Source organism: Methyloversatilis sp. (assembly GCF_030698125.1).
Classification (GTDB): domain Bacteria; phylum Pseudomonadota; class Gammaproteobacteria; order Burkholderiales; family Rhodocyclaceae; genus Methyloversatilis.
The window spans coordinates 57672-113039 of record NZ_JAUYNV010000010.1 but is presented as its reverse complement, the minus strand read 5'-3'; the positions used below and the strand labels follow the sequence as shown (position 1 = coordinate 113039).

55 protein-coding genes, 1 tRNA gene and 1 pseudogene (2 of these 57 running past the window's edge) are annotated in these 55368 nt (G+C 64.3%); 32 read left to right on the top strand and 25 right to left on the bottom strand.

The window, feature by feature from the left end; all coding sequences use genetic code 11:
* From Q8Q80_RS05275 to Q8Q80_RS05265, 3 genes are all read left to right on the top strand, one after another.
* Positions 1-1107, top strand: the 3' portion of a protein-coding gene (locus Q8Q80_RS05275) for a chemotaxis protein CheA (protein ID WP_305631923.1). The gene continues 756 nt to the left of window position 1, outside the view; 1107 of the gene's 1863 nt are visible here — the last part of the coding sequence; the start codon falls outside the window, past its left edge; it ends in the stop codon at positions 1105-1107.
* A gap of 189 nt (positions 1108-1296) precedes the next feature.
* The gene (locus Q8Q80_RS05270; RefSeq protein WP_305631916.1) at positions 1297-1647 is read left to right on the top strand and encodes a hypothetical protein; all 351 of its coding nucleotides are present in this window, start codon (positions 1297-1299) and stop codon (positions 1645-1647) included.
* Between the two features lie 82 nt (positions 1648-1729).
* On the top strand, positions 1730-2053 hold the full coding sequence (locus Q8Q80_RS05265) for a DUF3135 domain-containing protein (protein ID WP_305631915.1): 324 nt from the start codon (positions 1730-1732) through the stop codon (positions 2051-2053).
* A 150-nt stretch (positions 2054-2203) separates the two neighbouring features.
* Here Q8Q80_RS05265 and dacB read toward each other — a convergent pair whose 3' ends face one another.
* The 4 genes from dacB to ftsY are packed head-to-tail and all read right to left on the bottom strand — an operon-like array spanning position 2204 to position 6277.
* On the bottom strand, positions 2204-3634 hold the full coding sequence (gene dacB, locus Q8Q80_RS05260) for a D-alanyl-D-alanine carboxypeptidase/D-alanyl-D-alanine-endopeptidase (protein WP_305631914.1): 1431 nt from the start codon (positions 3632-3634) through the stop codon (positions 2204-2206).
* A 10-nt stretch (positions 3635-3644) separates the two neighbouring features.
* Positions 3645-4544, bottom strand: a complete 900-nt coding sequence (gene ftsX, locus Q8Q80_RS05255) for a permease-like cell division protein FtsX (protein ID WP_305631913.1) — start codon at positions 4542-4544, stop codon at positions 3645-3647.
* Positions 4545-4554: 10 nt separating this feature from the next.
* Entirely contained in the window at positions 4555-5205 is a 651-nt protein-coding gene (locus Q8Q80_RS05250; RefSeq protein WP_305631912.1) for a cell division ATP-binding protein FtsE, read from the bottom strand.
* Positions 5206-5227: 22 nt separating this feature from the next.
* Positions 5228-6277 carry a signal recognition particle-docking protein FtsY gene (gene ftsY, locus Q8Q80_RS05245; RefSeq protein WP_305631922.1) on the bottom strand — a complete coding sequence of 350 codons (1050 nt, stop codon included), beginning with the start codon at positions 6275-6277 and terminating at the stop codon, positions 5228-5230.
* A 106-nt stretch (positions 6278-6383) separates the two neighbouring features.
* Here ftsY and Q8Q80_RS05240 point away from each other — a divergent pair, with 106 nt between their 5' ends.
* From Q8Q80_RS05240 to Q8Q80_RS05220, 5 genes are all read left to right on the top strand, one after another.
* The gene (locus tag Q8Q80_RS05240; protein WP_305631911.1) at positions 6384-7769 is read left to right on the top strand and encodes a pitrilysin family protein; all 1386 of its coding nucleotides are present in this window, start codon (positions 6384-6386) and stop codon (positions 7767-7769) included.
* A gap of 32 nt (positions 7770-7801) precedes the next feature.
* On the top strand, positions 7802-9115 hold the full coding sequence (locus tag Q8Q80_RS05235; RefSeq protein ID WP_371132700.1) for a M16 family metallopeptidase: 1314 nt from the start codon (positions 7802-7804) through the stop codon (positions 9113-9115).
* A 104-nt stretch (positions 9116-9219) separates the two neighbouring features.
* Positions 9220-9753, top strand: a complete 534-nt coding sequence (gene rsmD / locus Q8Q80_RS05230; RefSeq protein ID WP_305631910.1) for a 16S rRNA (guanine(966)-N(2))-methyltransferase RsmD — start codon at positions 9220-9222, stop codon at positions 9751-9753.
* Positions 9750-10250: a pantetheine-phosphate adenylyltransferase gene (gene coaD / locus Q8Q80_RS05225; RefSeq protein WP_305631909.1), complete on the top strand. Its 501-nt coding sequence runs from the start codon at positions 9750-9752 to the stop codon at positions 10248-10250. Before rsmD ends, coaD begins: the two co-directional genes overlap by 4 nt.
* 1 nt (position 10251) lies before the next feature.
* Positions 10252-10506: a YfhL family 4Fe-4S dicluster ferredoxin gene (locus Q8Q80_RS05220; RefSeq protein WP_305631908.1), complete on the top strand. Its 255-nt coding sequence runs from the start codon at positions 10252-10254 to the stop codon at positions 10504-10506.
* 37 nt (positions 10507-10543) lie between these two features.
* Here Q8Q80_RS05220 and Q8Q80_RS05215 read toward each other — a convergent pair whose 3' ends face one another.
* Complete coding sequence (locus tag Q8Q80_RS05215) at positions 10544-12496, bottom strand: dynamin family protein (RefSeq protein ID WP_305631907.1); 1953 nt, start codon at positions 12494-12496, stop codon at positions 10544-10546.
* A gap of 47 nt (positions 12497-12543) precedes the next feature.
* Positions 12544-13356, bottom strand: a complete 813-nt coding sequence (gene mutM / locus Q8Q80_RS05210; RefSeq protein ID WP_305631906.1) for a bifunctional DNA-formamidopyrimidine glycosylase/DNA-(apurinic or apyrimidinic site) lyase — start codon at positions 13354-13356, stop codon at positions 12544-12546.
* Positions 13357-13495: 139 nt separating this feature from the next.
* Here mutM and Q8Q80_RS05205 point away from each other — a divergent pair, with 139 nt between their 5' ends.
* The 9 genes from Q8Q80_RS05205 (at position 13496) to Q8Q80_RS05165 (ending at position 21518) form a co-directional block, all read left to right on the top strand.
* Positions 13496-15232 (top strand): tetratricopeptide repeat protein, encoded by a 1737-nt coding sequence (locus tag Q8Q80_RS05205; protein ID WP_305631905.1) that lies wholly within the window; start codon positions 13496-13498, stop codon positions 15230-15232.
* A gap of 38 nt (positions 15233-15270) precedes the next feature.
* Positions 15271-15822, top strand: a complete 552-nt coding sequence (gene lolB, locus Q8Q80_RS05200) for a lipoprotein insertase outer membrane protein LolB (RefSeq protein WP_305631904.1) — start codon at positions 15271-15273, stop codon at positions 15820-15822.
* 10 nt (positions 15823-15832) lie between these two features.
* Positions 15833-16753 (top strand): 4-(cytidine 5'-diphospho)-2-C-methyl-D-erythritol kinase, encoded by a 921-nt coding sequence (ispE, locus tag Q8Q80_RS05195; RefSeq protein ID WP_305631903.1) that lies wholly within the window; start codon positions 15833-15835, stop codon positions 16751-16753.
* A gap of 66 nt (positions 16754-16819) precedes the next feature.
* Positions 16820-16896, top strand: a tRNA-Gln gene (locus Q8Q80_RS05190).
* A gap of 133 nt (positions 16897-17029) precedes the next feature.
* Complete coding sequence (locus Q8Q80_RS05185) at positions 17030-17980, top strand: ribose-phosphate pyrophosphokinase (protein ID WP_305631902.1); 951 nt, start codon at positions 17030-17032, stop codon at positions 17978-17980.
* Between the two features lie 68 nt (positions 17981-18048).
* Positions 18049-18660 (top strand): 50S ribosomal protein L25/general stress protein Ctc, encoded by a 612-nt coding sequence (locus tag Q8Q80_RS05180; protein WP_305631901.1) that lies wholly within the window; start codon positions 18049-18051, stop codon positions 18658-18660.
* 9 nt (positions 18661-18669) lie between these two features.
* Positions 18670-19290: an aminoacyl-tRNA hydrolase gene (pth, locus tag Q8Q80_RS05175; RefSeq protein ID WP_305631900.1), complete on the top strand. Its 621-nt coding sequence runs from the start codon at positions 18670-18672 to the stop codon at positions 19288-19290.
* Positions 19287-20378 (top strand): redox-regulated ATPase YchF, encoded by a 1092-nt coding sequence (ychF, locus tag Q8Q80_RS05170; RefSeq protein ID WP_069039595.1) that lies wholly within the window; start codon positions 19287-19289, stop codon positions 20376-20378. The genes pth and ychF overlap by 4 nt, the downstream gene beginning before the upstream one ends.
* Positions 20379-20582: 204 nt before the next feature.
* Positions 20583-21518, top strand: a complete 936-nt coding sequence (locus Q8Q80_RS05165; RefSeq protein WP_305631899.1) for a hypothetical protein — start codon at positions 20583-20585, stop codon at positions 21516-21518.
* An 84-nt stretch (positions 21519-21602) separates the two neighbouring features.
* Here Q8Q80_RS05165 and trxA read toward each other — a convergent pair whose 3' ends face one another.
* Positions 21603-21980, bottom strand: coding sequence for a thioredoxin (gene trxA / locus Q8Q80_RS05160; RefSeq protein ID WP_305631898.1), 378 nt, complete (start codon positions 21978-21980; stop codon positions 21603-21605).
* 46 nt (positions 21981-22026) lie between these two features.
* Here trxA and gluQRS point away from each other — a divergent pair, with 46 nt between their 5' ends.
* Positions 22027-22959: a tRNA glutamyl-Q(34) synthetase GluQRS gene (gene gluQRS, locus Q8Q80_RS05155; protein WP_305631897.1), complete on the top strand. Its 933-nt coding sequence runs from the start codon at positions 22027-22029 to the stop codon at positions 22957-22959.
* Positions 22960-23076: 117 nt separating this feature from the next.
* Here gluQRS and Q8Q80_RS05150 read toward each other — a convergent pair whose 3' ends face one another.
* Both Q8Q80_RS05150 and queG read right to left on the bottom strand, forming a co-directional pair.
* The gene (locus Q8Q80_RS05150) at positions 23077-23310 is read right to left on the bottom strand and encodes a SlyX family protein (protein ID WP_305631896.1); all 234 of its coding nucleotides are present in this window, start codon (positions 23308-23310) and stop codon (positions 23077-23079) included.
* A complete protein-coding gene (gene queG / locus Q8Q80_RS05145; RefSeq protein ID WP_305631895.1) occupies positions 23303-24409 on the bottom strand; it encodes a tRNA epoxyqueuosine(34) reductase QueG in 1107 nt (368 codons plus the stop codon). Before queG ends, Q8Q80_RS05150 begins: the two co-directional genes overlap by 8 nt.
* Before the next feature lie 105 nt (positions 24410-24514).
* Between queG and tsaE the strand changes: the two genes are divergently transcribed.
* Both tsaE and Q8Q80_RS05135 read left to right on the top strand, forming a co-directional pair.
* Positions 24515-25009: a tRNA (adenosine(37)-N6)-threonylcarbamoyltransferase complex ATPase subunit type 1 TsaE gene (tsaE, locus tag Q8Q80_RS05140; protein ID WP_305631894.1), complete on the top strand. Its 495-nt coding sequence runs from the start codon at positions 24515-24517 to the stop codon at positions 25007-25009.
* Positions 24973-26334, top strand: a complete 1362-nt coding sequence (locus Q8Q80_RS05135) for an N-acetylmuramoyl-L-alanine amidase (RefSeq protein WP_305631893.1) — start codon at positions 24973-24975, stop codon at positions 26332-26334. Before tsaE ends, Q8Q80_RS05135 begins: the two co-directional genes overlap by 37 nt.
* A gap of 203 nt (positions 26335-26537) precedes the next feature.
* Here the strand turns inward: Q8Q80_RS05135 and Q8Q80_RS05130 are convergent, their stop codons facing one another.
* The 6 genes and pseudogenes from Q8Q80_RS05130 to Q8Q80_RS05105 all read right to left on the bottom strand — a co-directional run bounded on the left by Q8Q80_RS05130 (position 26538) and on the right by Q8Q80_RS05105 (position 36062).
* Positions 26538-29864 (bottom strand): EAL domain-containing protein, encoded by a 3327-nt coding sequence (locus tag Q8Q80_RS05130; protein ID WP_305631892.1) that lies wholly within the window; start codon positions 29862-29864, stop codon positions 26538-26540.
* Between the two features lie 173 nt (positions 29865-30037).
* Complete coding sequence (locus Q8Q80_RS05125) at positions 30038-31660, bottom strand: methyl-accepting chemotaxis protein (RefSeq protein ID WP_305631891.1); 1623 nt, start codon at positions 31658-31660, stop codon at positions 30038-30040.
* Between the two features lie 361 nt (positions 31661-32021).
* Positions 32022-33274, bottom strand: a pseudogene (locus Q8Q80_RS05120) (transposase).
* A 50-nt stretch (positions 33275-33324) separates the two neighbouring features.
* Entirely contained in the window at positions 33325-34974 is a 1650-nt protein-coding gene (locus tag Q8Q80_RS05115; protein ID WP_305631890.1) for a PAS domain S-box protein, read from the bottom strand.
* Positions 34975-35016: 42 nt separating this feature from the next.
* A complete protein-coding gene (locus Q8Q80_RS05110) occupies positions 35017-35175 on the bottom strand; it encodes a hypothetical protein (protein WP_305631889.1) in 159 nt (52 codons plus the stop codon).
* A 296-nt stretch (positions 35176-35471) separates the two neighbouring features.
* Positions 35472-36062, bottom strand: a complete 591-nt coding sequence (locus Q8Q80_RS05105) for an ANTAR domain-containing response regulator (RefSeq protein ID WP_305631888.1) — start codon at positions 36060-36062, stop codon at positions 35472-35474.
* A gap of 400 nt (positions 36063-36462) precedes the next feature.
* Between Q8Q80_RS05105 and Q8Q80_RS05100 the strand changes: the two genes are divergently transcribed.
* From Q8Q80_RS05100 to ubiA, 5 genes are all read left to right on the top strand, one after another.
* Positions 36463-38943 (top strand): heavy metal translocating P-type ATPase, encoded by a 2481-nt coding sequence (locus Q8Q80_RS05100; RefSeq protein WP_305631887.1) that lies wholly within the window; start codon positions 36463-36465, stop codon positions 38941-38943.
* 13 nt (positions 38944-38956) lie between these two features.
* The gene (gene ccoS, locus Q8Q80_RS05095; RefSeq protein WP_305631886.1) at positions 38957-39139 is read left to right on the top strand and encodes a cbb3-type cytochrome oxidase assembly protein CcoS; all 183 of its coding nucleotides are present in this window, start codon (positions 38957-38959) and stop codon (positions 39137-39139) included.
* A gap of 97 nt (positions 39140-39236) precedes the next feature.
* Positions 39237-39584 (top strand): hypothetical protein, encoded by a 348-nt coding sequence (locus Q8Q80_RS05090; protein WP_305631885.1) that lies wholly within the window; start codon positions 39237-39239, stop codon positions 39582-39584.
* Positions 39585-39643: 59 nt separating this feature from the next.
* Positions 39644-40189, top strand: coding sequence for a chorismate lyase (locus Q8Q80_RS05085; protein WP_305631884.1), 546 nt, complete (start codon positions 39644-39646; stop codon positions 40187-40189).
* On the top strand, positions 40186-41049 hold the full coding sequence (gene ubiA / locus Q8Q80_RS05080; protein ID WP_305631883.1) for a 4-hydroxybenzoate octaprenyltransferase: 864 nt from the start codon (positions 40186-40188) through the stop codon (positions 41047-41049). Before Q8Q80_RS05085 ends, ubiA begins: the two co-directional genes overlap by 4 nt.
* Before the next feature lie 121 nt (positions 41050-41170).
* On the opposite strand, the gene Q8Q80_RS05075 is transcribed toward ubiA, so the two are convergent.
* From Q8Q80_RS05075 to Q8Q80_RS05060, 4 genes are all read right to left on the bottom strand, one after another.
* On the bottom strand, positions 41171-41926 hold the full coding sequence (locus Q8Q80_RS05075) for a DNRLRE domain-containing protein (RefSeq protein WP_305631882.1): 756 nt from the start codon (positions 41924-41926) through the stop codon (positions 41171-41173).
* A gap of 57 nt (positions 41927-41983) precedes the next feature.
* The gene (locus Q8Q80_RS05070) at positions 41984-42556 is read right to left on the bottom strand and encodes a PEPxxWA-CTERM sorting domain-containing protein (RefSeq protein ID WP_305631881.1); all 573 of its coding nucleotides are present in this window, start codon (positions 42554-42556) and stop codon (positions 41984-41986) included.
* A 66-nt stretch (positions 42557-42622) separates the two neighbouring features.
* Entirely contained in the window at positions 42623-44149 is a 1527-nt protein-coding gene (locus tag Q8Q80_RS05065) for a PhoX family phosphatase (protein ID WP_305631880.1), read from the bottom strand.
* Between the two features lie 197 nt (positions 44150-44346).
* The gene (locus tag Q8Q80_RS05060; protein WP_305631879.1) at positions 44347-45750 is read right to left on the bottom strand and encodes a PLP-dependent aminotransferase family protein; all 1404 of its coding nucleotides are present in this window, start codon (positions 45748-45750) and stop codon (positions 44347-44349) included.
* Between the two features lie 202 nt (positions 45751-45952).
* On the opposite strand from Q8Q80_RS05060, the gene Q8Q80_RS05055 reads away from it, so the two are divergent.
* Positions 45953-46348: a hypothetical protein gene (locus Q8Q80_RS05055; RefSeq protein WP_305631878.1), complete on the top strand. Its 396-nt coding sequence runs from the start codon at positions 45953-45955 to the stop codon at positions 46346-46348.
* Entirely contained in the window at positions 46323-46520 is a 198-nt protein-coding gene (locus tag Q8Q80_RS05050; protein ID WP_305631877.1) for a DUF1127 domain-containing protein, read from the top strand. Before Q8Q80_RS05055 ends, Q8Q80_RS05050 begins: the two co-directional genes overlap by 26 nt.
* A 93-nt stretch (positions 46521-46613) precedes the next feature.
* On the opposite strand, the gene Q8Q80_RS05045 is transcribed toward Q8Q80_RS05050, so the two are convergent.
* Both Q8Q80_RS05045 and Q8Q80_RS05040 read right to left on the bottom strand, forming a co-directional pair.
* Complete coding sequence (locus Q8Q80_RS05045; RefSeq protein WP_305631876.1) at positions 46614-46856, bottom strand: hypothetical protein; 243 nt, start codon at positions 46854-46856, stop codon at positions 46614-46616.
* 55 nt (positions 46857-46911) lie between these two features.
* Positions 46912-47166 (bottom strand): hypothetical protein, encoded by a 255-nt coding sequence (locus Q8Q80_RS05040; protein ID WP_305631875.1) that lies wholly within the window; start codon positions 47164-47166, stop codon positions 46912-46914.
* Between the two features lie 493 nt (positions 47167-47659).
* Between Q8Q80_RS05040 and Q8Q80_RS05035 the strand changes: the two genes are divergently transcribed.
* The 3 genes from Q8Q80_RS05035 to Q8Q80_RS05025 are packed head-to-tail and all read left to right on the top strand — an operon-like array spanning position 47660 to position 49858.
* Positions 47660-48712 carry a class I SAM-dependent methyltransferase gene (locus tag Q8Q80_RS05035; RefSeq protein ID WP_305631874.1) on the top strand — a complete coding sequence of 351 codons (1053 nt, stop codon included), beginning with the start codon at positions 47660-47662 and terminating at the stop codon, positions 48710-48712.
* Positions 48713-48768: 56 nt separating this feature from the next.
* On the top strand, positions 48769-49599 hold the full coding sequence (locus tag Q8Q80_RS05030; protein WP_305631873.1) for an iron-containing redox enzyme family protein: 831 nt from the start codon (positions 48769-48771) through the stop codon (positions 49597-49599).
* Between the two features lie 49 nt (positions 49600-49648).
* Positions 49649-49858, top strand: coding sequence for a hypothetical protein (locus Q8Q80_RS05025; RefSeq protein WP_305631872.1), 210 nt, complete (start codon positions 49649-49651; stop codon positions 49856-49858).
* Between the two features lie 38 nt (positions 49859-49896).
* Here the strand turns inward: Q8Q80_RS05025 and Q8Q80_RS05020 are convergent, their stop codons facing one another.
* On the bottom strand, positions 49897-50796 hold the full coding sequence (locus tag Q8Q80_RS05020; RefSeq protein ID WP_305631871.1) for a histone deacetylase: 900 nt from the start codon (positions 50794-50796) through the stop codon (positions 49897-49899).
* Positions 50797-50994: 198 nt separating this feature from the next.
* Here Q8Q80_RS05020 and ubiD point away from each other — a divergent pair, with 198 nt between their 5' ends.
* Both ubiD and Q8Q80_RS05010 read left to right on the top strand, forming a co-directional pair.
* Positions 50995-52488 (top strand): 4-hydroxy-3-polyprenylbenzoate decarboxylase, encoded by a 1494-nt coding sequence (ubiD, locus tag Q8Q80_RS05015; RefSeq protein ID WP_305631870.1) that lies wholly within the window; start codon positions 50995-50997, stop codon positions 52486-52488.
* 37 nt (positions 52489-52525) lie between these two features.
* Positions 52526-53281: a molybdopterin-binding protein gene (locus tag Q8Q80_RS05010; RefSeq protein WP_305631869.1), complete on the top strand. Its 756-nt coding sequence runs from the start codon at positions 52526-52528 to the stop codon at positions 53279-53281.
* Between the two features lie 125 nt (positions 53282-53406).
* Here the strand turns inward: Q8Q80_RS05010 and Q8Q80_RS05005 are convergent, their stop codons facing one another.
* The 3 genes from Q8Q80_RS05005 to Q8Q80_RS04995 form a co-directional block, all read right to left on the bottom strand.
* Positions 53407-53970 (bottom strand): phasin family protein, encoded by a 564-nt coding sequence (locus Q8Q80_RS05005; protein ID WP_305631868.1) that lies wholly within the window; start codon positions 53968-53970, stop codon positions 53407-53409.
* Positions 53971-54261: 291 nt separating this feature from the next.
* Complete coding sequence (locus tag Q8Q80_RS05000) at positions 54262-55140, bottom strand: fructosamine kinase family protein (protein WP_305631867.1); 879 nt, start codon at positions 55138-55140, stop codon at positions 54262-54264.
* On the bottom strand, positions 55137-55368 hold the 3' portion of the coding sequence (locus Q8Q80_RS04995; RefSeq protein WP_305631866.1) for a serine/threonine-protein kinase. 1091 nt of this gene lie beyond the right edge of the window; the window shows 232 of its 1323 coding nt (coding positions 1092-1323); its start codon lies off the right edge, out of view; the stop codon is at positions 55137-55139. The genes Q8Q80_RS05000 and Q8Q80_RS04995 overlap by 4 nt, the downstream gene beginning before the upstream one ends.

The window sequence follows — 55368 nt, the reverse complement described above, 5'->3', positions numbered from 1 at the left end:
GGCAAGAACGACAATGAAACGCTGCATGCGCTCGATGCAGCGGTAAGCCAGCTTGATCTGCTGGTGTCCGATCTGCAGAACGCGGTGATGAAAACCCGCATGCAGCCGATCGGTCGCCTGTTCCAGAAGTACCCGCGCATCGCCCGCGATCTCGCCCGCAATCTGGGCAAGGACGTCGAACTGGCGCTGGTCGGTGAAGAGACCGAAATCGACAAGACGATGATCGAGGATCTGTCCGACCCGATCATCCACCTGATTCGCAATGCCGTGGATCACGGCGTGGAAACGCCGGAAGACCGCATCGCCCAGGGCAAGCCGGGCAAGTCGGTGGTGCGCCTCGAAGCGCGTCAGGAAGGTGACCACATCGTCATCATCGTGGCGGACGACGGGCGCGGCATGAACGCCGAACGGCTGCGTGCCAAGGCGCTCGAAAAGGGCCTGATCACCGACGAAGAAGCCAACACGCTCGACGAGCGCGCCAGCCTCAACCTGGTGTTCCTGCCCGGCTTCTCGACCGCGTCGATGGTGTCCGACGTGTCCGGCCGCGGCGTCGGCATGGACGTCGTGAAGACGAATATCCAGAAGCTCAACGGCTCGATCGAAATCCGCTCGATCCAGGGCAAGGGCACCACCTTCGTCATTTCGCTGCCGCTCACGCTGGCCATCCTGCCGGTGTTGCTGGTGCGCCTGGCCGAACAGCACTTCGCGGTGCCGCTGTCGATGGTGCGCGAAATCCTGCCGATCCAGCCGCAGGACATCCAGGAAGTCGGTGGCCGAGCGACCATGGTGGTACGGGGCGAGGTGATGCCGGTGCTGCCGCTGGCCCGCCTGCTCGGCTGGCCGCAGAAGAATCTGCCGCAGTACGGCGTACTGATGCAGACCGCCGAATCGTCCTTCATTCTCGCAATCGACAATTTCGCCGGGCGCGAGGATGCGGTGATCAAGAGCCTCGACGACTTCCGTCCGAAGGGCGTCGCCGGTGTGACGACGCTGTCGAACGGCCAGATCGTGCTGATCCTCGACATGAAGGAACTGCTCAGTGCGCTTGGCGACTCGCGTGGCGTGTCGCGGTCGAGCCTGATCAGCCCGGTTTCGCTCGCCGCCTGACCGAAAGAAATCGGTAGATAGCGCCGAAAAGCCCGCCCCATCGCAGGATGGGGCGGGCTTTTTCTTTATCCTTCAATGATTTGGATCGGGTCTGCCGGCAGGTATCTCTGCCCCTAAAGAGTGCGTTTTTGCGGTCGATAAATACATACCAACGGTAATCCGTCCATCGAACGACGAAGGAGCCTCATCATGGCCGAAGCAACTCTCATCCAGCCGGTTTCGTCCCCGTTTCCGGCGGCAGCCTTGCTGCCGGCAGCGAGCGTGCAAGCCCATCACGCAGAAATCATGCGCCTGATGGCGTCGATCGAAATGCTTGGCAACGAAGCCATGGTGACCGCACTCAGTCTGGCCGACGAAGCAGCCGAAGCCGACGCGCGCGGCCTGTTCATGCGTGCGCAGGAAGTGCGCGCCTGGGTGCAGACCACGCTCGACATGGTGCATACCGACGCACTGTGCCCCGACCTTTCGGGCCAGCTCGCCTACCAGGGCGTCGAACAGGCCGCCCGCCTGGTCGCCGCTCGTGAAACCCTCCCGCGATAAGTCCGCGACCCTTGTGTTCCAATCGCCGTCAGTGATCGAGTCAGGGATCGACTCGGAAACCGGATTCGGCGGAGGGCATTGAGTGTCGAAAGAAGCAGAGGACTTCGATTTTGACGTCTGGAAGGATCTTGCGCAGTCCGATCCACAGACCTACTTCGCGGAGAGACGGCGCGTGATCGAAAAATTCATCAATACCTGCCCGCCTGAAAAACAGGCGGTGCTGCGCGACCTGCAGAGCCAGATCGACGCCAGCCGTGCCATGGCCGGCTCGCCCAACCAGTCGGTGCGCGAACTGTCGCGCATGATGGAAGACTACCTTCTTGCGCTGTCGGAACGACTGATGGCGCTGCACCGCGAAACGTCCGCGTTACAGTCTTCCTTGCGTCAGGGCCTGCGCGGCTCCTGAACGTCACCCGAACGCAGACCGGGTTGCCACGGCATACCGGGTCGGCAGTCGGTGCGCAGGCTCAGGCCGGCGCACCGACTGGACGGCCACCGTGGCGATCCGGACTGCGACCACCTTCCGTCCTGCCTGCGGACGGGGCGTCGATGCGTATCACTCGGTAACCGGGAAGGACTGCCGGTTGCCCGCCCACACCCATTCGAGCAAGGCTTCCAGCACCGGCTGCGCGCGACCGGCGTTCGGATGGTTCAGCCAGGCCACCATCAGCACGCGCTGACCGTTGCGGTCCAGCACATAGCCGGCGATCGATCGCGTATCGGACAACGAGCCGGTCTTCAGATGCGCCTGACCGCTGGCCGGAGAATTGCGCAGCCGGCGGCGCAGTGTGCCGTCGACCGACAGCACCGGCATCGACGACATGAATTCCGGCATGACGCTGCTCGCCCACGCGTGGCGCAACAGCGCAGCCATGTCGGCAGCCGACAGGCGTTCGTTGCGTGACAGCCCGGAGCCGTTGTCCAGCACCAGGCTGGGCAGCGCCAGACCGCGCCGCACGCCCCAGGCACGCACGGCGGCGTCGGCGGCTGCGGGGTCTGCCGGCGTCCCGGCGCCGCTGCCCAGCGTCAGGAACAGCTGCCGCGCCATCACGTTGTTGCTGTACTTGTTGATGTCGCGAATGACCTGCGCCAGCGGCGGCGAATCGATGCCGGCCAGTGGCAGCGCGTCCGGCGGCGTTGCGCCGTCGCGAACCCGCCCGGTGATCCGCCCGCCCAGCTCGGCCCACATGGCGCGCAGCGCACGGGCGAAAAACTCGTCGGCCGGCAGCGGTGCGATGTTCCATATGCGTTCGCCGCACGGTCGAGCAAAGCGGCCGGTGATCTGCAGCGTGAGCGTGCTGCTGCCCGCGGCCGGCAGGACTTTCGCAGTCAGGCTGTCCTTCCAGTCGCCGCATTCGCCATCGACCAGTTGCACGCGGTTGTCGATCTGCACGCCATCGAGCGGAGGTTCTGCCCACAGCGCAGGGGCGCCGCCAGCCTGCGGCAGCAGGCGTACGCGCAGCGCGTTGTGCGCCAGCAGCAGCGCGTCGGGCCCGACGTTGTAGGCGGCCAGCGGTTCGTTGTCGAAGGCGCCCGGGTCGTGCCGCATCGACGCGAACGCCGAGCGGTCGGTGATCACGTCGCCGCGGATATCGCGCACCCCGCGCGCGCGCAGGTCGCGCAGCAGCAGCCAGAACTGTTCGATGCTGAGCGCCGGGTCGCCGGTGCCGCGCAGCACGAGGTCGCCATCGAGCACGCCGTCGGCCAGCCGGCCGGTCATCAGCGCGTCGGTGCGCCAACTGTAGGCGGGGCCGAGACTGTCGAGGGCGGCGTAGGTGGTGACCAGCTTCATCACCGACGCCGGGTTCATCGGCACCTTTGCGCGATGGCTGATGCGCGCGGGCCCGCCATCCACCGACTGGACCATGACCGAAATCGACGTTGCGGGAATGTCGGCAGCGCGCAGCGCCTGCAATACCGGCGCCGGCAGCACCGCACAGGCCGGTGCAACGATCAGGCCGAGCAGAACGGCAAGCGCGAGACGCACGACAGTCCGCTCAGGCGATGCGCGATAGATGGCGACGCACCGAGGCGGTGGCACCCAGCCAGCCGAGTACCGCACACAGGGCAAGCAGCGCAGCCCAATGCAGCGGCGACAGCGGCCGCAGCACGAATTCCAGGCTGTACAGACCGGCGATTTCGGCGATTGGTCCGGCCAGCGCTCGCGTGGCCAGCAAGGCGAGGGCGCCGGCGAGCGCACCGCCGAGCAGGCCCTGCAGCGCACCGAACCAGTGGAAGGGGCGGCGTATCCACGCGTCGGTGGCGCCGAGCAGGCGACTGACCTCGATCTCGTCGCGCTGCGTCAGCAGCTGCAGCCGGATCGTATTGAAGGTGACGGCGACCAGTCCGAGGCCGAGCACGACGCCCAGCATCGTCACCGCCTGCTGGCCCAGCGCGATCAGCGCGTCGAGCCGCTTCGCCCACGCGGAGTCGAGCTGTACGTGATCGACTTCGGGCAGTCTGGCGAATTCGGCGCGCAGCGTTTCCAGCCGGGCGGCATCCGCCGAGTCAAGCCGGACAACGAATGCATCGGCGAAAGGGTTGTCGGGCAGTGCGTCGAGGATTTCGGCCAGAGCGTCGTTGTCGCGGAATCGCTTCAGTGCCGCGTCGCGCGACACCAGTTCGACCTTCGCTTCTTTCGCCAGCGCGCGGATGCGCTGGTCGGCGGTCCGGACCGCGTCGGCATTCGCGGTCGGTTGCATGAACACGGAAATTTCCGGTGCGGCGCTGACCGTGCCGGCCAGCCGCTGCAGATTGCCGAGCAGCATGTAGCCGGTGGCCGGCAAGGCCGCTGCGATGCCAACCACCAGCGCGGCCAGCAAGGTATTGAACGGCTGGCGGACCATCTGGCGCGCGGCGCGCAGCCCGGCGCGCACCTGCAGACGCAGCCACCTCATCGAAGGCACCTCACTGCAGCCGCCCCTGGGCGAGTACCAGCGTGCGCGGCGCGTAGCGCGCAAAGAGCGCGTCGTCATGCGTGGTCAGCAGCACGGTGACGCCTGCTTCGTTGAATGAGCGGAACAGCTCTGCGATGTCGCGCGCGTAGGCGTCGTCGAGGTGGGCGGTCGGTTCGTCGGCGAGCAGGATCTGCGGCCGGTTCACGATGGCGCGGGCAATGGTCAGGCGCTGCTGTTCGCCGCCCGACAGCTCGATCGGCATCGATTTTTCGCGTCCGGACAGCCCGACGCGCTCCAGTGCCGCTCGCACCCGGTTGGCGGCTTCGCGCGGCGGGTGGCTACTGATCGAAAGAGGCAGCAGGACGTTATCGAAGGCGCTGCGGTCGAACAGCAGGCGCTGATCCTGCATCACGAGGCCGATCGACCGCCGCCAGTAGGGCAGGGCGGCGCGCTTGAGCGCCGACACATCCTCTCCACCCACCAGCACCTTGCCTTCGGTCGGCCGTTCGAGCACGGCGAGCAGGCGCAGCAGCGTGCTCTTGCCGGCGCCGGAGTGGCCGCTGACCACCACCATTTCACCGCGCGCGATGTCGCAATCCAGCTGGTCGAGCGCGGTGTGGCCGCCCGGATAGCGTTTGGTGACCTGAGCGAAACGGATCATGCGGCGTGGGCTCGGGCTGCGATCAGAGGGACCTCGGCGGTTCGAACAAGGCATCGACGAATTCCGCCGCATTGAATGGCTGCAGATCGTCCAGACCTTCACCGACGCCGATGTAGCGCAGCGCGATCGGTCGCGACGGTGCGTGCTGCTTTGCGATGGCCGCGATGACGCCGCCACGTGCCGTACCGTCGAGCTTGGTCATGATCAGCCCGGTCACGCCGATGGCTGCGTCGAAGGCCTTCACCTGGGCCAGCGCGTTCTGGCCGATATTGCCGTCGAGCACCAGCAGCACCTCGTGCGGCCCGGTCGGATCCGCCTTCGCGATGACCCGCTTCACCTTGGCGATCTCCTCCATCAGATGCAGCTGGGTCGGCAGGCGGCCGGCGGTGTCCGCCAGCACGATGTCAATGCCGCGCGCACGGGCGGCATTGACCGCGTCGAACACCACGGCGGCCGGGTCGCCGGAATCCTGCGCGATCACCGCCACGTTGTTGCGGGCGCCCCAGGTTTCGAGCTGCTCTCGCGCGGCGGCGCGGAAAGTGTCGCCAGCCGCCAGCAGCACGCTCTTGCCCTGCGACTGGAAATGCTTGGCCAGCTTGCCGATCGACGTGGTCTTGCCGGCTCCGTTCACGCCGGCAATCATGATGATGAAGGGCTTGTGCGTGTCCACATCGAGCGGCTTTTCGAGCGGTGCGATCAGCCGGGTCAGTTCCTCGCGCAGCACGTCGCGCAATTTCGCCGGTTCTTCGATACGTTCGCGTTTCACGCGGTCACGCAGCCGGTCGAGCAGGTGGGTGGTGGCATCCATGCCCACGTCCGACGTGATCAATAGCGTTTCGAGCTCTTCCAGCAGCTCGTCGTCGACCCTGGTGCGCAGGAACAGCGCATTGAGCTGGCCGCCGATCTGGGCGCGCGTGCGCGACAGCCCGGCGCGCAGCCGCTGCGCCCACGACAATTTCGGCGCGTCGGCAGCAGGCGCGCTATCCTGCGCCGCGACCACGGCAGGCGCGGCCGGTGCGGCTTCGCTTGCATCGGGCGCGGCGGCTTTGTCTTTCTTGAAGAAACCAAACATGTGGGAGACGGTCACTGGAACACCTTGCGACATGCGCAAGGCTTTGGAACAGAGGCGTGATGGCGGATTTCGCCGCGCTCACATTTACTGCAGGAGAGTGTATCAGATGGATTTGCGCCGTTTTTCCCGTGGTATCGCGCTGTGCAGCGCTCTGGCGGCATGCGCGCTGGCGGCGCCTCCCGCGCTCGCCAACCCGTACGAAACCACCCTTGCGAACGGCCTGCGCGTCATCGTCAAGGAAGACCGGCGGGCGCCGGTGGCGGTGCATATGGTGTGGTACCGCGTGGGCGCAATGGACGAAAACGACGGCACCACAGGCGTGGCGCACGTACTCGAACACATGATGTTCAAGGGCACGAAGAAACTGAAAGCCGGCGAATTCAACGAAATCGTTGCCCGTGCCGGCGGCAGCGACAACGCCTTCACCAGCCAGGATTACACCGCCTATTTCCAGCGCGTTCCCGCGGCTGCACTGCCGCGCATGATCGAACTCGAAGCCGATCGCATGCGCAACGTGGTCATCACCGACGAGGAATTCGGCCGCGAACTGAAGGTGGTCATGGAAGAGCGCAGGCTGCGCACGGATGACAAGCCCCAGTCGCAACTGTACGAACAGCTGATGGCCAGCGCCTTCACCGCGCATCCGTATCGCCGGCCCATCATCGGCTGGATGAACGACCTGGAGAACATGCGCGCCGATGACGCACGCGACTGGTACCGCCGCTGGTATGCCCCGAACAACGCCTACGTCGTGGTGGTGGGCGATGTCGACCACAAGAAGGTGTTCGAACAGGTCAGAAAGCAGTACGGCAAGATGAAAAGTCAGCCCTTGCCGGTGCGCAAGGCGACCGCCGAACCGGTGCAGACCGGTCAGCGGCGGGTCGTCGTCAAGGCACCGGCCGAGGTGCCGCAGCTGCTGATGGCGTGGAAGGCGCCGCGCCTGACCGACGTCGAGAACGATCGCGAGCCATACGCGCTCGACGTGCTGGCCGGCATTCTCGACGGCCACGCTGCCTCGCGTCTGTCGCGCAACCTGGTGCGCGGCAGCCAGATCGCGACCGAAATCGGCGCCTATTACGACTCGACATCGCGTGGCGAAGCCACTTTCGTGCTGGGCGGCGCCCCTGCCAAAGGCAAGACCGTACAAGAGCTCGAAGCGGCGCTGCGGGCGGAAATCAAGCGTGTCGCGGACGAAGGCGTGTCGGATGTCGAACTTGAACGCATCAAGACCCAGACCATTGCGTCGCAGGTGTACAAGCGCGACTCGACCTATGTGCAGGCGATGGAAATCGGTCGACTCGAAGCGGCCGGCTATCACTGGCGCGATGGCGACCGCATGCTCGACAAGCTGCGCACCGTCACCGCAGCCGAGGTGCAGGCCGTGGCACAGAAATACTTCGGCGACGACACGCTGACCGTCGCCGTGCTCGACCCGCAGCCGCTCGACCCGAACGCCAAGCCGCGTGCCAAGCCCGCCGGCCTGCGCCACTGAGCGTGCCCACCGATTTCAAGCAGGGGAACCGGATGAACCCATCTTTGCGCAACGCGCTCACGCGCCTTGCTTTCATGCTCGTCGCGGCCGCAGCCGCTCTGCCGGCAGCGGCAAACATCGATATCCAGCACTGGGTGGCGCCCAACGGCGCCCGGGTGTATTTCGTCGAAAGCCGTGTGCTGCCGATCCTGGACGTGCAGGTCGATTTCGACGCCGGTGCAGCGCGCGATCCGGCAGGCAAGAGCGGTGTGGCGTCGATGACGCAAAGCCTGCTCGACACCGGAGCTGGCGGTCTGGACGAGGACACCCTGGCCGAGCGATTCACCGATCTGGGCGCCCAGTTGGGCGGCGTGGCCGACAACGATCGTGCCGGCCTGTCGCTGCGCACGCTGTCCAGCGCCCGCGAACGCGACGGTTCGCTGGCGCTGCTGCGCACCCTGCTGACGCAGCCCGAGTTTCCCGCTGCCGTGCTGGATCGCGAAAAGGCGCGCGCCATTTCCGGTCTGCGCGAGGCGGACACGAAGCCGGATGCAATCGGCAGCAAGCGCTTCGCCCGTGCGCTGTACGGCGACCATCCGTATGGCCGCACGCCGACCATCGAATCGGTGACCGCGATCAGTCGCGATGACCTGGTGGCGCACTACCGCACGCACTACGTCGCATCGCGCGCCGTCGTGTCGATCGTGGGCGACGTGACGCGCGAGCAGGCAGAAGCGATTGCCGTGCAACTGACCGGCGATCTGCCGCAGGGTGAGCCGCTTGCGCCGATTCCGGCGGTGACGCTGCCGCAGGCGAGCACCGAAAACATCGCCCACCCGGCCAACCAGAGCCACATCTTCGTCGGTCAGCCGGCATTGCAGCGCGGCGACCTGGATTTCTTTCCGCTGCAGGTCGGCAACTACATTCTGGGTGGCGGCGGTTTCGTGTCGCGGCTGACCAAGGAAGTACGTGAAAAGCGCGGCTACGCCTACAGCGTCTACAGCTATTTCAATCCGCAGCGCCAGCTCGGGGCCTTTCAGATCGGTCTGCAGACCGAGCGAAGCCAGGCCGCCGCGGCACTGAAGGTGGTCGATGAAACGCTGGCGGCCTTCATGGCCAAGGGGCCGACCGAAGACGAGTTGCGGGCCGCCAAACGCAATCTGGTCGACGGCTTCTCGCTGCGCCTGGACAGCAATCGCAAGCTGCTCGACAGTCTGGCCGTGATCGGCTTCTATGGGCTGCCGCTCGACTGGCTCAAGAAGTTTCCCGAGCGTGCCGAAGCGGTGACCGCGGCCCAGGTGAAAGACGCTTTCCAGCGCCGCTTGTCGGCTGACAATATCGTGCGGGTGATTGTCGCGGGTGATTGACGGACATCTATCGTGGATGCGAATGCGCATCTGCGCCCGCTGGTGCCCGCTCTTCCGGGGTGATACGACCAGCAGGAAACGCCCCCGCGGTTAGAATTGCGGCCATGTCACGCATTCGCATCATCGGCGGCCGGTGGCGCAGCCGCCTGCTGCCCGTGGCGGGCGTGCCCGGCCTCAGGCCCACGCCGGACGCGGTCCGCGAGCGACTGTTCAACTGGCTCGGACAGGACCTGAGCGGTCAGCACTGTCTGGACCTGTTCGCAGGTACCGGCGTACTCGGTTTCGAAGCGGCGTCGCGCGGTGCCGAATCGGTCACGCTGGTCGAGCGCGACGCGCGCGCATTCGGCCGTCTGCGCGACGCGGTCGATCAACTGCCGGCGCCCGAGGTCAGACTGGTACGGGGCGATGCGCTAACATTCGTGCTCGACCCGCCCCGGCAGTTCGACCTGCTCTTCCTTGATCCGCCCTACGGGCACGGCCTGCTCGACAGGCTGGCACCGCATCTCGATGCGCTGGCTGCGGAAGGCGCGGTGATCTACTGCGAGGCGGAACACCCAGTGCCGCTGCTTGGCGACTTCCGCATGACGCGAGAAGGGCAGGCCGGGCAAGTCCATTACCAGTTGCTGGAACGAACATGAACGGCACCATTGCGGTTTACCCCGGAACATTCGACCCGATCACCCGTGGCCATGAGGATCTGGTGCGGCGTGCGGCGGAAATGTTTGATCGGGTCATCGTCGGCGTCGCCGAAAGCCGCTCCAAGCGGCCGTTCTTCGACACCGATGAGCGCGTCGACATGGCACGCGAAATTCTTGCGCCTTACGCGAACGTCGAAGTGCGCGGGTTTTCCTGCCTGCTGATGGACTTCCTCGAGACCTGCAATGCGCGCATCATCGTGCGCGGACTGCGTGCGGTGTCGGACTTCGAATACGAATTCCAGATGGCCGGAATGAACCGCTCGCTGCGGGCCGACGTCGAAACGGTGTTCCTGACGCCGGCCGACCAGTACATGTTCATCTCGGCCACGATGGTGCGCGAGATCGCCTCACTGGGCGGCGATGTCAGCAAGTTTGTGCAGCCTTCAGTGCTGGTGCGCATCAGCGCCAAGCTGGCTGCAATGAGTGGAGGCAACTGAAGTGGCTTTGATCATTACCGACGAATGCATCAACTGCGATGTATGCGAGCCGGAGTGCCCGAACGGGGCAATTTCGCAGGGTGAGGAAATCTATGTGATCGATCCGGGCAAATGCACCGAGTGCGTCGGGCATTTCGACGAACCGCAGTGTCAGCAGGTGTGTCCGGTCGACTGCATTCCGCTTGATCCGGACCGCAAGGAAACGCACGACCAACTGTTGGCGAAGTACCACATGCTCACGGTCGTCAAGGTCTGAACGGCGCACAGGCCGCGGTGCGACGACTGCTCACATTTCAGGCGGCGGCGTCCAGCTCGCGAATGACCGCAGCCTTCAGCGCTGCATCCAGAGCAGCTCGCAGCCGCGCCAGTTCCTCGATCTGGTGGTTGATCGCCACACCGTTCTGGCGCAAATCCTCGATCCGGTCTTCCAGCGTGTCGGTCGCTTCGTGGATGCGCTTCACGCTTTCAAGGCGGCGCTTCAGCTGCTTCTGATGTTCGCGCACCTGATTTTCCAGCGGCGCCATGATGGCGCGCAGCCAGTGCTCGACATCGCGATTCACCACCTCCATGTGCTTGCGCACCTGCACCGCCACCGTTTCGAAAAAGCGCTGAGTAAGCTGTCGCTTTTCCGTCGTGAGCATATTCAGCCAGGTGTTGAACTGCTGGTGGAAGGCCTTTTCAAGCCGGGTGATGTCCTTTTCGTAGCGCTGGACCGAAAACGGCACCGGCACGCCCAGCCGCAGGTCATGTTCGGAGGAAAAGCGCTGGTACATCGCTTCCATCATCCGGAAGATTTCATCAACGCTGACAGCCGACTTCTGCAGGCTGCCCCGCACATCGCCGAAGAAGGCATTCATCGCATCACGCAGCTGCAGTGAAAAGTTGGCATTTTCCATCTGCACGCGGGTCTGCGCCGTGCGGGTGCGCAGCGCGTCCATGCCCAGATGGGCAAAAAGTGTATTGGTCTGCGACGAAAAAACGTTGCGTGTTGCGTAGAAGCGCTCCAGGCCGCGCTCGAATTCTTCCTTTTCGGCACGTACCCGCTTCAGCATGTACTGGATGACACTGCGGTTCTTGCCGCGCAGGTCGGAAAACTCCGCCAGCTGATCATCCAGCGCTTTTTTCTGGCCGATCAGCATGTCGTGCGTGCGGGCGAGCAGGCCGCCCGCGTCATGTTCTACTGCCGCGCCCACAATGTCGCGCTTCGCCGGCAGCAGGTCTTCGACCAGCGCGCGTTCGAGCTGCGGCAGACGGCTTCGGGCCAGCAATGTGCCGTCGCGCTGGATGCGCGCCAGCAGGCCCTTCTGGGCGGATACCGGGAACACCCGGCTTGCCGGCAGGTCGAGCGTCGCCGCGCAGGACTCGATCTGGCGCCCGATTTCCGCTTCGATCTGGGCTTCGGAACGCAGCCCGTCCCACAGGCTGTCCATCTTGTTGAGCACGGCCAGCCGGCCCTGGCGTGACCCGCCGGCCGCGGTGACATGCGTTTTCCACACCGACAGATCGCTTTGCGTGACGCCGGTGTCCATGCCCAGCACGAACAGCACCGCGTGCGCCGAGGGCAGCAGCGACAGTGTCAGCTCGGGTTCGGCACCGATGGCATTCAGGCCGGGTGTGTCGAGGATGACCAGGCCCTGGCGCAGCAGCGGGTGCGGCATATTGATCACTGCATGTCGCCAGGCCGGTACGTCGACCATGCCGTTCGCGTCCGGTTGCAGGCCGTTTTCCCCGCTCAGGTCGATGTGGAATCCCAACTGCTCGGCTTCGCCGATCGTGACCTTGCGTTGTTCGCTGACCCGGCCGAGCACCTGCTGCATCGATGCGGCCGACGTCGTGTCGAGCGGCAGGCGGCGCCATGCGCCGGGCTGGGTTTTCAGATCGGACACGGTGGTCGTGCCGCGACGGGTTTCGATCGGCAACAGCTCTATGCAGGCCGGGCGCACCGGGTCGTACATCAGCTCGGTCGGGCACATGGTGGTGCGGCCGGAACTGGACGGCAGGACGCGGGCACCCTGGTCACCGAAGAAAATGGCATTGATCAGCTCGGACTTGCCGCGTGAAAACTCGGCAACGAAGGCCACGACCAGCCGGTCGTCACGCAGTTTGAGCAGCAACTGTTCGATGCACTGGTCGTTGTGCGCGTCACTCAGATTGCTTTCGAAGAGCCAGCCGCGGATACGGACAATGGTCTGCTCGACGCGCGTGCGCCAGCTGCCATAGACCGATAATTCTTCCTGCATGCTCATTGCGCTCTCCACTCAATCACTTGGCAATCTAGCACACGCGGCGCGCGCTATCTCTGGCATGCGGTGCAGAAGAAAGTCGATCGGTTGCCCAGACGACGGCTGCGGATGGCGGTTCCGCACACGCGGCATGCCTCGCCGTCGCGGCCATAAACGAAGTAACTTTGCTGGAAGTACCCCGGCTGGCCGTCCGTGTGCAGGAAGTCGCGCAGCGTGCTGCCGCCGGCCGCCAGCGCGTCGCGCAGCGTCTGGCGGATTTCGTCGGCCAGCCGGGCGACCTGCGGGCCGGTCAGTCGGTGCGCCGCCTTGCCTGGCCGGATGCGGGCCCGGAACAGGCTTTCCGAAGCGTAGATGTTGCCGACGCCGACCACCACGGCACTGTCCATGATGGCCAGCTTGACCGCGCAGCGTCGATGCGCCAGTGCGCTCGCCAGCGCCCCGGCGCTGAAATCGGCGCCCAGCGGTTCCGGTCCGAGGTGGGCCAGCAGCGGATGGTGCGCATCCGGTCCGTCGTGCCACAGCATGGCGCCAAAACGTCGCGGGTCGCGCAGGCGCAGCGTGGCGTCACCGAATACGATATCGATATGGTCATGCTTTTCGGGCGGCGTGCCGCTTGGCAACACCCGCAGGCTGCCGGACATGCCGAGATGAATGATCAGCGTGCCATGGTCCAGCCGCAGCAGCAGGTATTTGGCGCGCCGGTCGATGTCGCGCAGCGTCTGTCCGGGAAGGGATTGGGCGAGATGCGCCGGCACCGGCCAGCGCAGTGCGCCGTTGCGGATGGTGCAGGCCTCGATCCGGCGGCCGGTCAGCGGGCCGGCGATACCACGACGGGTGATTTCAACTTCCGGAAGTTCAGGCATGAAACGACAAGCAGGTGCGCGACGGCCAATCGGGATTTGGAATACCATCACGCGCCGGGGGCTGCAACGATTTCCGGTCGGCGTACTCCAAGGCCTTAACCGCGCAAGCGTACTCTGAACCCACCAGGCGATTCTGCCCATGACAACCCGCCCCCTGCTGCTCGCACTTGTACTTCCGCTTCTGCTTGGCGCCTGCGCCCAGACCGGCAGCAAGCCGTCAGCCACGGCCGCAGTCGCCGAACAACCGGAACCGGTGGTTGTCGCGCCCCGTGTTCCGCCGCTCCCCGACGTCGAGCTGACACGCCAGATCACCTATCAGTTGCTGCTGGGCGAAGTCGCGGCGCAACGCGGCGAACTGGGCCTTTCGGCATCTGCCTACATGGATCTGGCGCAGTCGACGCGCGATCCGCGCATTGCCAAGCGCGCGGCCGAAATTGCCGCTTTCAGCCGGCAGAGTGAAGTTGCGCTGCAGGCGGCCCAGCTCTGGCTGGAACTTGATCCGGAGTCGGTGCAGGCCCGGCAGATGCTGTCCGGCCTGCTGGTCAATGCCAACCGGCCGCAGGAACTCGAGCCGCAGCTGGTCGCGCTGCTGGCGCAGGAAGGTTCGCAGATCGGCGAAAGCCTGCTCCGGCTCAACCGGGTGCTCGGCCGCCTCAGCGACAAGGCTGAAGCCATGCGCATGGTCGAGCGGCTGACCGAACCCTATATCACCCTTCCCGAAGCGCACTTTGCCCGCGCGCAGGCGGCCATGGTGGCGCGCGAGCCGAAGCGGGCGCTCGAATCGGCGATCCGCGCCAATGAACTCCGGCCGGAATGGGAAGCCGGGCTGTTGTTGCGCGCCCAGGCAACCGCCGAATCAGACCCGCTGGCAGCGCGCAAATTGATGGAACAGCACCTCAAGCGCTACCCGGACGCGCGCGAAGTGCGCATGCAGTTCGCCCGCCTGCTGGTCGCCGAGCGCAACTACGCGGGTGCGCGAAAGCAGTTCGAAATCCTGCTCGGCGGTGCACCGGACAACGCAGATGTGGTGTTTGCCGTCGGCGTGCTGGCGATGCAGACGCAGGACTACAAGGGTGCCCAGGGTTACTTCACCAAACTGCTGGGCATGCGCTACCAGGACCCGAATCTGGTCAAGCTCTACCTCGCGCAGCTGGCCGAAGAACTGAAGGAGAACGAAGACGCGCTCAACTGGTACCAGCAGGTCGGCCAGGGCGACCACTACCTGGGCGCGCAAGGGCGTTATGTGCTTCTGCTCAGCCGCATGGGGCGCATCGAAGATGCTCGCGCCCACCTGCGCCAGCTGGCTGACCGGCCGGGCGGCAGCAAGTCGCGTTCGGCCATGCTCGAATTCCAGCTGTTGCGCGATGCCAACCGCGGCGAAGAAGCCGAGGCGGTGCTCGAGGCGGCGCTGACAGCGGAACCGGACCAGCCCGAGCTGTTGTACGAAACAGCCATGCTGGCCGAGCGCGACAACCGTATCGAGATTGCCGAACAGCGGCTGCGCCGCCTGATCGAAGTCAAGCCGGATCACGCGCATGCCTACAACGCGCTCGGTTACTCGCTCGCCGAGCGCAACATCCGCCTTGACGAAGCGCAGACGCTGATCGCCAAGGGGCTTGAACTGGCGCCCGATGACCCGTTCATTCTCGACAGCATGGGCTGGGTCATGTTCCGGCGCGGTGACTTGAACGGCGCGCTGACCTATCTCGAGCGCGCGTTCGCGATCCGCCCCGACCCGGAAATCGCCGCCCATCTGGGTGAAGTGAAGTGGCTGCTCGGGCAGAAGGAAGACGCGGTGAAACTGTGGCGTGCCGTGGCCGCCCAGCACCCGGACAATGCAGCGCTCGAATCGACGATCAAGCGCTTCGTTCCGTGAGACCTGCGGTTCGTATCGCGCTCGTTGCCGCGTGGGCAGTGGCCCTGACCGCATGCGCCACGCGGCCACCTGTCAGCCTCGATGAACATGCGCTGATCCGCAGCATGGCGCGCGATGAACGCGCCGCTGCGTTTTCCCTGAGCGGGCGCTTCGTCGTGAAGGGGCCGGACCAGTCCGCCTCCGCCAGCCTCGACTGGCAGCACGCGCAGGATCGCGACGAGCTTCAGATCAATGGTCCGCTCGGCAAGGTGCTGGCCCAGCTGACCCGGGACGCCAGCGGCGTTCGTCTGGTCGATGACGGCCAGCGCGTCACCCGCGCAGCCACGCTGGACGAACTGGCGCGCGCCGCGTTCGGGGCCGACATTCCGCTGACGGGTGCCGCCTACTGGGTCACCGGGCGGCCGGGCGGTGCATCGGTCACGTCGCGTGACGGGGCCGGTCGCATCGCCGCGCTGACGGAACGCGGCTGGCGGGTCGAGTTCGTCCGCTACGAAGACGACAGTGCGGACGCGCTGCCGCGTCTGATCGAAGCGAGCGACGGCGAACATTCATTCCGGCTGCTGATCGACGAGTGGAGTCCGGTGAAGTGAGCGCCACCCGATGAGTGTTGCCGAGACCCACGCAGTCGATTGGGGCGTCTGGCTCGATGCACCGGCCAAGATCAACCTGTTCCTGCATGTGATCGGCCGCCGGCCCGATGGTTACCACCTGCTGCAGACCGCCTTCCGCTTTCTCGATTTCGGCGACCGTCTGCGCTTCACACAGCGCGCCGACGGCGCCATCCGGCGCATCAATCCGCTTGAAGATGTCGCCGAGGAAGACGATCTGTGCGTACGCGCGGCGCGACTTCTGCAGTCGGAAACCGGCTGCACGCATGGTGCGGACATCGAGCTCGAAAAGCGCCTGCCGATGGGTGGCGGTCTGGGTGGCGGCAGCTCGGATGCCGCCACCGTGCTGATCGCGCTGAATCGCCTGTGGCAGCTCGATCTTCCGCGGGCGCGCCTGCAGGCGCTCGGCTTGCGGCTGGGCGCAGATGTGCCGGTATTCGTGTTCGGCCGGTCTGCCTTCGCAGAAGGCGTCGGCGAACAGCTGCAGGCGGTTGCGCTGCCGGCGGCGGCCTACGTCGTCGTCGCGCCCGGCGTGTCGGTGCCGACGCCACGCATTTTCGCCGCACCGGAATTGACACGAAATACCGAACCTTGCAAAATAGCGGACTTTGCTGAGGTCGCTGCTCAGCAAAGACTTTTTGGTCGCAATGATCTCCAGCCCGTAGCCGCGATTTACTACGCGGCGGTGGCGCAGGCGATCCGGCTTCTCGGCGATGAAGTCGGCGAGCAGGAGGTGCGGATGTCCGGGTCGGGTGCTTGCGTGTTCGCACAGTGCGCGACGCGCGAACAGGCCGAAACGGTGTTGGCAACGATGTCGGCGCGCTGGCCTGAAGGCTGGCGGGGATTCGTTGCATGCGGCGTTGATGTCCATCCGCTGTACGGCAAAATGATCGGCGACGAGGCAGGGCAGTAAGGGCGGCAGCAAGGACTACGCAGTACAGCTTTGAAGAGTGATGCCGTAAAGGCATTGCAGCAGTTTTGGGGAGTCGCCAAGTTGGTTAAGGCACCGGATTTTGATTCCGGCATGCGAAGGTTCGAATCCTTCCTCCTCAGCCAGATTGCATCGGGCAGACTCGCAGCGCATGCGGGTCTGCCCGAGTTGTTTTAAGGGCGTCGGCGGGTTGCCGATGCGGGCAGTGCCGGCCGGCCCGGTCTAAAGTTGAGCTTTCACCACGTATCGCGAGGCAGCATGGCTTACGACAGCCTGATGATCTTTACCGGCAACGCCAACCCGAAACTGGCGGCGGATGTGGCCAAGCGGCTGAACATGTCGCTCGGACGCGCCCAGGTCGGGCGCTTCTCCGATGGCGAAGTGAATGTCGAAATCCTCGAAAACGTCCGCGGCAAGGACGTGTTCGTGCTGCAGCCGACAGGCGCACCGACCAACGACAACCTGATGGAACTGGTGATTCTGGTCGATGCCCTGAAGCGCGCATCGGCCGGTCGCATCACGGCCGCGATGCCCTATTTCGGCTACGCCCGGCAGGACCGCCGACCACGCAGCGCGCGCGTGCCGATTACCGCCAAGGTGGTCGCCAACATGCTGCAGGCCGTGGGTGTGCAGCGTCTGCTGACGGTTGACCTGCACGCTGACCAGATCCAGGGCTTCTTCGACATTCCGGTGGACAACATCTACGCCACGCCCATCCTGCTGGGCGACATCTGGAAGAAGGAATACCCGAACATGATGGCGGTGTCGCCTGACGTCGGCGGTGTGGTGCGCGCGCGCGCCTTCGCCAAGCGTCTCGAGTGCGATCTCGCCATCATCGACAAGCGCCGTCCGAAGGCGAACGTGTCGGAAGTGATGAACATCATCGGCGACGTGTCCGGCCGCACCTGCGTCATCATGGATGACATGGTCGATACCGCCGGCACGCTGTGCAAGGCGGCGCAGGCACTGAAGGAAAACGGCGCAGCCGGTGTGCTCGCCTACTGTACCCACGCGGTGCTGTCCGGTGATGCGGTGAGCCGCATCGAACAGTCCGATCTCGACCAGCTGGTCGTCACCGACACCATCCCGCTGTCGCCGGCCGCGCAGGCCAGCGGCAAGATCCGTGTGGTGTCGATTGCCGAACTGCTGGCCGAAACCCTGTTGCGCATCAGCAACGAAGAATCCGTTTCGTCCCTCTTCATGGAATGAACATCGTTCTCTGAAGCGGGACACCCCAGCCGCCTGGTCGCGGGCGGCTTCATCTACCTGGAGTCATCATGTCTATCGAACTCAACGCGAATACGCGCGAAGCACAGGGCACCGGAGCGAGCCGCCGCCTGCGTCGCGCATCGCAAGTGCCGGCCATCATCTACGGTGGCACCGAACCGGCGCTGCCGATCACGCTCGACCACAACGAAATCTTCCACGCCCTGCGCAAGGAAGCGTTCCACGCGTCGGTGCTGACCATCAATGTCGGCGGCAAGAAGGAATCGGTGCTGCTGCGTGACACGCAGATGCACGCCTATCGCCAGCAGGTCATGCACGTCGATTTCCAGCGTGTCGACCTGACGCACGAGCTGCACACCAAGGTGCCGCTGCACTTCGTCAACGCCGAGAACGCACCGGGCGTGAAGATGCAGGGCGGAGTCGTATCGCACGTGATGAACGAAATCGACATCAAGTGCCTGCCCAGCGCGCTGCCGGAATTCCTGGAAATCGATCTGTCCGGCCTGTCGGTCGGTCAGTCGGTTCACGTGTCGCAGATTCCGTTGCCGGCTGGCGTCGAAATCATCGTGCACGGCACTGACCCGGTCGTCGTGACGCTGACGCTGCCGCGCGGCGCCAAGTCCGACGAAGCTGCCGCCACCGACGGCGAAGCCGAGAAGTAATCGCAAGCGATGTCCGGGAACGGTGCCAAAGCCGTGCCCCGGCTCGTCGTCGGACTGGGCAACCCCGGTCCGGAGTATTCCGAAACCCGGCACAACGCCGGGTTTTGGTTTTGTGAGCAGCTGGCACGCAAGCTCGGCATCACGTTGAATCGTGAAGCGCGTTTCAACGGCCTGGTCGGGAGTTCGCGCACCGACGGCATCATCGTGTTGCTGCCGCAGACCTTCATGAACCGGTCCGGCCAGTCGGTCGGCGCGCTCGCGCGCTTCTACCGCATCGAACCGGCCGAGATACTGGTCGTACAGGACGAACTCGATGTGCTGCCGGGCGAGCTGCGCCTGAAATTCGGCGGCGGTCTCGGCGGGCACAACGGCTTGAAGGACATCAGCGCCCATCTGGCCACCCACGATTACTGGCGCCTGCGCATCGGCATCGGCCACCCGCGCCAGCTGGCGCCGGGTGCGGAAGTCGCCGACTATGTGCTGCACCGGCCGCGCGCCGACGAACAGCGCGACATCGATGCCGCCATCGGGCGTGCGCTCGACGCCTGGCCGATGATCGCAGCCGGTGACTGGACGCGCGTGTCCACCCTGCTCAATGCAAAGCCGCCCAAACAAGGAACCCCCTCATGAGCCTCAAATGCGGCATCGTCGGTCTGCCCAACGTCGGCAAATCCACTCTGTTCAACGCGCTGACCAAGGCCGGCATCGCAGCGGAGAACTACCCGTTCTGCACGATCGAGCCCAATGTGGGCATCGTCGAGGTGCCGGATCCGCGCCTCGCCGCGCTGTCGGAAATCGTCAAGCCGCAGAAGATCCAGCCGGCCATCGTCGAGTTCGTGGACATTGCAGGTCTGGTCGCCGGCGCGAGCAAGGGTGAAGGCCTGGGCAACCAGTTCCTCGCCAACATCCGTGAAACCGATGCCATCGTGAATGTCGTGCGCTGTTTCGACGATGAAAACGTCGTGCACGTGAATGGTCGCGTCGATCCGATTGCCGACATCGAAACCATCGTGACCGAACTTGGCCTGTCCGACCTCGCCGTGGTCGAGCGCACGCTCAACCGCGACACGAAGAAGGCGCGCGCCGGAGACAAGGACGCGCAGAAGCTGTGCGCCGTGCTGGAAAAGATGCTGCCGCACCTCAATGACGGCAACCCCGCGCGCACGCTGGCGCTGAGCGACGATGAAAAACTGTTGCTCAAACCGCTGTGCCTGATGACGCTCAAGCCGGCGATGTACGTCGGCAACGTCGACGAAGGCGGCTTCCAGAACAACCCCTACCTCGACCGCCTGCGCGAGCACGCTGCGAAAGAGGGCGCGCCGGTCGTGGCGCTGTGCGCCAAGATCGAAGCCGAACTGGCCGATCTGGACGACGCCGACAAGATGGCCTTCCTCAGCGATCTCGGCCTGGACGAGCCGGGCCTGAACCGGCTCATCCGCGCCGGCTACGACCTGCTCGGACTGCAGACCTACTTCACCGCCGGCGTGAAGGAAGTGCGCGCCTGGACCATCCACAAGGGCGACACCGCACCGCAGGCCGCGGGTGTCATCCATACCGACTTCGAACGCGGCTTCATCCGCGCCCAGACCATTGCGTTTGACGACTTCATCGCCTTCAAGGGCGAACACGGTGCGAAGGAAGCCGGCAAGATGCGCGCCGAAGGCAAGGAATACGTGGTGAAGGACGGCGACGTACTCAATTTCCTGTTCAACGTCTGACGGTCCCGCCGCCGCAACGCCCTGCACGACGCGAAAACCCCTGTAATCCTTCGGATACAGGGGTTTTTGTCTGTTGCGGCCTTGCGTGGCGCTGACTCAACCCGCAGTGGCCCGGAAAGACTATCGTGCCTGATCGTCCGGTGCGCCAGCGGATGTTTCCGCGCGCGCGTTCATGTGACCCCAGACCCCAGAGGCCGCGAAGTCATGACTGCACACGATACGCCCGCATTTCTGCCGCTCACCGGCATTCACGAGCCGTCCGCCATCCAGCAACTGGCCGACGGACGCTTCCTGGTGCTTGAAGACGAAAGGCAGCGTCCGTTCAGTCTGGTGAGCATCGCGCCCGACGGAGGTGTCGACAGCACACCGCTGCGACCGGGCTGGCTCGAAGCTTGGCTTGATTCCAGCGACGATTTCTGGAAGCTGGATGATCTCGAAGGCATCGCGCTCGACAACGCGGGAAACATCCATGCCGTCACGTCGCACTCGCGCGACGGCGATGGGGATGAAAAGACGTCGCGCGACAAGCTGGTCCGCTTCCGGATCGAGGCGGGTCGGGTGGTCGCACCCAGGGTCGTCAAGGGATTGAAGCCGGCGCTGCTGGCGGCGCACCCGGTCCTCGAAGCCGCCGCCGGAAAGCGCGAAGTGAAACGCGAAGGCGGCCTGAACATCGAGGCGCTGGAATTCGGCCCGGATGACCAGACCCTGCTGATCGGTTTCCGCAGCCCGCTGCTGGATGGGCGGGCGTTGATCGCAAGCTTGGAAAACACCGCGGAGATGTTCGACGCCTGGGCGCCTCCGCGCATCGCGCCGTCGCTGATCACCCTCGATCTCGACGGCGACGGCCTGCGCAGCCTGTCGCGCATTCCGTCACTGGGCGGTTACCTGCTCAGCAGTGGCCCGGTGGCGGGCGGAACAGCGCATTTCCGCCTCTGGTTCTGGAGCGGCATTTCCGGCGAGTCCGCACACCGCGTCGACGTCGAAGGCTTGCCAGGCTTCGAACGTGCCGAGGGCATCTGCCCTGCCATCATCGACAGCCATCCGAAAATCATCATCGTCAGCGACGATGGCGACCACGCTGCCGGCCAGTGTGCCCGCTTCCTGATGCTTGATCCCGGGCAGCTGAACATCGCCCGATGACGCCCTGTCTGCTGCATCGACAACATGAACGCGAATCTGCCGGCTTGTGCCCGCGAAAGACGGCCTGCGCGGACGGACCGGATTTCAGCCTTTCGCTTCCTTCGCCGCCGTCTCCGCCATTTCGGCGCGGACCGCGTCCATGTCCAGCGCACGCGCCTGTTCGATCAGCTGTTCGAGCTGCATCGCCGGCAGGGCACCGGATTCCGAGTACAGGATGATCTGGTCGCGGAACAGCATCAGCGTGGGAATCGAGCGGATGCCGAATTCTGCCGCGATGCCCTGTTCCTCTTCGGTGTTGATCTTGGCGAACACGATGTCCGGGTGCTTTTCCGACGCGGCTTCGAACACCGGCGCAAAATTGCGGCAGGGACTGCACCACGAGGCCCAGAAATCGATGAGGACGAACGGATTGTTTTCTATCGTCGTGTTGAAGGTATCAGCGGTGAGGTCGAGGGTGGCCATGGTTGTCCTTGGGCTTTCGTGGTGGGGCGTTTGCGGATGACGGCGCATGGTAGCCGATAGTCGCGCCCTGGTTGTTCCGCGTGTGGAGCAAGCGCTGCCGTACGTCGGCCGCTTTGCACCCAGTCCGACCGGGCCGCTGCACAAGGGTTCGCTGGTCGCCGCGCTCGCCAGCTGGCTGGACGCCCGTGCTCACGGCGGTCAGTGGCTTCTTCGCATCGAGGATGTCGATGAACCCCGTTGCAGCAAGGCCGCTGCCGACATCATCCTGCATCAGCTCGACGCGCTCGGCCTGTACTGGGATGGTGAGTTGTTGTGGCAAAGCTTGCGCACACGTCTTTACCGCGCGGCGCTCGATCGACTGATTGCAGCGGATCTGGCGTTCGCCTGCGCCTGCACCCGGCGCAATCTGGAAAGCCAGCCGCTGTCGCTCGACGGCACGCGCCGCTACCCGGGCACCTGTCGCGACCGGGTCGGCATCGCGCCGCGCGCCTGGCGCTTTCGCGTGCCGCCCGGAGTGGTCACATTCGACGATGCCATCTGCGGTCGCCAGTCCATCGACGTCGCGGCGGACGTCGGCGAATTCGTGCTGTGGCGCGCCGACGGTTTCTGCGCCTATCAGCTGGCGGTGGTGGTGGATGACGCCGAGCAGGGCGTGACCGATGTGGTGCGCGGCGCCGACCTGCTGGGTTCCACGCCGCGTCAGATCCTGTTGCAGCAGGCGCTCCGGCTGGCGCAGCCACGCTATGCGCATGTGCCGCTGGTGCTGGATGCGCACGGTGAAAAGCTGTCGAAGCAGACGCTGGCCCGACCGCTCGAAGCCGCCAACGTCGTCCCGGATCTGGCGCAAGCGCTGTGCTTCCTCAATCACGCGCCACCAGCGGAAGTCATCGCGGCCGGTCGAGACGCCCTGCTCGCGTGGGCGATCGGACACTGGCGGCTGGCGTCGTGCGCCAGCGCACTCGAAGCGCAGGATCGCTGACTTTCGCGCCCCCACAGCACCCGCTCCCACCTGCAACTTCCGCACGACGCATTTCCCCACTGGAATCTTCCAGTGCAGCGTGGCCTTCCGGGAAGAAGTGCTCCCGTCGCCCCGCCCTCACCAGTGCGGCGGGATGTCCTGTCTCGGGTCGTCGGCGTCGGTGCTACGGTCGGCGTCAGCCTGCTGCGACGACTGAACCTGCTGGTAAAGATGGCGCAGCTGCTGCTGCAGCGATTCGATCTGGCGCTGCTGGTCGAACACGGTGCGGTTCAGCGTGTCGAGCAGGTCGTCCATCAGTGCGACGCGCGCCTCGAGTTCATCGAATCGTTCGGTTTTCAGGGGCTCAGTCATGCTGGGGATCCGGTGAATGTTGTCGGGCGAGCGCCCAGGCGACGTGTTCGCGCACCATGGCCGACGGATGGTCAGCGCGCGCGCTGAGGGCAGCCATGTTCGATGCGGTGGCCGGCGCATTGCCGAGCGCGACCGCGATGTTGCGCAGCCAGCGCGCATGGCCGATGCGACGGATCGCGCTGCCGGCAAGCTTCGTGTCGAATTCGTCTTCGCTCCAGGCGAACAGTTCGGTCAGCGACGCCCGGTCGAGCCCGTTGCGCACCGCGAAATCGGGTTCCACGGCGAGCTGGGCGTGGCGGTTCCACGGGCAGACGAGCTGGCAGTCGTCGCAGCCGTAGATGCGGTTGCCGATCGCCGGTCGCAGCGGTTCGGGAATCGAGCCGTCGAGTTCGATCGTCAGATAGGACACGCACAGTCGTGCGTCCAGCTGATAGGGCGCGACGATGGCGCCGGTCGGGCACACGTCGATGCAGCGCGTGCAGGTGCCGCAGTGATCGGGCTGCGGGGCGTCGACCGGCAACGGCAGATTGGTGAAGAGCTCGCCGAGGAAGAACAGCGAACCGGCGTCGCGATGGATCAGCAAGGTGTGCTTGCCGCGCCAGCCCAGCGCGGCGCGGCGCGCGATTTCGACTTCCATGACCGGTGCCGAATCGGTGAAGGCGCGGTAGCCGAACGGACCGACCTGCGCTTCGATGCGATCTGCCAGTGCCTGCAGTCGGGCGCGCAGCACCTTGTGGTAATCGCGGCCGAGCGCGTAGCGCGACACGTAAGCGGCGTCTGCGTCGTCGAGTACGGCCTGGGCGTCGGCGGCCTCCTGAGCGCCGGGCCAATACGGCAAACGCACGCTGATGACCGACAGCGTGCCCGGTACCAGCTCGGCCGGGCGCGCGCGCGCGGTGCCGTGCCGTTCCATGTAGTGCATGTCGCCGTGGCGACCTGCGGCCAGCCATTCCATCAACCGGGTTTCCGCATCGCCCAGATCGACACCGGCAAAGCCGACGGACGCAAAGCCCAGTTCATGGGCCCAGCAGCGGATCTGCGTAGCCAGTTCGTCGGGCGAACAGGGCAGGGATGGAGGTGAAGTCGAACGTGCGGGCATGGATGAAAATTTGAACAGCACTGGTGCTTCAGGAGAAGTACGCCGGGTCGTGCGACCGCCGGTTGATAATGGCGAAACTCCGATTTTGCGTGCAACCCTTTGCCCATGACCGACTTTTTCAGCATCGATCTGGCCGACACCGAGGCGACCGAGGCACTGGGCGCACGTCTGGCGGCGATCCTGCGTCCCGGCCTGACGTTTTTTCTCGAAGGCGACCTGGGTGCCGGCAAGACCACCTTGGTGCGCGGCGTGCTGCGCGCGCTGGGCCATACCGGCAAGGTGAAAAGCCCGACCTTCACATTGCTTGAATCTTATGCTATTTCTAGCTTAAACTTCCCGCTGTATCACTTTGATTTTTATCGATTCGCGGACCCTGATGAATTCATTGAAGCAGGTCTGGACGAGTATTTCGGGCAAACCGGCCCGGCTGGCGGCGTCTGTCTGGTCGAGTGGCCGGACAAGGCCGGCGGCCATCTGCCGCCCCCCGATCTGCGCATCGGGCTCGCCGTCGTCGGCGACGCGCGTCGTGCGCAGCTGTCCGCCTGCAGCGACGCGGGGCGCACATGTCTAGGGCGCCTCGTTCGACACGATGCGAGCTGACCGGCGGTATCAGCCGACGCAATTTCCTGGGCTTTTCCGGCGGGGCGCTGCTGCTGTCGGTCAGCCCTGTCGGGCAGGCAGCGCTGTCCTCGCTGGTGGCGGTCCGCGTCTGGCCCGCCCTCGAATACACCCGCATCACGCTCGAATCCCGCGCCGAGCTGAAGTTTTCGCACTTTCTGGTGAAGGACCCGGAACGCCTGGTCATCGATCTCGAAGGGCTTGAACTGAACAACGTGCTGGGTACGCTGCCGGGCAAGATTTCCGACGCCGACCCCTACATCAAGATGATCCGCGCCGGCCGCAACAAGCCGGGCGTGATCCGGCTGGTGATCGAACTGAAGACCGAAGTCCAGCCGCAGGTATTCACTCTGGCGCCGGTCGGCCAGTATGGCCACCGGCTGGTGATGGACGTGTATCCACAGCATCCGGTCGATCCGCTGATGCAGCTCGCGCGTCGCGGTGACATCGTCTACGAGGGTGACGCGACGCCGGATCAGCCGGACGCACCTGCGCAGTCGGCGCCCGCGAAGGACCCGCCGGCACAGACTGCGAAATCTGACAGCAAGACCGACCCGAAAACGCCAGCGGCCGAAGACGCGGGTGAGATCAGTCGTCTGGTCACGATCGTGCTCGACCCCGGTCACGGCGGCGAAGACCCGGGTGCGATCGGACGGCGCGGTAGTTACGAAAAGAATGTGACGCTCGAAGTGGCACAGCGGCTGCGCGCCAAGATCGATGCCGATCCCGCGATGCGCGCCGTCATGACGCGCGACGGCGACTATTTCGTGCCGCTGGGCACGCGGGTGGCAAAGGCCCGCCGCGTGCGTGCCGACCTGTTCGTGTCCATCCACGCCGATGCCTTCGTGCGGCCGGATGCGCGCGGCAGTTCGGTGTTCGTGCTGTCCGACCACGGCGCGACCAGTTCGGCGGCGCGCTGGCTGGCGCAACGCGAGAACTCGGCCGACCTGATCGGCGGCGTCAATCTCGACGTGAAGGACAAGTACCTCGCGCGTACCCTGCTTGATCTGTCGCAGACCGCGACGATGAATGACTCCATGAAGCTCGGTCGCGCCGTGCTGGGCGAACTGGGCGGCGTCAATACGCTGCACAAGCCGCATGTCGAACAGGCCGGCTTTGCCGTGCTGAAGGCGCCCGACGTGCCGTCCATCCTGATCGAAACCGCCTTCATTTCCAATCCGGAAGAAGAAAAGCGGCTGACCGACAATGCCTATCAGGACAAGCTCGCCGAAGCCATCCTGCGCGGCATCAAGCGTTATCTCGCAAAGAATCCGCCTACATCCCGGTCGCGCATGGCGATGCTCTGATCCTGCGGTCACCGCGATTAGCGGGTTGTCGTGCACGCCGAAAGCCGCGAACGTCCTGCGCCGAACCTACGTCTCCGGCCAGACGACATGCCCGGTCCAGGGGTTTCGCTCCTCCTGCAAAAGTCTCAAATGGGAAAATCGTCCCGGTTTTCGTGGAGGCTTTTGGTTTAATTCAGACCGTTTCGGCGGAGTACTGGTTTGCGTCAACGTACGGGTTCGGCAAGCGCGTCGGCGTTGTGTGATGAAGCCGCTTGTGTAGCCTGATGGCGAAAAGCGTCCAAGATGTCTGCCCGCAAACGTGCTTCATTCCACGGTTTGGTAAAATATTTGTATATCGCCCCAGTATTGACGATCTCCATGATGCTCTTGGTGTCGGCATATCCTGACAGGACGATTCGCACTGTTTCCGGGTAGCGGGTATTCACGAGCCTCAGAAATTCCATGCCGCCCATTTCGGGCATCCGCTCGTCGGTCAGAATGACCTGTACTTCGTTGCAGGCGAGCAACTCCAGTGCCTGGCGACCACTGCGTGCACTGAGCACACGGTAATCCTCACCGTCGAGAGTCTGTGCAATCATCGCAAGCATGGCCGGTTCGTCATCGACCACGAGCAACGTGCGCTGCGGCGCGTTGCGCCCTGGCAGCTCGAGTTGCTTGTGGCTGGTGAGCAGTACCGCCAAATCCAGTGCAGGAATGGGCGGGCTGTAGTAGTAGCCCTGGATCTCGTCACAGCCGTGACGGTTCAGGAACATGAGCTGCGCCTCCGTTTCGACACCTTCCGCGATGACCCGCAGGCCCATCTGGTGCGCCAGGGCGATCACTGACGTCGAGATCGCTTCTGCTGCCACGTCCGTCGTGATCCCCTGGACGAAGCTTCTGTCGATCTTGAGCTGATCGACCGGGAATCGGCTGAGATAGGCGAGACTGGAATAACCGGTGCCGAAGTCGTCGATCGACAGACGCAGACCCAGTGCATTAAGGCGGCTGAGAACGTCGTTGGCCTGTTCCGGATCCTCCATCAGCGCACTTTCGGTCAGTTCGAGTTCCAGTTGTGAGGGGTCGAGACCGGTTTCTTTCAGGATTTCGGCGACGGTGTCGACGAGGCACGGCTGGTGCAGTTGTGCGGCGGAAAGGTTGACCGCGACCGTGATCCGCGGCAGGCCTGCGTCCAGCCACGCCTTGTTCTGCCGGCAGGCCTGACGCAGGGCCCAGGCACCGAGGTGCGAGATGAGACCGCTCTCCTCGGCAATCGGGATGAAGCGCGAAGGTGAGACATACTCGTGGGTAAGCGGATGACACCATCGTGCCAGTGCTTCGACGCCGACCATGCAGCCGGTCGCCAGATCGACCTTGGGCTGGTAATGCAGCTCCAGTCCGTCGCATTCGAGCGAGGTACGCAGCGCGTTTTCCAGAGAAATCCTCTCCTGTGCATCCTGGTCGAGCGCGTCGGTATACAGGCAATGACTGAGCCCATTGCGTTCTGCGTGGTGGAGTGCGGTGGTCGCCTTGCGCAACAGTTCGTCGAGTGTGTCGCCGTCGCGCGGCATCAGACTGGCACCCGCATTGATCGTGAGCTGCAGTTTCTCGCCCTTGATGATTACAGGCCGATTCACGATGCCGTTGATGCGTGCAAGCAGGTCGATCATTTCGTCGGGCTGGCCGAGTTTTGTGGCCATCAACGTGAACTCGGTGCCGCTGTGGCGCGACACCATGTCGCCGCTGCGTGCGCAATCACCGAGCCGTTGTGCAACGACGCGGAGCAGCTGGTCGCCCACATCCTGCCCGAGGCTGTCATTGATCCGCTTGAAGCGGCTGATTCCGATCGACACGAATCCGATCATCGAAGCATGCAGCCGCGCTTCGGCGCTTGCGTGTACAAAGTGCTGTGCAAGCAGCGCCCGATTCGGCAATTCTGTCAATTCGTCGTAGTTCGACAGGTAATTGAGCCGCTGCTCTATCCGCCGGCGCTCGCTGATGTCGCTCTGGATGCTGATGAAGTGGGTGATCACGCCCGCCTTGTCGCTAACCGGGCTGACGGTCATCGATGCCCAGTACAGCTCGCCGTTTTTGCGCCGGTTGATCATCTCGCCTTCCCACACCTTTCCTTCCTGCACCGCTTCCCACATCTGCCGGTACAGCCCTGTCGGCGTCAGGTTGGATCTCCAGAAGCCAGCCTTGCGTCCAAGTGCCTCGTTCTTGGGGTAGCCGGTAATCGCACTGAACTGCGTGTTCGCGTATTCGATGATCCCGTTGGCGTCCGTCACAAACATCGCGCTTGTGCTCTGCTCGATCAGCGCGTTGAGCTTGCGCAGCGCTGAATCATCCTGTTCGCGCCGCGCGATATCTTCAAGCAACGATTGGCGCATGAATTCGAAGGTCTTGCCGAGGTGTCCGAGTTCATCACCGCCTTGCGGCACAGGTGCCTGTCGGAGGTCCCCCTGCGAAATCGCCTTGGCGGCCTGTTCAAGGGCATTCAGCGGACGCAGGATGCGGCGCCGGAAAATCTGCGCCGATATCGCGAACAGAATGGCCAGCGCGCAGAAGATCACCACAAGCAGGTCCATCGTTCTGGCTGCGTGGGCGCGAAGGCGCGCGATATCGACTTCCAGCTGCGAACTCAAGGTCGACGACAACCCCAGGATCGCGTTGATACCAACCGTTGCCTCGCGATACCACCGCTCTGCATCGACTGAATAAGGTTCCCTCGCCAGACTGCTCGCATAGATCTGGGCACGCAGATCTTCATGGCGTCCCAGATAGTCCGCGGCGAAGGTCAGGCGTGCCTGCATGAGGGCCGGATCCGCCGGCTGATGAGCGAGAATGGCTTCGATACGCTCGCGAGTGCGGACTGCGATGATGTGGGATTCGTCGAGAATTCGCCGTTCCTTTTCGCTCAGCGGCAGGTTCCGCGCGATTGCAACGCCAATCACCGCGCGTTCGCGTCCGACGTAGTCATTGAGGGTGAACAGAAGATCCTTGATGACCGGCCCTGAAGCAAGAAGGGTGTAACGGTTGTCGTGACGCGGCTGCATGCTGATTGCCGCGAGGTTCTGCAAATCGGCGATGCAGCGCGTCATCAGATCAATCCATCGTTCCGGGTCGAGTTCGTTGGCGCTGCCACGCAGTTGTTCGTCCACCCTTGCGCGAAATATCTCCATCTGCGAACGAAGCTCTCTCAGCTCTTTCAGCTTGAAAAAAAGCTGGTGGTCGGGAGCACGCGTGGACAGTAATTCCGTGATCGTATCGAGCTGCGCGTAGAGGCTGCCCACGTCTGCGCGAATGCGTCGCATCTCTTGCTGCATGGAAGGGCTGGCGTCGGCCGGACGGGCGAGCATCGCTGCCGTGATGCCGCGTTCCATCGCGAGGCTGGCGCTCGTTTTCTGGGCAACGTCGCTCAGGCGATTGGCATGAAGAGTCCACTCAGCCGCACGCAGCTTTGCGCGGCTGTCGGTCAGTTGCCAGTACCCTGCGCCGGCGGATATCAGTGCGCACAGACCGGCGATCACATAGAACAGACGTTGTATGCTCATATCGTTTTTGCCTCTGCTTGGAATCTATGGACAACACATCTCGTTGCTTCGATCCGCGCTACCAAGGTCATCCATATCGAGTGCTGGCCTAGGGATGATTTCCGTGTGGCGACCGGGGCGCAGGAATCTTCGTCCGCCGCAAAAGGCACTCGCGGGGGGCCGCCATGCACAGCTCAGATCCGGAATACGTGCACCGCTGCGAGGGTGTTCGCAGCAAGCTCCTTCAGGTGCTCGGCGGTGGCCGATGCCTGCTGAGTGGCGGCACTGTTCTCCTCCGACATCTGGGCAATCTTTTCGATGTTGGCGGCAATGTCGTTGCTCGCGGTACTTTGTTCCCTGAGCGCACTCGATATTTCGCTCACCGCCGAGACGGCGCGCTGCGTGCCGCCGCTGATTGCCCGCATCGACTCTCCGGCCTCGTTTGCGAATCTCACTCCGTCTTCGACGCGGATGACCGCCTGTTCCATGGTCTGGACCGCAGAGCTCGAACTCTGCTGTATGGACGTGATCATGTTGCTGATGTCGGTAGTGGCTTGCGCGGTTCGCTCCGCCAACTTTCTGACCTCGTCGGCCACCACGGCAAAGCCGCGACCCTGTTCGCCGGCGCGGGCTGCTTCAATGGCTGCGTTGAGTGCAAGCAAATTGGTCTGATCCGCAACATCCTTGATGACTTGAACGATGCTCGAAATCTTCTGCGAGCTGTCGCCCGCAGCCTGTATGGTCTTTGCCGCCTCGGTTACCGTGTTGGCGATAACTTGCATCTCCGCGACTGTCTTCACAATGATTCCGCTTCCGCTGTGCGAAAGGTCCCCTGCCTCGCTTGTTACCCGCCGTGCTTCGCCGGCGCTCTCCGTTACCTGGTTGATGCTTACGGTCATCTCTTCCACCGCGCTGGCCATGCCTGACGCGGCGTCGCTCTGATGTGCGGAACTCGTTGCAATCTGTTTAGAGGCGACGGCCAACTGTTCGGCTGCGTTGGCCACGCTGTTGGCGTTGCTGGTCAGTTTTTCGATCATTACCCGTTGGCTGCGCTGCATCTGCTGCAGTGCTGCCAGCAGGCTGTGCGTATCTCCCGCCTTCAGTTGGATGTCTGCAGTCAGGTCACCCAGGGCAAATTTCTCCACTGCGGCCTTGGCGTCGTCCGGTTCGCCACCCAGAGGCCGCGTGACTGCCCGGATGATCCACCACGACAGCGCGCCTGCGAGTACGATTGCAAGGCCCAGAAACGCGAACAGTTGGTTGCGTGCATCGATGTAACTAGCTGCTGCAGTTGCGCCGCTCTGCTCGAGAATCTTGCCCTGGAGCTCGACCAGCCTGCTGATCGAGGCAAGCAGCAGATCGAGCGCCGGCACTGTCTCCGAGGTCATCAGGTGCGAGGCCTGATCACGCTGATCCGAGTCGAGCAGACGCGAGACCCGCTGGAATGAATCGACATAGCGTTTGCGTAGCGCCCGGATGTCCTCGAGCATGGCTTTTCCCTCGGGGCGGTATATCAACTGGTCGAGTTTTTCGAGCGTGGTGGTTATCGCCTGCACGTTCGACGCGATGCGCTGTTTCACTGGCGCCGGGTCGGCTATGTGGAACAGCAGAAAGCTTTCTCGCGTATTGCTGTTCATCAGATCGATCGCGTTGTTCGCCAGCACGCTCTTCTTCCAGTCCACTTCGACGATGCGTTCGACCATGTTTTCTATCGACGCAAGCCGGTTCAGACCCATTCCGACTGAAATGACGAGCAAGCCCAGCAGCGCTCCGAAACCAAGAGAAAGCCGGACTGCGGTGGTGAGTTTTCGAGACATGGATGTGCTCCCTTTATGCAATAGTTTCCCGTCCGCGGCGTAGCCAGGACTGGATGGAAATCAAAATACGGGAGGGCTGGGATTAGGCCCGGAAGGACGAACGCCGCATCGGATTGGGCGGCGAAAACGCTATTGATGCGATGGCGGAATATGGGCCACGCTAGCTTGGCAATCGTGCCTATAACTCAGTAGCACACGACCATGCTCGACTTTATCGACCTCGTGGAATCCAACTTTAGAATCGATGTCGAGTTTTCGGCCGGGCTTCTTCTGAAAATCGTTTGATCTTGAATGTCTGGTCGTGCCGGAATCCGCTGACGGGGCTCATGTGCGGAGCAAGTCAAGATATTTGTCGCCTGATTCATGCTACTGACGCGAGTAAGCCTTCGACATGAAGCGCGGCGTTGGCGACGGCGTCACGCTCCGGGTTGAGGGTGACGACGCCGATGTGCGACCAGTCGCACGTGTCCCCTGACCAGCGCCGTGGGTTGCGTTCTCGGGCTTGCAGATAGGTTTGATGCCGGGCGGCCAGGATGGCCCGATCTGCACCAGTGTGGCGTGCGCCGGCGTGACGTAACGGATGCCGCTGTGCCGATGCTCGAAGTTGTACCAATGGGCGAAGGCAGCAGCCCAGGCTCGGGCCCTATCCAGATCGGCAAATCCGCCCACAGGGAATTGAGGCCGGTACTTGGCGGTCTTGAACAGCGACTCCACGAAGGCGCCCGGTGGCGACGTGCGTGGTGGGCCGACGCGACGGCTGCGGGGCCCGGCTACGACCACGGTGGCGGTTCTGTCCATGCTCGCGCAGCAGGCGCTGGAAGCTCGATTCGCTGGCCAGATACACGCCCTCATCGGCCAGCGCCGGCACGATGAGTGCCGGTGGCAAGGCCGCAAACCGGGGTTAGTTAGCCACCGCCAGAATCCGTGTGCGTTCGTCCTCGTTGAGCGCATGGCCGGGCGACGCCCGCTCGAGCTCGGGGCGCTTGTCGCCCACGACCAGACCGTCGTGCGCTTTCCAGCGCTGCAGCGTGCGTACGGTAATCCCCGCGGTCTGGCAGGCCGGTTGCAGCCGGGCACCAGCACTGTGCGCCACCTCAATGTTGCGGACCAATGTCCGGCGATCTTCCAAGTCGATCATGCGTCCTCGTCCTTGTCCTTGTGGAAGATCACCTCGAGTTTTTTTGACAGCACCAGCAGCGCGGCGGACTCTGCCAGCGCCCTGTCCTTGCGCCGCAACTCGCGCTCCAACTCCTTGATGCGCAGCCGGTCGGCTTTTGTCTCGCGGTGGCTGGCGCGTGCGTCCTCGGGTTCGGCCAGCGCCTGGGTTGCCGCCTGGCGCCATTGTTCGAGCTCCTGCGGATACACCCCGTGCTCACGGCACCACGCGCTTTTACCGGTCTCGCCCATCACCGCGGTAACCAGTACCGCATCGAGCCGAGCCGCCGCTGTCCAGGCCCGCTCGCGAGCGGGCCTGGACAGCGCATCCACACGCCAACGCTCCAGCGTCGCCGTCGAGATGCTCAGATCTCGTGCAACCAATTCCAGTGATGCACTCTCCGGCGGCAACAGCCGCGCAACCGCTTTGTCCTTGAAAGCTTGTCCGTATCTCGCCACTTCGTTCTTCCACTATCGCCCCCAGGTTGATGATTCTAACGAGGCGACAACTAGTCTGACTCAGAGGGTGTGTCGTAGCCGGCGGTGGGGAGAACCGCCGGTTGATACAGAGGCGTTTCATGGGGAACGTCGCCCAGCACCGGGGCCTCGATCACGACGTTGACCCGGACGTCCTCGCCGGATTGCCGGAAACGCACCGACATGCCGGGAACCGGAATCAGCGCACGTACCAGGCCAAGTCCGGTACCGAGCCCCCGGCACGAATCGAAGTCGAATCCGGGCTCGAGCCGTCCGACATTTTTTATTGTGATTCCACAGCTCCGACCTTCGCGCCAAAGTGCCACTTGTGGAATCGAGGCCGACGCAACGCCGGTCGAGTGCTTCACTGCGTTGGTCACCAGCTCGTTCAACACCAGAGCCACAGCCACGGTTTCGCTCTCGCGGATGAGCATGTGTCCATCGGACTTGCCGATACCCGCAAGCCTGATCTGTACACCGGTGAGTTCCGAGACGCTCCCAACCACGGCTGGAACGAGTTCGCACAGCAACACGCTGTGTCGCATCGCCTGACCATACAGTCCATGAACGACCGCGACGGCCTTGACTTGGGCGATCGCTGCCTCAATCGACGCGCGGGCCTCTGGGCGTTTGTCCGCCTCGCGGCGCAACAAGCCCACCACGGTCTGCAGGTTGTTCTTGATGCGGTGGTGTACTTCGCGAACAAGCGCGTCGCGCAGGCGCTCCGCTTCTGCAAGGCGAGCTTTCTCCGCCTGCTTGCGGTCGGTGATTTCCCGGTCGACGCCACGATAGCCACGGAAATTCCCCTGCTTGTCGAAGTACGGCTGGCCACTGCTTTCGAGTACAACGCGGAGACCGGACTTGTGCAGATTGATGTTCTCGAGTGCCACGATCGGCTTCCGTCGTGGCTGGAGTGCTTCGACCACGCTGCGGATGCGTGATGCTTCTTCTGGCGGCATCAGGTCAAATGGTGTCTTGCCGAGAATTTCCTCGGGCGTATAGCCGAGGATTCCCCTCACCTGCGGACTGACGTAGCTGTAGCACCAGTCGGTGTCCACTTCCCAGACCCAGTCTCGGAGGGTTTCGACCAAGCCCTGGAAGCGCTGCGTGCTGTCGCGCAGCGCGCACTCCACCCGGTCGCGTTCCTCAATGAGCTGGCGCAGGTTTCCCTGCATTGTTTTCATCGCGATGAGCAGACTGTCGCAGTCCCCCGTGCCAAGCGGAATCGGACTGTCCAGATCGCCACGGGCGATTCTTTCCACGACCGCCCGTGCCAGCTCGGACTGCCTGCCAAGCGGGCGGATCACCGCGTGGATGATCCAGACCGAGAGCACGAGTGCGGCGAGTACCGCGGCGGCGAAAAACCAGGTCCACAGCCGATATGTTGTCTTGAAAACTTGCAGCGATCGATTGCGCGCCTCCCGGAGTGCCTCCTCTTGCATGGTGATCAGGGATTCCAGCGATACTTTCAGGGAATCGAGGTGCGGCAGGGTTTCTACAAGCATCAGATGCGATGCCTCGTCGTCCTGATTCGCGGAAAGATGTTCGGAGACGCTCAGGAAAGAGGTTACGTAGTCCTTGCGTTGCTTGCGTACCTCATTGCGAAGCGAGTCGCCTTCCGCGTGATCGAGTTGTGCATCGAGCTGGTCGATCATCGTTCCGATGATCGGGATACGGAGCATGACGCGCGCCCGGACCGTGGCCCGATCGCTGACGTGGAACAGCTACAGGGTGTCCTGCGTCTGCTCGTTCATCAGCTGAAGCGTCCGGTTGGCCAGAGAGGTGCTTTCCCTTGCGCTCGTGACGAAGTGCTCGACCATTTCGCTGAGCATCGCAAGCCGGTTCAGTCCCACCGCTGCCGAAATGACCAACAGCGATAGCAACAAACCTAAGCTAAGTGCGAGCCGCTTGGCGATTGTCAGCCTCCAACGCACGTGGGGTTCCTGTTCATTGCATCGGGCGGAAGAGGATCAGTTTTCTGCCGCGGGACCAAGTACCCGAGAGCATGGACTGTGCCCTGTGCCTCAGTGATGCAGTCATGCGGCAGTGCCCCCGGTGATGCGCATGCCGGGCGAGGGGCGAAATGGTTCAGCCGGCTCATAAAGCGTGTGCCGCGGTGTACTCGCAGTGTGATGCCAGTCAAAGGGAAGCGCGGTTCGCGACTTGCGAACCATTGCGGTCATGATTCGCGCAGGATCCGATTTGTTTCCTCGACCGAGGCGATGAGTGTTTCTGCCAGATCACCGATGTTGCGGCGCTGCGAGCGTGCCTGGGAGCGAAGGAAATCGAAGGCCTGCTGGCGGTTCAAACTCTTTCGCACCATGATGATGCCTGCGGCGGTGCGGGTTTTCTGTTCGACCGACAAGGCCAGTTCAAGATGTCCGGTGGTCGTGCGCAACATTTCCATTTCCCTCGCGCGGGCTATCGAGGCTTCGAGAAAGGGAACGAGTTGCGGGACGTCGACCGGCTTGATCAGGTAACCCATCGCTCCCGCCTCGGTCGCGTCGAGGACGATCGATTTGTCTCCGTAAGCAGAAAGATAAACGAACGGTGGCCCACCGCGATCGCGGAGCGCACGCGCCAGATCAAGCCCCGCCATTCCCGGCATGCGCATGTCCAGTACCGCCAGATCGAATGTCTGCTGTTCGGCCAGATCCAGCGCACTTTCACCTGACGTTGCCGTGTAAACCGAGTATCCCACATCGCGCAAACCCTCAGCGATCAGGTTCAAAATGACGCGATCATCGTCGACTATCAACACCTTTTTCATAAAATTCCCTTTGCCCGGAGTCCTGATGAAAGATATTCGAAGATATACAGGTGCATTTCGGTGCCCCCTCTATTTATTTCCATGTCGCTGTAGATGGAGTTTTGAGTGGCGAGGGCGGGCGTTCATCATTGATATGACTGTATGGAGAATAAGTTTATCGGATTGTCCGGCACGCCTGATAGTGACGTCTTCTTGTTCGATGCACCGGTCTCCGTTCAGGGGGGGGGCTAGGAGGCAACCACTTTTCAGCCGCTTCCGTGATGTTACAGTCACAACGATTCTTTGCCGCATCTCCAGCTCGTCGTGGCCTTGGCGGCGAGTGTGCTGCTTGATACACGTCATGCGCATCTGAGCGCATGCCTTTTAGAATTCGAGGAATGAGTTTTTTCTGTTTTCCACGGTGAGTGCGTCTGACCAGCAGGTGGGGTTCACCATTTTCAATGGAGTGAACGTCGTGCAGTGCTATCACTGCGGGCTGCCGGTCGATGGCGCGCTGCGCTACCGCGTGCGCATCGACGGGCAGGACCGCCCGATGTGCTGCGCCGGCTGTGCCGCCGTCGCGGAGGCGATCAGCAGCGGCGGGCTGGAACAGTTCTACCGTCATCGCGATGCGCTGCCCGAAGCCGCGCCCGAGGCAGGCGGCGGGCGTGACCTGTCGGTCTATGACCTGCCGGAAGTGCAGGCCGATTTCGTGCGCAGCGTGGCGCATGCGCAGTGTGCCGACGCGCGCGAGGCATTGCTCATCATCGAAGGCATCCGCTGTGCCGCGTGCGTTTGGCTCAACGAGCAGCACGTCGGGCGGCTGCCGGGCGTGCTGACGCTGGACATCAATTACGCCACGCGCCGCGCCCGCGTCGTGTGGGACCCGGCGCGCGCCACGCTGTCTGCCATCCTGCAGGCGGTCGCCGACATCGGCTACCAGGCCTGGCCGAATGACCGGGCGCACGCCGAGTCGGTCGCGCGCAACGAGCGGCGCGACGCGCTGTGGCGGCTCGCGGTCGCCGGTCTCGGCATGATGCAGGTCATGATGTATGCGTGGCCTGCCTACGTCGCCGGCGAACTGGAACTGTCGGACAGCATCGCCGCGCTGATGCGCTGGGCCAGTCTCGTGCTGACTGCGCCGGTGGTTTTTTACTCGGCCGCGCCTTTCTTTTCGCGCGCCTGGCGCGACCTGATGGCGCGCCGCGTCGGCATGGACCTGCCGGTCGCACTCGGCGTCGGCTGCGCGTTCGCCGCCAGCCTGTGGGCCACGGTCACGCGCTCCGGCGAGGTGTATTTCGACTCGGTCACGATGTTCGTCTTCCTGCTGCTGGCGGGCCGCTATCTGGAACTGGTGGCGCGCCAGCATGCGGTGCGCGGCGTCGAAAATCTGGCGCAGGTCATGCCGGCGCTGGCGCAGCGTTTCACCGCCTGGCCCGCCACGGCGACCGAAGCGGTGCCGGTGGTTCGACTGGTGGTTGGCGACCATGTCGTCGTCGCGGCCGGCGAGGTCATTCCGGCCGACGGCCGTCTGGTGGATGGACGCAGCGAGGTCGACGAAAGCCTGCTCACGGGCGAATCGAAACCGCAGGCACGTGGCGTTGGTGATCGCGTGGTCGGCGGTAGCCTGAACATCGCGTCGCCGGTGGTGCTCGAGGTCGAACAGGTGGGTGATGCAACACGGCTGGCAGCCATCCGCCGCCTGATCGGGCGCGCCTCGGCGAGCCGGCCCGACGTGGTGCAGTTTGCCGACCGCATCGCGCTGCATTTCGTATCGGCGCTGATCGTGCTGGCCTGTATCACGGCGGCGGTCTGGCTGTGGATCGAGCCGGCACGGGCGCTGTGGGTGTTCGTTTCGGTACTGGTCGTGAGCTGTCCGTGCGCGCTGTCGCTGGCCACCCCTGCGGCGCTCACCGTGGCGACCGGCGTGCTGTCGAAAAGCGGCCTGCTGGTCACCCGTGCCCACGCCATCGAAACGCTGGCCCGCGTCACGCATGTCGTGTTCGACAAGACCGGCACGCTGACCACCGGCGACATGCATGTGCAGGCTTTCGTGCCGCTGGGTGAGGTTTCCGCGGCCGACGCGCAGGCGCTGGCCGCTGCGCTGGAACAGCATTCCACCCACCCGATCGCGCGCGCGCTCAGGCAGGCCGCGGGCGATGCACCGCTGCCGGCGGTGAGTGCGCTCGAAGCCGTGACCGGGCAGGGTGTGCAGGCCCAGCATCAGGGCCGTACGCTGCGCCTGGGTCGCGCCGATTTTGTCTGTGCGGCGTCGGGCTGCGCGCTGCCCGATGTGCCGGATGGCGCGGCGACGCCCGTCTGGCTGGGCGACAACGAAGGCTTGATCGCCCGCTTCGACCTGATCGACACGGTGCGCAGCGGCGCACCCGAATTGCTGGCCAGGCTGCGCGAACGCGCCATCACGGTTACGCTGCTGTCGGGAGACGCACCCGCGCCGGTGGCAGCCCTGGCGAACGAACTGGGCATTGCCGACGCGCACGCGCGCATGAGTCCGGAAGCGAAGCGTGCCTTCATCGAGGCGCTGCAGGCGAACGGCGCCGTGGTCGCCATGCTGGGCGACGGCGTGAACGATGCGCCGGTGCTGGCGCAGGCCCAGGTGTCGGTCGCCATGGGCAGCGGCACCGAACTCGCGCGCGCCCAGGGCGACATGGTGCTGCTGTCGGCCGGCTTCGCGGCACTCACCCGCGGCTTCGATACCGCGCAGGCCACGCTGGCCGTGGTGCGGCAGAACCTGCGCTGGGCCTTCGCCTACAACATGCTGGCGATTCCGCCGGCGATGTTCGGCTGGATCACGCCGTGGATGGCTGGCGTCGGCATGTCGCTCAGTTCGCTTGCCGTGGTGCTCAATGCGCTGCGCCTGCAGCGCCGGAGTGACCGATGAAGGGCGTCGGCTGATGGACATCCTGTGGCTGCTGGTACCGCTGTCGGTGCTGATCGCGCTGGGCATCGGCATCGTTTTCATCTGGTCGGCACGCAGCGGTCAGTTCGACGATCTCGAAGGGCCGGCACACCGCATGATGATGGACGACGACCGCGCGCCGCTGAAAGCACCGGAGCGCGACAGCAAGGATGTCTGATATCGGATCGCGTGCCGTATCCGTGATCCGCATCGCTGGAACGAATGTGCGTCCCGGATAGACTCAAGGCTGTGACTTCTGCCAGCGGAGAACGGAAATGACGAGCTGCACCGAACACGCGCACCACGATCACCGGCATGGCCCGGACTGCGGTCACCGCGCGGTCAATCATGACGGCCACGTCGACTACCTGCACGACGGCCACCTGCACCACGTGCATGGCGACCACGTCGATGAGCACGTCGTCGAAATCAGCGCGACCAACCCGGCGGCCTGCACGCCGCAGCATCAGTGCGCCGCCCACGCCCCCGACCACGTGCATGGACCGGGCTGCGGGCACGACGCCGTGCCGCACGGCGATCATGTCGACTATCTGGTCGATGGCCACCTGCATCATCCGCACGGCGCGCACTGCGACGATCACGGGCCGCTCAAGGCGGCCTGATGCGCAGTCTGACCTGCGCGCGGCTATCATGCGCGCAGGTCAAGTTCTGCGTCCGTTCCATGTCCCTTCATCCAGCCGGCGCCGCATGGCAGGCGCCGGCGTTGTTCATGCCGTCCGCCCTGCGCGGCTGGCTCACCGATCCGCACTCGCTCACATCGCGCATCCGCGCGCGCTGCCGCGCCTTTTCGGTGCGGCCGCTGCGCCAGTGTGCCGCGCGTGGCGAACGAGACGAAGCCCCGTTGCTCGGTGTGCCGCCAGCGCGGCGGGTGCGCGTGCGCGATGTGCTGCTGTACGCCGACGGCGTGCCGGTGGTGTTCGCGCACAGCGTGGTGCGCCTGCATGACGTGACCGGCGCCTGGCACATGTTCGCCGGTGTCGGCGTGCGGCCCCTGGGAGAACTGCTGTTCGCCGACGCGCGCATCGCGCGTTCGCCGCTGTCGGTGCGCCGGCTCGACGACCGTCACCCGCTGTACCGGCGTGTTCGCGCAGCCGGCATCGTGACCGATGCACCGCTGTGGGCGCGCCGCTCGCTGTTCCTGCGCGCCGGCCGGCCGCTGCTGGTGACGGAAGTATTCCTGCCGGCGATCGTGGGGCTCGCGCCATGAACCTGCTGGCGCGGCTCAATGCCTGGGAACGCCTGATGCGGCTCGACAAGCCGATCGGCATCCTGCTGCTCGCCTGGCCGACACTGTGGGCGCTGTGGGTCAGCGGCGGCGGCAAGCCGTCGCCCTTCATCCTCTGGATATTCATGCTGGGCACGGTGCTGATGCGCAGTGCCGGCTGCGTCATCAACGACTTTGCCGACCGCAATTTCGACGGTCATGTCGAGCGCACGCGCAAGCGGCCACTGGTGACCGGCGAGGTCGGTACGCGCGAGGCGCTGCTGCTGGCGGCCGCGCTTGCGCTGTTCGCCTTCATCCTCATCCTCCCGCTGCACCGGCTGGTCCTCCAGCTGTCGTTCGCGGCGCTGTTCCTCGCCGCGAGCTACCCTTTCACCAAGCGTTTCTTCGCCATTCCACAAGCCTGGCTGGGTGTGGCCTTCGGTTTCGGAATCCCGATGGCCTATGCGGCGCAGCTGTACACGGTGCCGAACGAAGCCTGGTTGCTGCTCGTCGCCAATGTGTTCTGGGCCATCGCCTATGACACCGAATACGCCATGGTCGATCGCGAGGACGACCTGAAGATCGGCATCCGCACGTCGGCCATCACCTTCGGCCGCTTCGACGTCGCCGCAGTAATGATCTGCTACGGCACCACGCTGTCACTGCTGGCGATTTACGGCCAGCTGGAAAATCTCGGCCTGCCTTATTACCTGGGTCTGCTGGTCGCGGCCGGCATCGCAACCTACCACTACACGCTGATCCGCGAGCGCGACCGAGCACGCTGTTTTCGCGCCTTCCTGCACAACAACTGGCTGGGTGCCGCCGTGTTCGCCGGCATAGTGGCCGACCATGCGTTGCGCTGAGGAACAGTGTCCGCGGGTTGATGCACCGGCGTTCTGGATCGCGACACTTTTTCGTCTGCTCGCCGGATGAAAAAGGGGCCACCGGCAGTGCGCCGGCGGCCCCTTCAAGCGACTGAATCGCTCAGCCGCGACGACGGGCGGCGAAGCCGATCAGGCCGAGACCGGCGAGCAGCATCGCATAGGTTCCGGGTTCCGGAACCGGCATGACTTCGACGCTCAGCACCGGGCGGGCCAGCGGCGCACCGTACTCCGACGTGAGGAAGTCGATGCCGTTGCTGCCGGCTGCATACGGCATCAACGCCCAGCCGTAACCCGGCACGCTGCCGCTCTGCATGGCTTGCAGCGAAGCGGTGAGGTCTATCGTGAGCCAGTCGTCGGCACCGACGTTCTCTGCGCCGTTGTTCGCGCCGAAGGCGGCCAGCACGGTGGTGGACGCATCGCTGCCGTCGGTCTGGACGCCGTTGACCAGACTGTTCCAGGTGGCGCTGCCCTGCGCCCAGTCGACCAGCATGTCGTGCACCGTCATGCCGCTGCCGGGGTTCGTGATGTAGATGCTCAGGGTCGCCGACACGATGGTGTCAGTCGCACGGATCTGACCGGCGCTGTTGCCGAACAGGTTGTCGAAGCGGATCAGGCCTTGATTGGGCTTGGCACCCGGGCTGCCGTCGTCGCCGTCGACGCTGATTTCTTCTGCGTCGCCGTAGTTGGTGTTGGTCGAATCACCGCCGCCGGCGGTAAGGTTGCTGCGGATCACGGTGTCCTGCGTGCCGGTATAACCGCCGACACCCTGCTGGAAGGTGAGCGTCGTGCTGGTCGCGGCAAAGGCCGGCGATGCGAGGGCGGCCGACAGGGCGACTGCGATGAGTGTGAATTTCATGAGACTTTTCCTTTGGTGAATGCGCGGGACCGCGCGTGGGCGTCCCGCGCCAGGCAATCAGGCCTTGCGGCGACGGGCGGCAGCACCGATCAGGCCGAGACCGGCCAGCAGCATCGCGTAGGTTTCGGGTTCCGGAACGGCGGCGGTGATGCTCAGCAGGTCGCCCGAGCGCAGCGCGTTGGAATTGATCGTCCAGTTGATGCGGCCCGGCTCGCCGGTCGGGTTGCCGACGAGGACGTCGACGTATTCCGAGCCCGGGAAGCTGATCGACGCGACATTGCCTTCGCCATTCAGGCTGACGATGGCGTTGGCGTTGAAGGTGGTGACGCTGCCGACGCTGTCGAAGTTCGACATGCTCAGCGTGAACACCAGGTTGTCGATGCCGGTACCGGTCAGGTTGCGGATGACGCTGCTGAAGGTGATCGGCGAGCCGTTGTCATCGGCGTCGATTTCATAGTTCAGCGTGACCGGCGCCAGATTGGCGAAGTCGATGTCGAATGAAATGATGCCGGCGCCGCTGAAGTCCTCAACGACGGTGCCGCCGGTGGTGATGGCGTTCTGGAAGGTGGCGGCCTGTGCCGGGATGGCAGCGAGGGCGAGCAGGGCGCACGAGGCGAGCAGTTTCTTCATGGTACGGAGTCCTTTCGGTGTGCAGACGGCAATGCGCCGCCTGCGATGGCTATCGACGGAGATGGATTACAGATTGCCCTTGGCCCACGGACCGGTGATCGCGTAGGTGATGCCCGGGGTGTAGTTGTTGACGAACAGGATGCGTCCGGTCGGATCGAAGCAGGCGCCGGCGAATTCCGCACCCAGCTGGTTGCCGGTGCCGCCGAGCAGGGTCTTGCCGGCCGCGGCGTACTGCGCGGCGGTGAAGTTCACATTGCTCTTTGCGAACATGTACGGCATGCCGTCGTTGCCCAGACCGAACAGGCGCAGGCCGTTGCCCAGTTCATCAGAGCTGGTGCCGCCGTCCTCGCAGCACAGCAGACCGCCGCGCGGGCTGACAGTGATGTTGTCGAGATTGTTGCCGGCCCGCTGGTTCGAGCTCACGTAGATGGCCTTGACGTGCTGCGTGGCCAGTGTCAGTTCCCATACGCAGCCTTCGCCACCGGCCGAGGTATCGACGATGTACACCTTGCCGGCGTGATACCAGATGCCTTCGCCGCGCAGCATGCGGGCGCAGCCTGCTGCCCAGGCCTGGGCGAACGGGCCGCTGACATTGCGGTTCGAGCCGAGCACGTTGATTGAGGTCGGTGCAGCGTCCGGGTCGGCGATTTCAACCCATTCCAGCACGTACTCGTCGCCAACGCAGGGCGAGGTGAAGCCGGTCTGATTCACTTCTTCGAGCGTGGCGTAGCTCGAGCGGATGATCTGCTTGATGCGGGCGGCGTACAGCTTGCCGCCGTCGGCATAGGTGTTCTCGCCGCCCGCGTCGTTGTCAGGCACGAAGCGGTAGAGTGCGGACACCGGGCTCGCGTCCTCGGTCTCGTAGGCGTGATTGGTTGTCGGGTCAACAGCGACGGCTTCGTGGCGGAAGCGGCCCATGTCGACGATGGGCTGGGCGGTGGTGTCGTCCGGATCCGCGCACACTTCGAACACGTAGCCGTGCTTCTTGCCGCCGACGCTGCTGCGGTCGGTGGTGTTCTCTTCGCAGGTGAGCCAGGTTTCCCACGGGGTTACGCCGCCGGCACAGTTGGTCATGGTGCCGCCGAGGCTGGGGCGGATCTCGACCAGGTTGCCGTCGCGCACGATGAGCGTGGTGGTGCCGCCGGCGGGCTTGTTGCCGGTGCCGTCCTTGTCGTAGGTCGGTGCATTGACCAGACGCGGCGCCGACGAAGTACCGAGTTCGTGGTTGCGGATCAGGGTCAGTTCGGTGCTGCGGCCGACGCGGCGGCTGCGCACGACGGCCATGCCGTCATGGGCGTTCGGGCTCAGCTTGCCGTCGGTCATCACGTCGTCGCGCCAGCCCATGGACTTGTAGCTGAAGCCCGCCGGCAGCATCAGCAGCGGCAGGCCGGTCGTCAGGTCGGCCACCGGAGCCACGATGCCGTACGGGCTTGCAACCATTGTGGTCAGACGGGTACAGGCCTGGGCTTCGGCGTTGCGTGCAGCCATCATGCCGAAGGTGGTGACGAAGGGCGCAGCGGCCAGCGAGGCCGAGCCTTTCAGCATGTTGCGGCGGGTCGTATTGACCGGCGTCTTGGATGAGTTGTCGTTCATGCAGGGTCTCCATGAGTGGTCGTAGTGCGCGTTGCAGATGCAGACGTGCGACGGGCGACGCGGGGCCTGTCGGCGCCCGGCAATCGCCCTCTACGATGCGCGAAGCCCGTTAATGACTCGTGACCTCACGATGAAGCCTTCTGGTAACCCTCGGTCATAAGGATGATCCGAATGGCACATTGCGTGCTGCAAAAGAATCAGCGTGCAGCGAGATGGCCCAGCGTCGCCAGCGCCGCGTCGACGCGCGCGTCCCAGCGCACGGCGCACATGAGGCGCACGCAGTTGCGATACTTGTTCTGCGGCGAAAACATCGGTCCGGGCGAAATGCTGATGCCGGCCGCCAGCGCCTGCGATTGCAGTTGCAGCGCATCGACATGCTCCGGCAGTTCCAGCCACAGGATGAAACCGCCGGCCGGTCGCGTGCAGCGGGTGCCGGCCGGAAAGTGGCGCGCGATGGCGGTCTGCATGCGTGCCATCTGTTCTGCGTACTGGCGGCGCACGCGAACGAGGTGGCGGTCCCAGCGGCCGGTCGCAAGGTAGTCGGCCAGCGCGCGCTGCGGCAGCAGGGCGGTGGCCATCGTGCTGCCGTACTTGAGCTGTTCGACTTCGCGCCGCCAGCGGCCGGCGACGATCCAGCCGATACGCAGACCGGGCGCAATCGTCTTGGAGAAGGACGAACACAGCAGCACATGGCCGCTGCGGTCCCAGGCCTTGGCCACGCGCGGGCGCTCGCCGTCGTGTGCCAGTTCTCCGTAGATGTCGTCTTCGATCAGCGCGATGCCGCGTGCCGACAGCATCTGCACGAGGCGTCGCTTGTGCGCGTCCGGCACCGACGCGCCGCTCGGATTGCTGAAGCTGGTGCAGGTCAGGCAGGCCTTGACCGGCCAGCGCTCCAGCGCCAGTTCGAGCGCATCCGGGCTGATGCCGGTCTGGGGATCGGTGGGGATTTCGAGTGCCTTCAGGCCGAGCGATTCGATCAGCTGCAGCGTGCCGAAGAAGGCCGGCGATTCGATGGCCACGATGTCGCCCGGCTGCGTCGTTGCACGCAGCGCCAGGGTCAGCGCCTCCTGGCAACCGGTCGTGATCACGATGTCGTCCGGGTGGATCTGGCAGCCTGACTCCACTGCACGGCGCGCGATCTGCACGCGCAGCGCTTCCTCGCCGACGAACTCGCCGTAGCGCGCACTGCCCGCGTCGTCATGACGCAGGGCGCGCGCGAGACTGGCGCGCACGTCCTTCACCGGCAGGAAGTCGGCGTGCGGAATCGCGGTGCTGAACACCAGCAGGTCGTCCCGGTGCGAGGCGCGCATGACTTGCGCGACGCGCTCCGACATCGTCACTTCGCCCGGCGATTCATGGTCGCAGGTCTGGCAGGCGCGCGGCGGCAGCGCCTCCGGCATGCGCGCGAAGAAGCCGGATTGCGGCCGCGCTTCCACCCACCCCTGCGCTTCGAGCCTGCGGTAGGCGGAGATGCAGGTGGCGATGCTCAGTTGCTGCTGCTGCGCGATGCGCCGCACCGACGGAAGGCGCTGGCCGGGCGGATACACGCCAGCGCGGATATCGGCGCGCAGCCGGTCGGCGAGTGCTTCATAGCGGTTCATGCGGTGCTCCCGTAAAGCCTGACTCACTGTACTGCCGCACGATTCGCACGCATCGATACAGTTGCCGGTGCGGCGCATCGGTACAGCATCATGCGATACGAAACTGTACCGGTTCAAACATGAACCGGTGTATCTGTATCGCAATGTGGAAGGCGGGGATGATGGGGCCCGGAATACGACACAAGCCCCCAGGAGACCCGTCATGCCGATGATCACGCTGCAGCTTTCCCGCCCGCTCGACGCCGACACCCGCCTCGCGGTGATCCGCGCGGTCACCGACCTGACGGCGGACGTGCTCGGCAAGAAGCGCGAACTGACGGCGATCGCGCTGTCGCAAGTCGAGCACTGGGCGGTCGGTGCGGAGGCGGTTGGCGGATCACTGACCGCCTTCCATCTGGACGTGCGGGTGACCGCCGGCACGAACACCAAGCCGGAAAAATCCACCTATATCCATGCTGTCTGGCAAGCCCTGGATGAGTTGCTCGGTCCGCTGCATCCGGCGAGCTACATCATCGTGACCGACATCGCCGCCGACAGCTGGGGCTATGCCGGCGAAACCCAGGAGGTGCGCCATGTCCGCGCCCGGCTGGCTCCGTGACTGGGCGCGTCAGATGCGCGAAGCCAACCGGCGGCGCCGCGCCCGTGCCGAACTGCGTGCCATGAACGATCTCGAACTGCGCGACATCGGCCTTGGCCGCTCGGACATCCCTTCGGTGCTGTCGGGGCATTTCGGCCGCGTCGATGGCCCGGAAGCGCAAGCCGGCCGATGACGCGTGGCGGTCGGGAATACGCATTCACCCGTGCCGCACCTGGAATGTCGCGCCGACCTGATGCCGCAGCGTGGCGCGCACGCTGAGCCCGTATCACGTCTTGATCGCGCCCCGGATGTTCATCGCCGCCAGGCCAAGCTGCATGGCGATCAGCGCCGGTGCAGCCGCCTGAACGCCCCAGGCGATCCACAGCACATTGCTGAGCATGAACAGCCAGAAGCCGCAGTGGCGTCGATCGACCTGTTCTGACGCCACCAGCCAGGCTGCCGCCATGGTCGCGATCATGGCTGGCCACTGCAGCAGGTCAAGCAGTTCTGCCGGTGGCTGGCCCGACATCAACGACGCTGCCCCACGCGTCCCGAGTGATGGACGCTGCTGCCGGTTGGGCACGTCATGTCGTGTGAGCAATGAACCGCACCCCGTCAGGGGCGCGTGCAGTGCCAACCTGCGCATTGCCCACCTTGTGCCTGACGTAGTCGGCCCACATGATCATCCGGATATCGAAATCGTCACCGTCGGGTTCGACATCGTGCAGACCCGAAAATATTGCAATCAGCGCCGCCTGCTTCGGCGTCATTCCATGCGAAAACGAGTCAGGGACAGGAGTGCTCGAGTCAGCCCGGCGTGGCATCGGCAGTTGCTCCATTCATGGTCGGGGCGGATTGCGCCCGCTTGCAGGTGTTGTGCGACTTCATTCAAGTCGATGAAGCCATGACCAAGAGTGTCCGCAATCAGTCGCCGCGCTGGATTTCCGGCCGATCCGTTTACGGATGCTCGCCGCGCAACGGTGATCGATAGCCGGTGTGTCGTCCGTGCGCTGTCGAACGCTGGCGGTGTGCGATGACTGCGCAGGTGTGTGCCTCTCCGGGGGGCAGCTCCTTTGTGTGATCACGCACAGACTTTCAGTGCCCGGGGCGACATTGTCCCTGCATGAACCCGCGTGGGAAGCATCGTTTGTCTGGCGTCCATCGAACCGAATGATTGATGTCGGTGAATCCGATCCCGTCTGTCGTGCAACGCAACCATGAGTCATGAAAAAACAAAAATCCATTCTACAAATCGCGCCCGGAGTCGGCGCCCCGTCAGGTTGCGCAACGTCTGCGCGCCCTCATTCCGGCAGGATTGAATCGCTTCGCAACATGGAACAGATGACGCGCCAGACCGGTGCGCACGCAGCGCTGATGCGCGTCCCGCTCGACATACCGCCACTGCCTGTGGCGCCCGTTTCGTGGCATGCCACGCAACTCGACGCCCGGGCGACCCGCGAACTGGGCCGCTGGCTGCTGGGCGAGGGCTACCATCACACGACTGTCACGCCGGATACCCACGGCCGGGTACTGGCACACCGTGCCGTGCAGGCCAGAAACCTGCGTGACGTGTTCGGCTGGAGTCAACCGTTCGCGCAGGATCTTCTGCCGTTTGAAGCGCTTGACCTGCTTGTACGCGCCGGTGCCGTAGAACCGGTCGCTGGCGGCCTTTTGCGCAGCCGCATCCGTTTTTCCTCGCTCGACGACCTGTTGCTGGTGCATTCGGCCTATCCGACGACCGCCGCCGACGCGGTCTTCTTCGGTCCGGATACCTATCGCTTCGCCCGGCTCATCGAACGCACGCTGTCGCAGAGCCGGACACCGATCTGGCAGATCATCGACGTGGGCTGCGGCACCGGCGCCGGTGGCCTGTTCGCTGCGCGCCGGCTGGGTGCGACGGCGCACCTGACGCTGCTCGATCTGAGCGATGCCGCACTGCATTGCGCGCGCATCAACGCTGCTGTCTTCGGCATCCGCGCCGACTGCCGGCGCAGTGATCTGCTGAACAACGTGCAGGGCAGTGCCGACCTGATCCTGTGCAATCCCCCCTACCTGATCGACCCTGCACATCGCCTCTATCGCGATGGTGGCGGCACATACGGAGATGAGATGTCGATGCGCGTCGTCGTTGAATCCTTGCCACGCCTGAGGCCCGGCGGGCGTCTTGTGCTCTACACCGGGAGCGCGATCGTCGACGGCATCGACTCGTTTCGCAGCGCGGTCGAGCCGGTGCTGCTGCGTGCCGGTGCGCGCTTCGATTACAGCGAGCTCGATCCCGATGTCTTCGGCGACGAACTGGACCAGCCGGCGTATGCGGGTGTCGAACGGATCGCCGCGATCGGACTGGTCGTCCATGCGCCCGCTGTGGCGCCGCTCCGCATATGAATGAAGACCTTCACAGACGGCTGGCCCGATTGAACCATCATCGGCTGCAGCCTGGCATGGCCGACGCGCACTGGCGGGCCGGCTTGCGCGAACAGTCGATCCTGCGCGAACTTGAGGGCGTGTTCATCGAAGCCGAGCGGGCGACGTTGACCGAACAACTCGATGCCGTCCCGACCGATGCAGATGCGTTCATGAAGTGGTTCGAAAGCCTGGCCAGGTCCGGCCCGGGGCAGGACGATCCCCTGTTCCGCTGGCTCGCCGATTCTGCAAGTCTGGCCCAGATGCGCTGGTTCATCTGTCAGGAAATTGCCGGCGAGGCAGGCTTTGACGATCTGGTTGCACTGACTCAACTCGGTTTGCCGCGGCAGGCGAAGCTGGAACTGGCGCGTAACTACTGGGACGAAATGGGTCGGGGCCACGAAGACGGCATGCACGGTCCGATGCTTGAAGAGACGGCGCGCGAGCTGAATCTGAAGCCGGAAATGTCGAACACGGTATGGGCCGCACTTGCGCTGGCCAATCTGATGCTTGCGCTGGCGAGCAACCGGCGCTACGCGTGGCAATCGATCGGTGCGCTGGGCGCAGTCGAAATGACCGCACCCGGCCGTGTCGGTCTGGTCAATGACGGCCTGAAACGACTCGGTGTGCCGACACCGGCCCGTCGCTACTTCCAGCTGCATGCCGGACTCGACGTACAGCATTCGCTGTGCTGGAACCGCGAGGTGATCCGGCCGCTGGTGGCGGCCGATCCTTCACTGGCGCGACCCGTTGCGGAAGGGGCACTGCTGCGATTGCGCTTTGGCGCCCGCTGCTTCGCGCAATACCGCGACGAACTGTGGATGGATCCCGCCGCATCGCCCGCAGTGATGGCACGCAACGCGGCGTGAGGTCATGCGACCTGCGTGTGCTGTCGAACGGACCGCCCGGGTGCAAGGCTTGAAGCTGCGTCGACAAAAAGCCGCCCCTGCGCATCTTGCTGCAGATTGCCGACCACCCGATCCGGAGGATTTGATCGCGGAAAGAAAGGCCAGTCCTTCCTTCATCGTGTTGTACGAACTGCCGCTGAGCGATGCACCCCGGGCGTACCAGCACTTCGGCGCGAGTGACGACGGCTGGACCAAGATGGTACTGAAGCCGGGTTCGTAACGTCCGCCTGTCGGCAGCGTCGGTCGAATCGGCGTGACCTATCGCTGCACGCAGTGACGCAGGGCCGCGGCGACGGTTGCGAAATGGATGTCCACGATGTCGTCGATGTTTTCCGCGTAGCCCCCGGCCATCGCAATGGCCAGCGGCAGACCGCGGGTGCGGCACCAGTCGAACACCCGGGTGTCGCGCGCGGCCAGCCCGGACTTGCTGAGCTTGAGCCGGCCGAGCCGGTCGCCCTCGAACGGGTCGGCGCCGGCCAGGTAGATGACGAACTGCGGCGCAAAACGGCATTCGAGCGTGGCCAGTGCGTCGTCGAGCGCGGCAAGATAGGCCTCGTCGCCGGTGCCGTCGGGCAGTGAAACGTCGAGGTGGCTGCATTCCTTGCGGAACGGGAAGTTGCGGTCGCCGTGCAGCGACAGCGTGAAGACATCGTCAGCTCGTCCGAGTATCTCCGCCGTGCCGTCGCCCTGATGCACGTCGAGGTCGACGATGGCCACGCGTTCGATGCCGTGTTCCGCCTGCAGCAGGCGCGCCGCAACCGCGGCATCGTTGAATACACAGTAGCCAGCGCCGCTGGCGTGTTTGGCGTGGTGCGTGCCACCAGCCAGATTGACCGACACACCGTCGCGCAGCGCGCTCCTGCAGGCGGCGATGGTGGCGCCGGCTGAGCGGCGCGAACGTTCGATCATCTGCGGCGACCACGGAAAACCGATCATGCGCACTTCCTGCGTCGTCAGGTCGCCGCGGCTGACGCGCGCCACATAGGTGGCGTCGTGCGCACGGAACAGTTCGGCGTCGGTCGCCGCCGGCGGTACGCGCAGCGTCACGCCCGGGAGTTCTGCGGCGACGCGTTCGCGCAGCCGGCGGTACTTGTCCATCGGAAAGCGATGGGTTTCGGGCAGCGGCAGGACGAAGTGATCGGCGTACCAGGCGAGCATGTCGGGTGTGGAAGCGAGGCGGTCGGGCATTCTGACAGCGGGCCGCAGATGACGGTTGCGACAGCTGTGCCGGAACGTCGACGGCGAATCGATGTCTGTGGCGGCATCCGGGGTACGGCGCCGTCACTTATCGCTTACCATCGGCCGCGCCCTGTGCGGGATGCAGCAGGGTGCGATGCACGGGAGCCGCACCACGACATGAAATACACGGATTTGCGCGATTTCATCGCGCAGCTCGAAAAATTGGGCGAACTGAAGCGCGTCGCGCGCCCGGTGTCGCCGAATCTTGAAATGACCGAAATCTGCGACCGCGTCCTGCGCGCGCAAGGCCCGGCCATCCTGTTCGAGAACGCTGCCGGCTTCGACATGCCGGTACTGGGTAACCTGTTCGGCACGCCGGGCCGGGTGGCGCTGGGCATGGGTGTCAGCGGCGAGAAATGGGCCGAGGCGCTGCGTGACATTGGTCGCACGCTGTCGATGCTGAAGGAACCCGAACCGCCGAAGGGCCTGCGCGATGCATGGGACAAGCTGCCGATGATCCGGCAGGTGTTTTCCATGGCGCCGAAAAGGGTGTCGTCGGCCGCCTGCCAGGAAGTCGTGTGGGAGGGGAAGGATGTCGACTTCGGCCGCCTGCCGGTGCAGACCTGCTGGCCGGATGACGCCGGGCCGCTGATCACCTGGGGCCTGGTCGTGACGCGCGGGCCGGACAAGAAGCGGCAGAACCTCGGCATCTATCGCCAGCAGGTGATCGCGCCGGACAAGGTGATCATGCGCTGGCTGGCCCACCGCGGCGGCGCTCTCGATTTCCGCGACCATGCGCGCAAATTCCCGGGCACGCCGTTTCCGCTGTCGGTCGTGCTCGGCTGCGATCCGGCGACGATACTCGGTGCGGTGACGCCGGTCCCCGATACGCTGTCCGAGTACCAGTTCGCCGGCCTCTTGCGCGGCAGCCGGACCGAACTGGTGAAATGCATCGGCAACGATCTCGATGTGCCGGCCAGCGCCGAAATCGTGCTCGAGGGCGAACTGCGCCCGGACACGAACCACCCGTCCGGCTACGAACACGCGCCGGAAGGGCCGTTCGGCGACCACACCGGCTACTACAACGAGGTGGCGGAGTTTCCGGTGTTCACGATCACGCGCATCACGATGCGCAGGAATCCCATCTACCACTCCACTTATACCGGCAAGCCGCCGGATGAACCGGCCATGCTGGGCGTGGCGCTGAACGAGGTGTTCGTGCCGCTGCTGCAGAAGCAGTTTCCGGAAATCACCGATTTCTATCTGCCGCCGGAAGGGTGCTCGTACCGTCTGGCCGTGGTGTCCATGCGCAAGCAGTACCCCGGTCACGCCAAGCGCGTCATGTTCGGCGTGTGGAGTTTCCTGCGCCAGTTCATGTACACCAAGACCATCATCGTGGTGGACGAGGACGTGGACATCCGCAGCTGGCAGGAGGTGATCTGGGCGATGACCACGCGCATGGACGCGCGGCGCGACACGGTCATCGTCGACAACACGCCGATCGACTACCTTGATTTCGCGAGCCCGGTTGCCGGTCTCGGCTCCAAGATGGGGCTGGATGCGACCAACAAGTGGCCGGGCGAAACCACGCGCGAATGGGGGCGAACGATCACGATGGACGCTGACGTGAAACGCCGGGTCGACGCGATGTGGTCCGAGCTGGGGCTTTGAGTTTTCTGCCGCGGTCAAACAACAAGAGGAATGCACCATGGCCATCGGCCTTTACATCATCGGCGACGAAATCCTGTCCGGGCGTCGTCAGGACGGCCACTTCGCCAAGGTTCGTGCGCTGCTCGCCGAACGCGGCCTGCAACTGTCGTGGGTGAGTTATCTGGGCGACGAGCGCGAACGGCTGATCGAAACCTTCCGCCGCACCCTGGCGACCGACGACATCGTTTTCTCATGCGGCGGCATCGGCGTCACGCCGGACGATCACACGCGGCAAGCCGCTGCTGCAGCGCTGGGTGTCGAGTGTGTGCTGCATCCGGAAGCCGAGGCGCAAATCCGCGCCCGCTTCGGCGCCGAAACGACCGAGAATCGCCTGCGGCTCGGCGAGTTTCCAGCCGGCAGTCAAATCATTCCGAATCCGTTCAACCGCATTCCGGGTTTCAGCTGCGGCCATCACCACTTTGTGCCCGGCTTCCCCGAAATGGCCTGGCCGATGATCGAGTGGCTGCTCGACAACCCTTACCGCGACCTGCACCACACGAGCGCCTGGCGCGAATCTTCGGTCTATGTGCCGAATGCGCATGAAAGCAGGCTGCTCGACATGATGGAAGCGATCGAGCGCGAGCATGGTGTGACGGTGTTCAGCCTGCCCTGCTTCGGCAATGCCGAACGCGCCTATCCGCACATCGAACTGGGTGCCAAGGGCGAACCCGCAAAAGTCGCCGCAGCGATGGCGGCCATGCGCCACGAGCTCATGCTGCGCGGCCTGACTGTGCAGGATGCCGCCGACCGCTGACGGTCAAGCTCGCGCAAGAACGTGCTTCGCAGGAGCAGCGGTTCCGATGCAGACGCCTCACACCCGGATCGACAGACGAAAAAAAGCCCCGCACTCGGCGGGGCCTTTTCATTCAGCTTGAAGATTCAGGCGGCTGCCTTCTTCTTCGCGGCGGTGCTGGCCGAACCCACGGCACGCACGGTGGCCGAGGTTGCTGCATTCACATTGGCTTCAGCCATTTCCACAGCTTGCTTGGCAGCCTTGCTCATGCTGTCGTAGGCGCTGTTGGCGGCGGCGATGGCCGACTTGACGGCGGCGACGGCGACGTCCGAACCGGCCGGAGCTTGCTTGGCAGCCTGGTCGAGCGTGGTGCTGACGGCCTTGTTCACTTCACCGACCTGGGCTTCAACAACCTTGGTCAGTTCTTCCTGGGTTTGCGAGAAGATTTCATAGACGCTGCGCGAGTAGGCAACGGCCTTTTCGATCGACGGCTGCACCAGACCGCTTTGCAGCGAAACGATGTCCTGCACGTCCTTCGCACCCATCATGGTCTTCACGTTGGCGACGCTGTCTTCCAGCATCGAACGGGCGGTGTTCAGGTTCAGGGCTGCGAGGCGCTCGGTGCTTGCGAAGGCGGTGTTGGCCAGCGTCAGCATCGCTTCGATGGTGTTCTTGTTTGCAGCGGCGAAATGTTCGGTCGTGAAAGCCATGGTGAAAGTCTCCATACATATGATTGAAAGAGCGACCACGAAGCGAACAAGACGTTAAACGCTGACGGGCCACCGAAATGCGTGCAGCTCATACAAACCAAGCAGCGTCTGTATTGCACCGCACCATGAGGACGATTATAGGGGTGGTCCACACGAAGTCAAGCTGTTTTTGCTGCACTGCACACAAAAACTTGAAATAGACTTAAGCAACAGAATCAATATGATGTGAACGATCGTTCAGATCGAAGCCTGTGCAACCGCTGCGCGTCAAATATATGCAGGTGTATATCGTCAGGTCAGTTCCGACAGCAGTCTTGCTGCGGTGCGCTCGGTCTCGCGCAGATACGACGTGCCATGAAGGTTGTAGTGGTTGAGCAGGTGGTACAGCCGGTACAGCGCGCGTCGCGACGAGGCATTCGGATGCAGCGGTGCGCTCTGCAGGTAGGTGGCGTACATCGTCGTCGGAAAGCCGCCGAACATTTCGGCCAGCGCGAAATCCGCTTCGCGGTCGCCGTAATGCACCGCCGGGTCGAATACCGTCGGGCGGCCATCGCCATCGACGCCGGCATTGCCGTGCCACAGGTCGCCGTGCAGCAGTGATGCCGCCGGGCGATAGTCGAGGAACAGCGCGCCGATCCGCTCGACGATGCCCTGTAGGTCGCTGACCAACGACCCGCGCAGCCCGCCTTCTACCGCGGTCGCGAGCTGCGGCAGCAGGCGCTTGCGAGCGAAGAACAGCGGCCACGATTCCGAGCTGCCGTTTTCCTGACGGCTGTCGCCCAGCCAGTTGTCGCGGTTCAGGCCGTAATGCGGCCCGTGCACAGCGTGCAGCGCGGCCAGTGCTTCGCCGAAGCGCCGGCCGTCGTCGGCATCGCGCACCGGCTGCAGATCCAGCCATTCGAGTGCGAGCCACGCATACGTGTCGTGGCTGGCTTGCGAACGTATGGCCGGTACGCGGAAGGTGTCGGTCTGCGTCAGCAATGTCAGGCCGTCGGCTTCGGCCGCGAATACGGCAGCCCGGTCGGCCGGCAGGAGCTTGACGAACAGCGGCCCGTCGCCGGTATCGATCCGCAGCGCCCGCCGGGTGCGCCCGGCCGGCAGTTCGCTGAATGTCTCGAATCGGCTGCCCAGCGTCGCGACGATATGCTGTGCCAGCGCCTCCAGCGTCACGCGCCCTGGCCCCAGCTGTCGGCCAGGCGCGCATTGGCTGACGACAGCCGGCTCGCCAGCACCTGCAGGAATACTTCGTAGAAACGCATGCGGCAGGTTTCGGACGCGCGGCGGATGCGCTCGCCGTCGATCACGAACAGCAGGCTGTCGGTATTGCTATGCACGTCGTTGGCGCGCAGCTTCTGGTCGCGTGCGACGATGGACATTTCGCCGCAGCACTCGCCGGCG

What these genes read in the sequence shown, in the direction of transcription:
- Q8Q80_RS05270 (WP_305631916.1), top strand. Translation starts at nt 1,297, where the DNA reads ATGGCCGAAGCAACTCTCATCCAGCCGGTTTCGTCCCCGTTTCCGGCG.
- Q8Q80_RS05070 (WP_305631881.1), bottom strand. Translation starts at nt 42,556, where the DNA reads ATGAAGAAACTGCTCGCCTCGTGCGCCCTGCTCGCCCTCGCTGCCATC.
- Q8Q80_RS05075 (WP_305631882.1), bottom strand. Translation starts at nt 41,926, where the DNA reads ATGAAATTCACACTCATCGCAGTCGCCCTGTCGGCCGCCCTCGCATCG.
- Q8Q80_RS05135 (WP_305631893.1), top strand. Translation starts at nt 24,973, where the DNA reads ATGTCTAGGGCGCCTCGTTCGACACGATGCGAGCTGACCGGCGGTATC.
- ispE (WP_305631903.1), top strand. Translation starts at nt 15,833, where the DNA reads ATGAGTGTTGCCGAGACCCACGCAGTCGATTGGGGCGTCTGGCTCGAT.
- ubiD (WP_305631870.1), top strand. Translation starts at nt 50,995, where the DNA reads ATGAAATACACGGATTTGCGCGATTTCATCGCGCAGCTCGAAAAATTG.
- Q8Q80_RS05105 (WP_305631888.1), bottom strand. Translation starts at nt 36,062, where the DNA reads ATGAAAAAGGTGTTGATAGTCGACGATGATCGCGTCATTTTGAACCTG.
- Q8Q80_RS05040 (WP_305631875.1), bottom strand. Translation starts at nt 47,166, where the DNA reads ATGGAGCAACTGCCGATGCCACGCCGGGCTGACTCGAGCACTCCTGTC.
- ftsX (WP_305631913.1), bottom strand. Translation starts at nt 4,544, where the DNA reads ATGAGGTGGCTGCGTCTGCAGGTGCGCGCCGGGCTGCGCGCCGCGCGC.
- Q8Q80_RS05055 (WP_305631878.1), top strand. Translation starts at nt 45,953, where the DNA reads ATGCCGATGATCACGCTGCAGCTTTCCCGCCCGCTCGACGCCGACACC.
- ccoS (WP_305631886.1), top strand. Translation starts at nt 38,957, where the DNA reads ATGGACATCCTGTGGCTGCTGGTACCGCTGTCGGTGCTGATCGCGCTG.
- Q8Q80_RS05065 (WP_305631880.1), bottom strand. Translation starts at nt 44,149, where the DNA reads ATGAACGACAACTCATCCAAGACGCCGGTCAATACGACCCGCCGCAAC.
- tsaE (WP_305631894.1), top strand. Translation starts at nt 24,515, where the DNA reads ATGACCGACTTTTTCAGCATCGATCTGGCCGACACCGAGGCGACCGAG.
- gluQRS (WP_305631897.1), top strand. Translation starts at nt 22,027, where the DNA reads ATGGTAGCCGATAGTCGCGCCCTGGTTGTTCCGCGTGTGGAGCAAGCG.
- Q8Q80_RS05130 (WP_305631892.1), bottom strand. Translation starts at nt 29,864, where the DNA reads ATGAGCATACAACGTCTGTTCTATGTGATCGCCGGTCTGTGCGCACTG.
- Q8Q80_RS05150 (WP_305631896.1), bottom strand. Translation starts at nt 23,310, where the DNA reads ATGACTGAGCCCCTGAAAACCGAACGATTCGATGAACTCGAGGCGCGC.
- mutM (WP_305631906.1), bottom strand. Translation starts at nt 13,356, where the DNA reads ATGCCTGAACTTCCGGAAGTTGAAATCACCCGTCGTGGTATCGCCGGC.
- Q8Q80_RS05205 (WP_305631905.1), top strand. Translation starts at nt 13,496, where the DNA reads ATGACAACCCGCCCCCTGCTGCTCGCACTTGTACTTCCGCTTCTGCTT.
- Q8Q80_RS05215 (WP_305631907.1), bottom strand. Translation starts at nt 12,496, where the DNA reads ATGAGCATGCAGGAAGAATTATCGGTCTATGGCAGCTGGCGCACGCGC.
- ubiA (WP_305631883.1), top strand. Translation starts at nt 40,186, where the DNA reads ATGAACCTGCTGGCGCGGCTCAATGCCTGGGAACGCCTGATGCGGCTC.
- rsmD (WP_305631910.1), top strand. Translation starts at nt 9,220, where the DNA reads ATGTCACGCATTCGCATCATCGGCGGCCGGTGGCGCAGCCGCCTGCTG.
- queG (WP_305631895.1), bottom strand. Translation starts at nt 24,409, where the DNA reads ATGCCCGCACGTTCGACTTCACCTCCATCCCTGCCCTGTTCGCCCGAC.
- Q8Q80_RS05030 (WP_305631873.1), top strand. Translation starts at nt 48,769, where the DNA reads ATGGCCGACGCGCACTGGCGGGCCGGCTTGCGCGAACAGTCGATCCTG.
- Q8Q80_RS05235 (WP_371132700.1), top strand. Translation starts at nt 7,802, where the DNA reads ATGAACCCATCTTTGCGCAACGCGCTCACGCGCCTTGCTTTCATGCTC.
- Q8Q80_RS05020 (WP_305631871.1), bottom strand. Translation starts at nt 50,796, where the DNA reads ATGCTCGCCTGGTACGCCGATCACTTCGTCCTGCCGCTGCCCGAAACC.
- Q8Q80_RS05115 (WP_305631890.1), bottom strand. Translation starts at nt 34,974, where the DNA reads ATGCTCCGTATCCCGATCATCGGAACGATGATCGACCAGCTCGATGCA.
- Q8Q80_RS05060 (WP_305631879.1), bottom strand. Translation starts at nt 45,750, where the DNA reads ATGAACCGCTATGAAGCACTCGCCGACCGGCTGCGCGCCGATATCCGC.
- coaD (WP_305631909.1), top strand. Translation starts at nt 9,750, where the DNA reads ATGAACGGCACCATTGCGGTTTACCCCGGAACATTCGACCCGATCACC.
- pth (WP_305631900.1), top strand. Translation starts at nt 18,670, where the DNA reads ATGTCCGGGAACGGTGCCAAAGCCGTGCCCCGGCTCGTCGTCGGACTG.
- Q8Q80_RS05035 (WP_305631874.1), top strand. Translation starts at nt 47,660, where the DNA reads ATGGAACAGATGACGCGCCAGACCGGTGCGCACGCAGCGCTGATGCGC.
- Q8Q80_RS05045 (WP_305631876.1), bottom strand. Translation starts at nt 46,856, where the DNA reads ATGTCGGGCCAGCCACCGGCAGAACTGCTTGACCTGCTGCAGTGGCCA.
- Q8Q80_RS05125 (WP_305631891.1), bottom strand. Translation starts at nt 31,660, where the DNA reads ATGTCTCGAAAACTCACCACCGCAGTCCGGCTTTCTCTTGGTTTCGGA.
- Q8Q80_RS05240 (WP_305631911.1), top strand. Translation starts at nt 6,384, where the DNA reads ATGGATTTGCGCCGTTTTTCCCGTGGTATCGCGCTGTGCAGCGCTCTG.
- Q8Q80_RS05180 (WP_305631901.1), top strand. Translation starts at nt 18,049, where the DNA reads ATGTCTATCGAACTCAACGCGAATACGCGCGAAGCACAGGGCACCGGA.
- trxA (WP_305631898.1), bottom strand. Translation starts at nt 21,980, where the DNA reads ATGGCCACCCTCGACCTCACCGCTGATACCTTCAACACGACGATAGAA.
- Q8Q80_RS05050 (WP_305631877.1), top strand. Translation starts at nt 46,323, where the DNA reads ATGTCCGCGCCCGGCTGGCTCCGTGACTGGGCGCGTCAGATGCGCGAA.
- Q8Q80_RS05085 (WP_305631884.1), top strand. Translation starts at nt 39,644, where the DNA reads ATGTCCCTTCATCCAGCCGGCGCCGCATGGCAGGCGCCGGCGTTGTTC.
- Q8Q80_RS05005 (WP_305631868.1), bottom strand. Translation starts at nt 53,970, where the DNA reads ATGGCTTTCACGACCGAACATTTCGCCGCTGCAAACAAGAACACCATC.
- Q8Q80_RS05010 (WP_305631869.1), top strand. Translation starts at nt 52,526, where the DNA reads ATGGCCATCGGCCTTTACATCATCGGCGACGAAATCCTGTCCGGGCGT.
- Q8Q80_RS05090 (WP_305631885.1), top strand. Translation starts at nt 39,237, where the DNA reads ATGACGAGCTGCACCGAACACGCGCACCACGATCACCGGCATGGCCCG.
- ftsY (WP_305631922.1), bottom strand. Translation starts at nt 6,277, where the DNA reads ATGTTTGGTTTCTTCAAGAAAGACAAAGCCGCCGCGCCCGATGCAAGC.
- ychF (WP_069039595.1), top strand. Translation starts at nt 19,287, where the DNA reads ATGAGCCTCAAATGCGGCATCGTCGGTCTGCCCAACGTCGGCAAATCC.
- Q8Q80_RS05165 (WP_305631899.1), top strand. Translation starts at nt 20,583, where the DNA reads ATGACTGCACACGATACGCCCGCATTTCTGCCGCTCACCGGCATTCAC.
- Q8Q80_RS05250 (WP_305631912.1), bottom strand. Translation starts at nt 5,205, where the DNA reads ATGATCCGTTTCGCTCAGGTCACCAAACGCTATCCGGGCGGCCACACC.
- Q8Q80_RS05185 (WP_305631902.1), top strand. Translation starts at nt 17,030, where the DNA reads ATGGCTTACGACAGCCTGATGATCTTTACCGGCAACGCCAACCCGAAA.